This is a genomic window from Verrucomicrobiia bacterium (assembly GCA_035495615.1).
GTDB lineage: Bacteria > Omnitrophota > Omnitrophia > Omnitrophales > Aquincolibacteriaceae > DATJFP01.
The window spans coordinates 1-57,671 of record DATJFP010000092.1 but is presented as its reverse complement, the minus strand read 5'-3'; the positions used below and the strand labels follow the sequence as shown (position 1 = coordinate 57,671).

The following is a 57,671-nucleotide window of genomic DNA, read 5'->3' as shown; positions in this document are numbered from 1 at the left end:
AAGTACGAACGCCAGCAGCAGAAAGCCCTCGAAAGCCTGCGCGCCACGCTGAAGGGCTTCAAGCTCTCCGACATTCACGAACTCAAGCCCGCGTTCCTGCGGGGCGCCACGCCCGGCCAGGTCGATGCGTATCAGCACAACCTGTTCCTGTCGGTGGTCGACCTCCTGGCCCAGGACGAATCGCTGAACTTCCGGGACGACCTGCGCCGCGCCGTCGCGGGCTATGGCATGGACGCGCTCGTCGACCTGTCGCTCGACGCGCTGTACTACCTGGTCCGCCAGGAAAAGGCCGTGCAGACGCTCGTCGAACAGAGCCAGCGCACGGAAAAAGAAGTGCGCGAGTACCTCCTGAACAAGGCCGAGGCGCTGGACCGCAAGACCAGCTTCTTCGGACGCCTGTTCTCGCCGCTCACGCGTAACGAGATCGACCAGGCCTGGTCCGACCTCTACAAGGCCGGCGCCGAAGGCTTCCAGGAACCGAGCCAGGAAACGGCGTTCGACCTCAAAATGATGAAGCTGCGCGCCGAACATGACGCGGCCACGGCCGCCGGCGACCACGCCCGCGTCGAAGCGGTCGAAGAGGCGCTCGTCGACCTTCTCAACGCGGTCCGCGCGAAGCAGGCGCTCGACACGCTGGTGGCGCTGCAGAAGAGCGCCGTGGACTACAAAGATCCCAAGATCCAGCGGGAAATCGAACAGGCGAAGGCGCTCGGCAAGCCGTCGCCGTACGTCTCCGAGAAGGACGTGAACCGCGACAAGAAACGCGCGCTGGATGCGGCCAAGAGCCTGGGTCTGAACAAAGAAAAAGGATTTGACGAGAATAATCTCGAAGTCCTGATGAAGCTGCAGCAGGACGCGTACGCGCGCCTCGGCAAGCTGCTCGACCAGGACGACCTGCAGATCAAGACGGGCCAGGCCCTGGACAACCAGATCCGCACGGCGCGCCGTTACGACCACTTCCGCCTGAATGCCTACGTCGAAAACACGCAGAAGCGCACGGGCAAGAGCCGCCGCGAGATCGAAGCGGCGTATTTCGAAGACAACCTGCGGCCGGGCAATCTCTTTGCGATCGACCAGCCGTTCCTGGCCGCCAAGCACCAGCAGCTGGACGACAAGACCACGGCGCCGGACCTGGGCAGCATTCCGGATCTCCTCGTGCGCTTCGATCCTGATCTCGCCTTCGTGCCGCGCGGCGTCTGGGACATTTTCACCGTCGCTATCCGCGGGCATTGGCCGATCCTCAAGCTGAAGCTGGAAGAGATCGCCAAGATCCTCTACAAGATGAACGCTCTCGCCGAAGGCGTGAGCCGTCCGGACAACCTGCTGGAAGTCACGGGCATCATGGACCGTTACGACCTCACGCTGTTCGAACGCATGCTGTTCCTGTCGCTCGTCGCGCCGAAGATCGGCCTTACCGGAGCTCTCGCCGAGCAAGGGGACAAGCTGGCGCTTATCGTGCCGCTCCTCGCGGCCCGCGGCACCCGCATCGATACCGGCGCGCTGACCACGACCCAGGTGCTGGAAGCGCTTGCGGGCCAGGACGGCGGCGCGCTGCTGAACCGCACGGGCCTGGATTTTGCGGCCCTGAACATCGATCTGACGAAGCCGCTCGCGATGGTCCAGCTCAAGTCGATTTACGAAGCCGCGATCAAGCAGGCCGAAGCGCGCGGCGCCGCGGCGGCGGATGCCACGGCGAAGCAGGAAGCCGCGGATGACGTGAAGGCGCTGAAAAAGGGTCTCAGCCTTGTCCTCCTCGACATGGCCGAGAGCTTCCTGATGGAAGACAAACTGATCGACGACAGCTACAAGTTCGTCGGCCTCAACCTGCTGCGGCTGGCCGTCCAGGCGGATGCGTCGGCGCAGGCCGCGGCCTCGGTGCTGAAAGTGAAGTACCGCGTCAGCGAAAAAGACGACGACCTGAAAGACGATTATGTGAAAGGCATCAATGCGGAAACCCTGCAGGAGCGGTTCGAAAAAGGCCCGCTGGACCAGGCGGACGTCGTGCGTTATTACGAAAAGATCAAGCGCATGCGCGAATCGCAGGCTGACCTGCTCGAGATCAGCAACATGATGAAAGACGGAAGCTCGGCCGAGGAATACGAGAAGGCCCTGGATTACGTGCTCGAAGGCCTCAACAACTATTACGACAAGCCCAAGATCGACAAGGAAGGCCTGAAAAAGGCGGCCGGCACCGACAGGCCCGTCCAGGTCAGCGTCCGCATGGCGAGCAGCGACCCGCTCCTGAAAGTGTGGCAGGACATCTTCGGCCTGCCGGACGTCCCGGTCATTTCAATCTCCGTGCCCAAGGCCGCGCTGCAGTGGCTGCGCGAAAAAGGCTTCCTGTCGGCGACCGGCCAGGCCAACGCGACGCGTCCGGACGAAACCAAGAACATTCCTGTCGTCTCCGGTCCCGATAAGTTCAAGGGCCAGGAACATGTGTTCCGCAAGTCCGGTTACATCTTCTCGATCGCGGGTTACGAAGAAGAAGCGCTCGAACACGAATCCACCCACATGATCGACCTGGGCCTTGGCACGCAGCGCAAAGAGCAGGCTTACGTCGATCCGACCGATCCGACCGGCAAGCGCAAGGACAGCACCGCCGACCGCACGCTGCTCGACGAAAACGAGGCGTACACGGTGCAGATCCTGATCCGCAAGATCCAGCAGAGCGGCCGCTCCTACGACGAAGACAGCATGGAGAACGGCCCGATCTTCTCGTACGCCATGGACCAGTACCGCGATGAAGAAAAGAACGTCAAGCGGTTCCAGTGGCAGCAGCTGTACCGTGAAATGAAGCTCAAGGAATTGAAGACTGACAAGCTGGACGAGCAGCAGGAACAAGAACTGCAGAACCAGCTGAACGCTTACATGGCGCGCCTCAGAGGCGAAGTGACGCAGGGTGTCGACCCGAAGGTGTCGGCGCTCGACGCGAAGGTCGAACGTTCGGACGTTTACCAGAACTTCCTCAAGTCGCAGAACCTGGAAGAGCGCAAGCTGAACAAACTGCGCCAGATGAAGCAGATGCGCGCGGCCATGCGCTACCTGGAACGCTATCTGACGCCGGCGCAGGTCATGTACATCGCGCGCACGGCCAAGACGATCTCCGACATCACGGGCTTCCTGAATCTCACGCCGGACGAAGTCATCCGCGTCGGCCAGCAGATCGAAACGAGCCGCCAGGCCTTCAACAGCAAGATCGGCGCGGACGCGGCCAAGCCTTCGGTGATGGCCGCTTACGAAAACAAGACCAAGTCCTACGCTGAGAAACTCGCCGCGGACGCGGATTACGACGCGGACGGCACCGAGCTCAAGGCGCTGGCCAAAGAGCTGCAGGATTACGCGCCGAATGATTCCGTTGATGAAGTGGCGTTCAAGAACCGCACCATGAGAAAGGTCTTCGACAAGATCATCGACGTCGCCCTGCAGTATGACGGACGCAAGGCCGGCGCGGGAATTCCTCCCACGCCTCCGACGCAGGACGAGCTGGATGCGCGCCTGCAGCGGGCGCTCGGCCTCATCGCCCAGTTCCTGCGCTCCGACGATACGGAGCTCGGCATCCTGGCCATGGCCGCGCTCTGGGAAGCGGGCAGCGTCAATCCTCGCGTCCACGCCTACAACGTGAAGTTCCTCGGCATGGAAGGAACCGTTTCGCTGGCCGAGGTTCTGAACGACAGCCTGAAGCTGGCCAAACAGCTCAAGATCCTGAACCGTCCCGAAGAAATCGATCAGGAAATGCAGCAGCTGTCGGAGATGGCCCGTACGATGGATCCGTCTCAGATGCAGCAGCTGTCGGAACGCTACATGGAACTCCATCAGGAGAAGGCGGAAGCGGAAGCCGCCGCGGCCGCGCTCGACCGCGACGACGTCCTCGCGCAGGCCTCGGCCACGCGCGCGCTGCACCGCGATCTCGGTGCGAACGGCCGTTATGTGGTCGAGCTTTCGGCCAAGCCCACGCGCGACGAGCTGGAAATGATGAAGAAGATGCCGTACGAATTCGCGATCAGCGCCCAGATCGACCCGTCCACGGGCCGCGAGCGCTTTATCCTGACCACCGGCTTGAAGCACAACCAGGTCGAAGTTTACGCCAAGAATCAGCTCGGCGGCTTCTATCATATCCATCCGAGGAGCGCGAGGGGAACTTACGATGTCCTGCCTTCCAGCGTGATGGGCGATACGCTGCGTGATTATGACGGTATCTACCAGCTCGCCGAAGGCGCTTACGGCTATGCGGGCACGGGCCTTGGCGAAACGCGCTACCAGCTCCTGCCGATCGGCGACAAGCGCCTGGACGACGAAGCGACTTACCCGCAAGACCAGATCTATGACGGCGACAATGTCAAGGAGACGCGTGAAAAGTACAACGGCCTCGCGCGCCAGGGCCAGGCCTTCCAGTTCATCACCAAGGTCGGAAGCCGGCATGTCATCATCGAGTTCAAGCCCAAGTCCTGGATGGACGAACGCATGGCCAAGGCCGATCCTGTTTCGCTCCGCGAGCTGTCCGAATTCATGCCGAAAGTGGATTTCTCGAACAGCCGCGCCGATCTCGTGAACGGCCTGCGCTGGACGATCGACGAAATCCAGAGCCGCAAGGACCAGAACCGTTCCGCGAAAGAGCTGCTCGGCGCGCTGGAGTCGCTCGACCAGCTGCTTGCCAGCCTCGACGCGTCCGCTCCGGAGCGCGCCGACGTCAACGCGCTGATCGCCCGCGTCATGGCGCTCCTCGTCCCGATCATGTACAACCGCATCGCGGACAAGAGCCAGCAGATGCCGGCGATCGAAGAAGTGAAATTCATGAAGGGCCTCGTGGACCGGATCCTGAACGACGGCATTGCGATCCAGGCGGGCGCCGACCAGTTCTTCTCCGGCATCGAAGAATTGCCCGGCCAGCTGAAAACATGGCTGGACAATCTTGCCGGCCTCGAAGGGGATACGCTTGTTCAGGCGCTCAAGAAAATCCGCGGCGAGCTGCGTGAAACGGCGCCGGCCGCGCCGAAGTCGGAACTGCGCGAAGCCCCGTTCGAAGGCGTACTCGCGGGCCAGGACCTCGGCCTCACGCCGGAACAGACTGCCGAACTCGAAAACGTCCTCGCGGCGGCCTTCGAATCGCCGGAGGAAGTGCTCTCCATGCTGCGCGGCACGAATCCCGACAACATCCATATGTTCTTCGTGCAGCGCCCGGAAGACACGCTGCTCGCGCAGGACAACCGCCGTCTGGGTTATGCGCGCCACATGGAAGACGGCAGCACCAAGATCGTCGTGACGCCCGAACGCTTCGTGGACACAAGCCTGGACCGCACGATCCGCGCCCAGCACCTGCGGATCTTCCTGAACCACGAAAAGACGCACGCCTTACTGCATGCAAAGATCGAAGCCCTGGCCGCCAACCCGCAGCTGCGCGCTTCGCTGGATACGCTGGGCTACAATTCTCACGCGTTCGACGTCCTGCACGAACTGGCCGCGTACTCGACGACGCTCGGCGACATCGAAGGCATCCTGAACGATCCGAAGACGTCCGCCGCCGCGCGCGACTACTTCCAGGGCCGCGGCGAAAACATCGAGCTTCTCATCCGTATGGCCACGCAGCATACGGGCGCGGAACTCAAAGAAGCGCTGGCCAAGGAAGACGGCCTCCTGACCGTCACGGATTGGGTGATGAATGTCCAGGGCGCGATGGGCGGCGTGCACCCGGCGCAGGCCATGATGATCTCGATGCCGGCCCTCGAAACCGAAATGTTCGCCAGGCGCCACCAAGTGGTCATCGCCGGCGTGCAGTTCGACGCGCGCTGGGCGCAGCTGGCCGCCTACTACGGAACGCAGACCGTGCGGTTTGCCACGAACGTGGATCAGCTCGGCACGATGGTCAACCTCAATGCCGAGATCGCCGCCGAAGGCAACCAGGCCATCATGGTCCAGGGCGCCGAATCCGACATGTATCAGGCCGTCAACGCGGACTACGCCGGCAAACTGGCCGTCGGTCTTGCTGTCGTCAATCCCGCGGCCGAAGCCAAGGACCGCGATCTTGCCATCCGTAAACTGATCGAGACCGCGCTCGTCCTGTCCATCTTGGGTCTGAAGGAAATTCCGCCGTACGTCTTTGACGCGGCCAAGGCTCCGAACGGTAACCGCGGCATGCTGGTCGCCGAAGCCGTCGCCGCTTCGTTGACCGATTCCTTGCTCGAGGAAATGCAGGTCAAATCCTCGGCATAATTCCTTCAGCATCCGCCATTGCGGCGCACAAAAAAGGGGACAGGTCTAAAGACCTGTCCCCAAACGTTTTTTTTGATACGGGGACATACCTTCAGGTGTGTCCCCGTTTCCTTTAGGAGGGTTTTTCCGCGCGGAGGCTCAGCTTGACGATGGTTTTTTCCGCAAGGAGCCGCTGCAGTTCCTTGATCCTGTTTTCGTCGACGAGATCCGGGCCCTTTTTTTCCTGCAAGGCCTTCAGCTCGCCTTCGTAGCCCGTGCGTTCGTCGGCGGTCAGTTTGTTCTTGCGGATGTCCACCAGCGTAATCGGGGTCACACCTTCGGTGATGGCTGAGGCGATCTTTTCCACGGAAGAGAGCTGGATGAATTCGGTGCCGTCGGTCTTATGCTCGTCGCGCAGGACATAGGGATGAGTTTTCGCGTAGTAGGCCCGCACTTCTTCGACCGGCGCATCCACCGCCGCCCACACCCGCGCTACGGTCACTTCGCTTTTCGCCTCCGGGTTCGCTCCATAGAGCTTTTCGGTTTCCTGATTCTTCAGCGACTGATCCAGGATCTCGCTCTTCGGATAGACCTCGAGGCCGGCCTTCTTTAATAGCTTGAGAGTCGCGGCTTCCTGCTTGGCAGGAGGCTGCTCTTGGAGAGGTTTTTTGCGGCAGCCGGTAAGGGGAAGGCCGGCGGCCAGCACGCATAAGGAAATAAGAATGGCTTTCTTCATAAGATATCAGGGCTAATTTACGGCAAGGAACGCGAATTCCATAGCAAATTTTAAACGTCCCCATGTCCAGGAGCGTCCCGGATAATTCTATCATAAAGACGCCGCCGCTCCTCAAACCCGCGGACCTGCTTCGAAAACCTCTCTTAAAATTGTGGGCTTATTATTTGTAACTCCATTTAAGCAATGCGCTTAGGGCTAAATATTCTTCGCCTCAGAATTTGAATTACGGAAACCCGGTGGCTATACTTTACTCAGAATAACAAAACCTACATAGTTATCATGTCTTTATCTTCATAGTCCAAGACCCGAGGGGGATGACATGGAACAGGGAACCAAAAAGCTCTATACGACGCACGAAGTGGCCAGGCTTCTGGGGGTCACGCCGATCACCGTGATCCGGTGGATCGAAGGCGGGAAGTTCAGCTGTTTCACGACCGTCGGCGGGCACCGCCGCATCGCGCATGACGAGCTCGTTCATTTCGCGCAGGCCTACAATCTTCCCTGGCAGGGCGAAGAAGAGCTGGAAAAAAGGAAAGATTACGTCATCCTCGCCGTGGACGATGAAACGGACGTCCTGGAACTCCTGCAGGACATGTTCTCCGGCATCCAGGGCCTCAAGCTGATTACGGTCAACAACGGATTCACGGCCGGCGCGAAGCTGGTCGAAGAGAGGCCCGATATGGTGCTTCTGGATTTCCGCATGCCGGAGCTGGACGGTTTCGAGTTCTGCCGGTTCGTGCGCGAAGACCCCCGCTTCAAAGAAGTCATCATCGTCGCGGTCACGGGACTGAAAGGCGAAGGCGAGCAGGCCAAGATGAAAGAATCCGGGGCCAACGACGTCATCCACAAGCCGTTCACCCTGGACAAGCTTCTGGAAAAAATCGAATATTACCGCGGCGGGAAGAACGGCACCTCGGGCGCGAAAAGCGCTTAAATCAAAGGACCGGAAGGAATGATCCAAACTCGTAAGTCGCAGAAGAGGCCTTAGCCCCATGCCCCCCTCGGCGGTCATCCACGTTTACGGCAATCTCCTCGTCGGCAGCGCCTATCTCCTCATTTTCTTTTTCGTGTTCAAGAACATGCTTCTGCCCGCCGGGCTGCGCAGCATGTTTTCAATTTCAATCGTCCTGCTTTTCGGCGTCATCACGCTGATTTTTTTCGCCCAGGCACTTCTCGCCCCGGAATGGAAGGAGCCGTGGTCGGAGACGCTCTGCCTTGTCATGAGCGCGGTGCCGGCCATGATCTTCCTGCTGGCGGGAACGAAAAAGAATTTCGGGTTCAGCCTGGCCGACATCGAGGCCTCCAAAGACCGCTTCGACAAATTAAAGGAAGAGTTCCTTTCTGTCGCGTCCCACGAGCTGCGCACGCCGCTGTCGGTGATTAACGGCTTCGGCGAAATCCTGGTCCGCGAGAAGCTTGGGCCGCTCAATGACGAGCAGAAACGGCGCGTCCGGAAGATCCTCATGCAGGGACAGAGGCTGAACCGGATCATCGATGAACTGCTTGATCTTTCCCGCATCCGGCGGGGGAAGATCGAATGCCGCAAGGACGTCTTCGACCTGGTTCCGGTATTGAAAGCCTGCATCGACGACCATCAGATCGTGTGCGAGCAGCAGAAGATCGAACTGCGGGACGAGATTCCGGACGTGCTTCCTGATGTCGTGGGCGATTTGGAGCGCGTGACCCAGGTAATCGTCAATCTCGTCAATAATTCCATTAAATATACCGATCCGGGCGGCACGATCGTGCTTTCCGCCGCTTATGACCAGGCCGCGCAGCAGGTCAAGGTCAAGATCGACGACACCGGGATCGGGATTGCTCCCGAAGACCAGGGCCATGTGTTCCAGGAATTCTTCCGCGCCCAGCACAATCACGGCAAGAAATATTCGGGCAGCGGCCTGGGCCTGACGATCGTCAAGCAGCTCGTGGAAGCGCAGGGCGGCACCGTGGGCATTTTCAGCGAAGGGCTCGGCAAAGGGAGCAGTTTCTTTTTCACGCTGCCCATTTCCAAAAGCCCGCTGCATTCCGCGCGTAAAACCGCGGCCTGATTTTCATTCACACCTTTTTTCCTTTTTTTCTAACCTTGTGATGGTATTTCCCCGCCTTTTTTGGTATTTTATGGCATTATTCCGGCAGTTATTCCGCCGGTTTATCCCCGGCCACATCCATCATCGTTAAAGTCCAAGTTGGAGGATTTTCTAGGAATGAAGACTACGAACGCATCGTCCGGCAATGCCTCGACCTTCGAGCTCGCCCGTGCAGGGCAGAGCCCCTGGCTTGATTTCATCAGCCGCCAGCTCCTTTCGTCCGGAAAACTGAAGTCCCTGATCGAAGACGCAGGGCTTCTCGGGGTGACCTCCAATCCCAGCATTTTCGAAAAGGCCATCGGCACGCCGGGCGCCGGTTACGACAAAGACGTCAAGCGCCTGAGCCGCAAAGGCCAGTCCACGCTCGAGATCTACGACGCGCTGACGATCGAAGACATCCAGGAGGCCTGCGACCTTTTCAAGGGCGTGCACACCGAGTCTGAAGGCGAGCACGGCTATGTCAGCCTCGAAGTCCGTCCCGATCTCGCGCATGATGAAAAGCGCACGGTCGAAGACGCCGTCCGGCTTTTCGGCAGGGTGGCCCGGCCGAACGTTATGATCAAGGTCCCGGCGACGACCGCCGGCGTCGCAGCCTTCCGCGAGCTTACGGCCCGCGGCATCAACGTCAACGTGACGCTGATCTTTTCTCTCGAGCATTATCTTTCCGTCCTGAATGCTTACCTGGAAGGCCTCGAAGAGCGCCTGCGCAAGGGAGCCGATCTTTCCAAGGTTCATTCCGTCGCCAGCGTTTTCGTCAGCCGCTATGATTCGCTGCTCGACGTGCGCCTGGCCCAGCTCCAGGAGCGCGAATCCGACGCGGACGAACGCGCGGATCTCGAATCCCTGAAGGGCAAGGCGGCCGTCGCCAATTCCAAGATTATCTACCAGGAATTCCGCAAGGTGCTTGCGGGCGGACGCTTCCAGACCTTGAAGGCCAACGGCGCCAACGTGCAAAAAGTCCTGTGGGGCAGCACGAGCGTGAAAAATCCCAAATATCCGGACCTGCTTTACGTGGAACCGCTTATCGGGGAAGAAACCGTCAACACCATGCCGGAGCCCACGTTCACCGCTTTTCTCGATCACGGCCAGGTGAAGATCGGCGCCGTCGAAGAAAACGTGGAAGAGGCCGCCGCAGTCGTGGACCGTCTCAAGGAATGGGGGCTGGACCTCAACGAGGTCGGGCAGAAACTGCAGCACGACGGCCTCATCGCGTTCGAAAACTCGTTTGATTCGCTCATGAAAACGCTGGAGCTGGCCTGCGAGCATTTTCGCGGGAAAACGACGCTGGCGCGCCTCAAGGCCACGGTTTCGGAAATCGTGACGCGCAAGGTGCCGGTCGAACGCATGGAAAAGGAATCGTTCCGGGAACGTTTCTTCAAAGCCGACCCGTCCCTGTGGAAAACCGAAAAAGAACACCAGCAGGTGATCAACAACCGCATGGGATGGCTGCGCATCGCGGACTGGATGCTGGGACGCCTTTATGAACTCGACGAGCTTTCCGACGACGTGTGGAATGAACATTATCACGACCTCGTGCTTTTGGGCATGGGCGGCTCGAGCCTGGCGCCTGAAGTCATGAGTCTGATCGTGCCGCGTCTGGGCCGGGGTAAGAAAATGCGCTTCCATGTGCTCGACACCACCGATCCCGGCGCCCTCCTGGCCGTGGAGCGGAAAGTGAAATTGCAGAAGACGCTTTTCATCGTGGCCAGTAAATCCGGATCCACGGTGGAAACCATGTCGCAGTACCAGTACTTTCACGAGAAGGTCCTCAAGCAGTACGCGGGGAACCCGGACAAGCTTTCGCTGTCGGGAAATCAGTTCATCGCCATCACGGACGAAGGGTCGCGGCTCGAGCAGGAAGGTTACGACAAGCGCTTCCGCAAGGTGTTCATCAATCCTACGGACGTGGGCGGCCGTTATTCCGCGCTTTCGTTTTTCGGCCTCGTGCCCGCCGCGCTTCTCGGGATTTCCGTGCGGCAGCTGCTGAAACAGGCGAAGACGCTGTTTGCGTCCGCGGAATCCGAAAAAGACCTGAGAAAGAACGCTTCCTTTTATCTGGGGGCGCTTTTGGGAACGCTGGCGCGTGAAGGCCGGGGCAAGCTGACGGTATGGACTTCACCGCGGCTCAAGCCGTTTGGCGCCTGGCTCGAACAGCTGGTGGCCGAAAGCACGGGCAAGGAAGGCCAGGGGATTTTGCCCGTCGACGGCGAACGCCCGGGCAAGACAGACGTCTACGGCAAGGACCGTTCGTTTCTTATCTTGAAACTGGCCGGCGAAAAAAACAAGCGCCTGGCCGCGCAGGTCAAAGAACTCAAAAAAGCCGGCTTCCCTGTCCTTGAAATGGATTGGCCGGACCGCACGTCTCTAGGCGCTGAATTTCTTCGGTGGGAGATCAGCACGGCCGTTGCAAGTGCGGTGATGGGCGTCAACCCTTTTGACGAGCCCAACGTCAAAGAGAGCAAGGACATTACCACGCGTCTTTTAACCGAATCGGAACGGGACGGGGAAATCGTGGACCCGGAAAATCTCGTCAAGGCGCGCAAGCCCATTGATTTCGACGATTTTTTCCGCAGCCTGGAAGAGGGGCGTTACCTCGCGCTGCTTCCTTATGTTATGCGTTCGCCCAAGACCACGGCGTATTTCGAGAGGATCCAGGCCGTGCTGCGCGACGCCTTCAAAGTGCCGGTGACCGTGGGCTTCGGTCCGCGCTACCTTCACTCCATCGGACAGCTTTTCAAGGGCGGCCCGGAAACGGGAAACTTTCTGTTTTTCACGCTCCAGGATCCGCGCGATGCCAAGATCCCGCACGTGAAATTCAGCTTTTCCGACCTGAAGAAGGCGCAGGCCACGGGGGACTCGCAGGCGCTTTCCGACCGCGGGCTTCCGGCCATGACCGTGGATCTGGGCCGGGACCTGGAAGGCGGCCTCAAAGCCTTCGAAAAGCAGCTCGTTCGTTACCTGAAGCAGAAAAACCCGGCTTCTTGAGGACCTTTTGCGTCAAGAAAACACGGGGTATTGCCGAAATTTCACCATCCAACCCATTAGAATGGCTTGATAGTCTTACTATGCGATTAAAATCTAAGGCCTTTGCGGCCCATCTTCTGCTGGCGGCAGCAACCGTGTTTCTTGCAAGCTGCTCGTCCACGCCATCCACGCGCCCCGGGCGTTATGCGGGCCCGATTTCGGTGTCCATGCCGGCTCCGTATGCATCGCCGCGGACCATTCGCCATCAAGTCGGCCCTTCTGAAACGCTTTGGCGCATCTCCAAAATGTATCACGTGGACATGAATACCATCATGCGGGCCAACAACCTGACCAGCAATAGCAAGCTCACGATGGGCCAGGTGCTCGTGATTCCGGACACGCAGGGCCCGGTGCCCGTGATTCCTCTTTATCCTTCGAAAAAGTGGCAGTATATTGTGATCCATCACACGGCGACTGAGGCGGGCAATGCCATGACGATCAACGACCTGCATCACAAGCGCGGCTTCTGGAACGGCCTGGGCTATCACTTTCTGATCGACAACGGGACCGACGGCAAGCAGCAGGGCCTGATCGAAGTGGGGCCGCGCTGGGTGAAGCAGTCCGACGGCGCGCACGCGAACGCGGACGGCATGAACCAGAAGGGCATCGGTATTTCGCTCGTGGGCAATTTTTCGGAGACCCGCGTTCCGGAGCACATGCTGGATTCACTCGTGTTTCTGGTCCAGACGCTTCAGAATTATTACGGCATTCCCGATTCGCACGTCATCCGTCACCGCGACGTGAAAGGAAAGCATACGGAATGCCCGGGGAATAATTTCCCCTGGCAGGAATTCAAGCACCGCCTTTCCATGGCTTAGGCGGAATCTTCCTGGGGACATGCGTTTAGGCTTGTCCCCGGTACCTAAGGAGGGAGTGGCATGCTCCTTCAACTGACCATCCGCAATTTTGCCCTCATCGACGAATTGAGCCTGGAATTCACCGGAGGGCTGAACGTTCTCACCGGCGAAACCGGGGCCGGTAAATCCATCCTTCTCGACGCGCTCCGGCTTGCTTTGGGCGAGCGCATGGACCGCACGGAATTCCTTCTGCCTGGGAAGCCCTGCGTGATCGAAGCCGCTTTTTCCGCGGACAAAGATTTCGCTGCAGATGAAAAATTTGCCGGTTTCTTCGCCGCCGGCGACGAATGCCTCATCCTGAAGCGCGAAATTTCCCCCGAAGGCAAAAGCAAATGCCTGATGAACGGGCAGATCGTGAACCTCTCGCTTTTGCGGGAAGCGGGGCAGCGCCTCATTGAATTCCACGGCCAGAACGACCAGCAGACGATTTTCCTGCCGGACGCGCACCGCGGGCTTTTGGACCGCCTGGCTGGCCTGCAGGGCGAGCATACCGGGCTCACGAAGTCCTATGCCGAGCTTTTTCGGACCTACAAAGACCTTCGCTCGCGCCACGAACGTCTTCTCGAAGCCTGCCAGGGCAAGCAGCGGCGTCTTGATCTCTTACGCTACCAGATCGACGAGATCGAAAAAATCGCGCCGCGGCCTGAAGAAGAGGAAGAGCTCAAGACCGAGCGCATCCGTTTGTCGCATGCCCAGAAGCTCTTTGATATCACGGGCGCGATCCTGGGCGCTCTCGATCAAGAAGACATCTCGGCTTCATCCCGCGTGCTGGAGGCTTTCCGGCAGTTCCAGTCCTGGATCAAGATCGACGAAAGCGCGGAGCCTTTGCGCGCAAATCTCGAGAACGTCCAGACCGGCCTTGAAGAGCTGCTGCGGGACGTGCGCGACTACCAGGAGAAATTGTCGTTCGACGAAGGGCGCCTCGACGAAATCCAGCAGCGTCTGGACCAGCTCGAGACATTGAAGCGCAAATACGGCGGCACACTGACCGAAGTCCTGGCCTTTTTCGAAACTTCAAAACAAGAATACGACGAGCTCGTGGATTCCGAGATCGTGGAAAAAGACCTGCAAGGCGAAATGGCGAAGCTCTTGCCGGAGCTGGACAAAAAAGCTTCCGAAATTTCCAAGCTCCGCAAGCGCGCGGCCCAAAATTTAAAGACGCAGGTCGAGCGTGAGCTCAAAGACCTCGCATTCCTGCAGGCCCAATTCGAATGCCGCTTGTCTGATACGGAGCTCGCGGAGCACGGGAAGGATCACATCGAATTTTATTTGAGTCCGAATCCCGGCCATGAATTGAAGCCGCTGGCCAAAGTCGCTTCCGGCGGCGAGGCGTCGCGGATCCTGCTCGCCTTGAAACGCGCTTTGGCGCGGGTGGATAATATTCCCTGTCTGATTTTCGACGAAATCGATGCCAACATCGGCGGACGCCTGGGCGAGACCGTGGGCCGCAAGCTGCGCGAGATTGCCTCCGAGCGCCAGGTGCTTCTCATCACGCACCTGCCTCAGATCGCGTCTTTTTCCGAGCGCCATTTCAAAGTCATCAAGACGGTCTTCAAGGGCGCGACGCGCGTGCGCTATGAGCTGCTGGAAGGGGACGACAGAGTCAAGGAATTGGCCCAGATGATGAGCGGCAGCCGCGAAACGGAAATTTCCCGGTCCCATGCCAAGGAAATGATCAAAACCGCCTCCCGCTAGCGGATTTCCCCTCAAAAGCCGGGAGCAGATGTTCTAAACATCTCATTTATAAGCACTTGCATAATTCCTCCCCGTAAGGTACAATACCCGGTTCCTATGGCAACCACCAAAACCAAAACTTCATCGCTTCCTGTTTCGAAAGACCGCCCGGTCCGGGTCGGTATGCTGTCCCTCGGGTGCCCCAAGACCCTGGTCGACAGCGAGGTCATCCTCGGAAAGCTCGGCGGGCCTTCCTATGAGCTCGTGCCTTCGGTCACAGACTGCGACGTGGCCCTTCTGAATACCTGCGCTTTTATCCAAGACGCCCAGGAAGAATCCGTGAACCGGATCCTGGAGCTTCTGGAGCTCAAGAAGGAAAAGAAAATTCAGGCCGTCGTGGTCATGGGATGCCTGGTCCAGCGTTTTCCCAAGGAGCTGCAGAAGGAATTGAAAGAGGTGGACGCTTTCATTGGCTCCGGGGAGTACGCCAAAATCCAGGACATCGTCGGGAAGGTGATGGGAGGCGACCATGTGGTGTCGCTGGGTAAGCCCGGCTATCTTTCCACGGCCCGTGAGCGCCGCGTGGCCCTGACGCCGACGCATTACCGGTATCTTAAAATTTCCGAAGGCTGCGATCATGTCTGCACCTTCTGCACGATCCCGTCTTTTCGCGGCAAGCACCGCTCGCGCACGCTGGACGATGTGGTGCGCGAAGCCGAGGATCTCGCCGCGCAGGGCGCCAAAGAAATCATTTTAACCGGACAGGACACGACCTTTTTCGGGCGCGACACCACGGGAAAATTTCTCCTTCCCGAACTCTTGCGCCAGCTTGACAAGGTGGACGGCATCGAATGGCTCCGCGTCCTTTACGCTTATCCGTCCTGCGTCACCGAGGAGTTGATGGAAGCCATGGCGCAGTCCAAAAAAGTCTGCCACTACCTCGACATGCCTCTTCAGCATGCGAGTGATCCGATGCTGCTGGCCATGAAGCGCGGCATCACCAAGCGCCGTACGATCGACCTGATCCGCCGCTTCCGTGAAATCGTGCCGGACGTCGCGATCCGCACGACGTTCATCGTGGGTTTTCCCGGAGAGACCGAGCGTGATTTTCAGGAGCTTCTCGAATTCATCGAAGAGACGCGCTTCGACCGGCTGGGGATTTTTACGTATTCGCAGGAAGAGGGATCTCCCGCAGCTCAACTGGAAGGGCAGATCCCTGAAAAGGTGAAAGAAAAACGCCTCGAGCAGGCCATGCTTGTCCAGCAGAAGGTGTCGCTTGCGCAGAACAAGGCGCATCTGGGAAAGACGTTCCAGGTCATGATCGAAGGGCAGGACGAAAAAGACCCCGAGATCTGGGTGGCCCGTTCCTACATGGACGCTCCCGAAGTCGATGGCAACGTTTTGTTGAAATCTTCCAGAACCCTCCGGCCGGGAGAATTTCATCCCGTCCGCATCACGGCGGTGAGGGAATATGACCTTTTGGGTGAAATCTAAGCCGGGTTTTTCGCATCTCCCTAATGCCCTGAGCGCCTTGAGAGCCGTTCTGGGCTGTATCCTTCCGTATTTTATTTTCCGCCACGAACCTCAAGCCCATCAGCTTGCGTCCTGGATTTACGGCTTTGCCGCCTTTACCGACCAATGGGACGGACTGCTTGCGCGCAAGATGGGTGTCGTCAGTGATACTGGAAAGTACGTGGATCCTCTGGCCGACAAGGTCCTCATCCTCGGGCCTTTGTCCGCCTTTGCCGCGCTCGGCTATTATTCCTTTTGGTGGGTGGTTCCGGTTTTTGCCCGCGAAATCATCATCACGTTTTGCCGGACAGGCTGGCTGCTCGAAGGCAAAGCCATCGGCGCGGAAAAGCTCGGCAAATTCAAGATGGGCCTCCAGATCGCGGCGGTGTCGTTCTCTCTTATTTACCAGATGGTGAGCGATTATCATGAGAATGCCATCCTCCGGCACGTGATGTTTTTCTTTGTGGTTGCTGCCGTGATCATGACGATCGTCTCGGGAATCACGTTCATGATTTCCAACCACAAGCTTTGCCTTACTCCTTTTTTTGCCAAATACACAAGCGCCATGGGCGTGGGGCTTTTTCCCGGACCCGCCGGCACGTGGGGTTCGCTGCTTGCCATCCCGCTCATCATCCTTTGCAGCGTCCATCCCGCGGTCTACGCCGGTTCCTTTGTGATTATTTTTTGCGCGGGGTGGTGGGGCGTACGGCGCCTTGGATTGAAGGAACACGAAGACCCGTCGTACGTGGTCGTGGACGAGACCTGCGGCATGATGCTCGCGCTTGCCGGCCTGCCCCTGGGCTGGATGTCGCTGGGGCTCGGCTTCCTGCTTTTCCGTTTTTTCGACATCTTGAAGCCGTTCCCGCTTCGCCGCCTGGAAAAGATCCACGGCTTCTGGGGCATCATGCTCGACGATCTCGGGGCGGGCATTTACAGCTGGCTGATCCTCAAGCTCATTTTGGGATAACTTCATGGAAACCCGGCCCACGGCTGCGATCCTCACCATCGGCGACGAGCTCCTGAAAGGGCGCGCGCTCAATACCAACGCGCAGTTTCTGGGGCGTGAATTGACACGCCTGGGATTCAAAGTCCGCGCGCAAAAATCCTGTCCGGACGAAACCGGGCCCATCATCGCGTCGCTGCGCGAGGCGCTCGCTGAAGCTCCGGTCGTGGTGCTGACCGGGGGATTGGGCCCCACGCCCGACGACGTGACGCGGGAAGCCGTGGCCGAACATTACGGCGTTTCCCTGGAATTTTCCCAGGACCAGTACCGCCACATTGTCCGCTATTACAAGGGCCGCAAAAAAAACGTTCCCGCCATCGTGCGTAAAGAAGCGCTTTTTCCTTCGAACGCGGTGCCGCTCGTCAACCGCCACGGCATCGCGCTGGGCTTTTCCATCGAAGATGGGAAACACCTCGTGGCCGTGCTTCCGGGCGTGCCGCGCGAGCAGGAAAAAATGTTCGCGGAGCTCGTCACGCCGCTCCTCAAAAAGAAATTTCCGGGCCTCAAAGCCAAGTATTCGCTCGTGGTGAAGACCGCAGGCATTTCCGAGCCGGACGTCATGTCGAAACTAGGATCGTCTTTTTTCTCCGACCCGTTTGATTTCGGTATTTATCCTTACGCCGGAGAAGTCTCTTTTTTCAACCAGGCGGAAACTCCGGCCGTGATCACGCGGCTGCGCCGCCACATCGAGAAGCGTCTCAAGGAACACGTCTACGCTTACGAGGACCTTTCGCTGGCGGAAGTCGTGGGACGTCTGCTTTTGAAAAAAAGAGCCACGCTCGCGGCCGCGGAAAGCTGTACCGGCGGCGCGCTTTCGGCGGTCCTGACGTCGGTGCCCGGTTCCAGCCGTTATTTCAAAGGAGGCGTGGTCGCCTACGCCAATGAAATCAAAGAAAAGCAGCTGGGGGTTCCGGCAGCCGTACTGAATTCTAAAGGCGCGGTCTCGCCCGAAACCGCGCGCGCCATGGCCCGCGGGGTGAGGGAAAAATGCCGCGCGGTTTACGGCGTGGGGATTACCGGAATTGCGGGACCGGACGGCGGCACTAAGACAAAACCCGTGGGCACGGTCTGCATCGCTCTCGCGGGCCCGCGCCAGACGCGGGTCTGGAAATTTGTGTTTTCCGGCGACCGTCAGGCGATTCAAACCAAAAGCACAGTCAAGGCCCTGGAGCTTTTGTGGCGCGAGCTGCGCGGCCCCCGGGGCTTGCGGTGAGGCGTCTTTTTTTCGCGCTGCCGCTGGCGGAATATTTCGAGGGGCCGACGGAGGCCTACATGGCCCGCCTGCAGGCGAAGAGCCGCGGCATGAAATGGTGCGTGCCTTCTCAGATCCATGCGACGCTGCATTTTTTCGGCCCCGTTCCTGACGAAGATTATCCCAAGATCAAAACCCTCGGCGCGGCTGAAGCGCAAAAGATGCGGCCCTTGAAAATCGCCATGGAAGGCCTGGGATTTTTTCCCGACGAGCGCCGGCCGCGGGTGGTATGGCTGGGATTGAAAGGGGAGTTGGAGCCGCTCGCCGCTTTTCAGGCGCGGATCGAGGCGTCCCTGAAGGCTGCGGGGTTTCCGGTCGAAGAGCGGGCCTTCCGCCCGCATGCCACGATCGCGCGCGTCAAAAATATCGCGGAATTCCGGCTGGAGCCGCGCGTTGATTTTCCGGCCACAGCCGAAGCCGTGATCGGCCACATGGTCCTTTATGAAAGCCACTCCTCCGGAACGGGCCCGGTCTATGAAGCCGTCGAAAAATTTCCTTTCGCGGCGTAAGCTTACGCCGGGCGAACTTCCCGAAATCTACCGCCGCCTTCTCAAAGCCTTTGGCCATCGCGCGTGGTGGCCCGGCGACACGCCTTTCGAAATCATCGTCGGCGCCATCCTTACGCAGAACACGGCCTGGACCAACGTGGAAAAAGCGCTCCTGAATCTCAAACGCGCGGGCAAACTCACGGTCAAGGCCATGCACGGCACCAAGGCTTCGACGCTTGCGCGGCTGATCCGGCCGGCGGGGTATTTCAACGTGAAGGCCAAGCGTTTGAAGCATTTCACAGATTTTCTCACGCGTCGCTACGGTGGCAGCCTGGCCGCCATGTTCCGCCAGGACGCGGCGTCGCTCCGGCAGGAACTCCTGGGCGTAAACGGCATCGGGCCCGAGACCGCGGACTCCATCCTGCTCTATGCGGGAGGCAAGCTGACTTTTGTCATGGACGCCTACACCAAGAGGATTTTTTCCCGCCACGGCCTGCATGATTTCGAGGCGGATTATCACGAATGGCAGCGTCTATTCCATAACGCGCTGCCGCCCAAGGTCTCGCTTTACAACGATTTCCATGCCCAGATCGTCGAACTGGGCAAACGCCATTGCAAAGCCACGCGGTTTGATTGCGAAGGCTGTCCGCTGGCATCCTACCTCTGATTTCTTCAGAATTATCTTTAGATATCATTAGATAGCATTAACTAGCATCATTTTGTCCTTTTTATATTAAATCTATCTTAGAGCAAATTGAAAACAAAACTATCATTCATTATACTTTTTATAGCATGGATACTGTCCCCAGGGAGAAACCCAAACGCCGTTTGGGAGAACTGCTTATTGAAGACGGGCTCCTCACGCAGGAGAACCTGGAAGAAGCGCTTTGCTACCAGAAAAAAGAGGGCGGCCTTATCGGCCAGATCCTCATCCAGCTCGGCTATCTGAGCGAAGAGGATCTCGTCAGCGCGCTGTGCCGTCAGCTCGGAATGCCGTACCTGCCTCTGGTGAATTACGCGGTCAACATGGAAGCCGTTCATCTGCTGACCGAAGAATTTTGCCGCCATGCGGTGCTTGTGGTCATTGACTACGACGAAACCCGGGTCTTTGTGGCGGTCAGCGATCCCTTGAATGCCACCGTCATCGAAGACCTCCGCCAGCGTTTGAAGCTCAAACCCCAGGTCTTTGTTTCCACCGCGAGCGAGATTTTGAACATGCTGGACCTTGCCTACTCCAAACAAACCCCGAAAGTCGAAAAGAGAAAAGCGGGTTAGGAATGCCGGGAAAAGAAAATATTTACGCCGAGCTTCAAAATAGCCTGATCAAGGGTAACGTCGCGGCGCCCGGCGACATCCATCAGGCCCTTCGCGAGCACGAAGAAACCAAAGAGCCGCTCCTCGACGTTCTCCTGCGGCTGGGCAAATGCGACGAGCGCGCGCTCGTCAAAGTACTCAGCCAGGAGTACGCCATGACATCGGTCAATCCCGCGATCTTCGTCATCGAGCCGGAGCTCATCAAGCTGATTCCCGCCAAAATCGCGGAGAAGTACAACGCTCTGCCGATCACGCGCCTGGAGAACACGTTGACCGTGGCGCTCGCCAATCCGCTGAACCTGAAGGCCATCGATGAGCTCCACAGCATCACGGGCCTGCGCATCAAGGCCGCGGTCGCGCAATACAGCGTGTTGAAAAAATACGTGCAGAAGTACTACTTCGAAGCCAAGCCGGGCGAGGCGCCGGCGGCCGGGGGCTCGGAGAAAAATTACAGCGAGGAGCTCGACGACATCGTGAAGGCCATCGAGATCGAGCAGGATGGCCCCGCCGTCCAGACTTCCGACCTGATGAAGGAAGCGTTCGAAACGCCGGTCATCAAGCTCGTGAACCGGCTCTTGATCGAGGGCATCAAGCGGCACGCCAGCGACATTTTCATCGAGCCCTGGGAAAACCACGTGCGCGTCCGCGCGCGCGTCGACGGGCTTCTGGAAGAAGTCATCCGGCCGCCCAAGTCGCTGGCCTCGGCCATCGTTTCCAGGATCAAGGTCATGAGCAACCTCGACATTGCCGAACACCGGGTCCCGCAGGACGGCCGCATCAAGGTCAAAGCCGAAAAACGCCAGGTGGACATGCGCATTTCGATTTTGCCGACGAGCTTCGGCGAGAAGGTGTGCTTGCGTATTCTGGACACGTCGTCACAGAGCCACGACATCAGCAAGCTGGGGTTCAACGACCGCGAGCAGCAGATCATCAAAGATTCCGCGCAGCGGCCGCACGGCATGATCCTGGTGACGGGCCCTACGGGCAGCGGCAAAACCACGACGCTTTACTCTGTGCTCAAATACCTGGACGATCCCGAAGTGAACATCACAACGGTCGAAGACCCCGTGGAATACCAGATGATCGGCATCAACCAGGTGAACGTCCGCGACACCGTAGGGCTGACTTTTCCGGCGGCGCTGCGTTCGATCCTGCGCCAGGATCCGGACATCATCCTCATTGGTGAAATCCGCGACAACGACACGCTGGACATCGCGGTCAAGGCCGCGCTCACCGGCCACCTCGTGCTCAGCACGCTGCACACCAACGATGCCGCGAGCTCCGTCACGCGCATGATGAACATGGGGCTGGAACCATTTCTCATCGCATCGACTGTGATCATGATTTCCGCCCAGCGCCTGGTGCGCCGCCTGTGCTTCAAATGCCGCCAGCCTTATGAAGTCGATGCCGAAACATTGAAAAACCTGGGCCTGGATCCTTCGAAGCCCCACACCTTTTTTCAGCCGAAAGGCTGCCAGCGCTGCCGCAATTCGGGTTACGCCGGCCGCACCGTGATCACGGAAATCCTGGAAATGACGCCGCAGGTGATTTCGATGATTGCAAAGGCCGCTTCTTCGGACGACATCAAGGCGCAGGGGCGTGAGCAGGGCATGACCACGCTCCGCGAATGCGCCGTGCGCAAGGCCTCGGAAGGGGAGACGTCGCTGGAAGAGGTTTACCGCGTGACCGCCGCGGACCAGGCGAAAACGGGAGGGAAGGCCGCATGACGCCTCATTTTTCCGCGGACAAACTGGCCGAGCTCCTCGTCGAGGAAAAAAAGGTGGACGCGGAAAAGTTGAAAGAGCTGATGCCTCTTGCACGGAAAGAAAAAAAGACGGTTTTGCAGCTGATCACCGAAAAAGAGATGATGAAGGACGACGAGATGATCGATTTCATGAGCAACCATCTCGGGATCCCCCTCCTGAATCTTCCGGCTTACCGTATCCCCAAAGAAATCATCAAATCGTTTCCGGCCAAGATCGCGGAACGTTATCGCGTCATCCCGCTGTCGCGCATTAAAAAACTTGTTACGCTGGCGACCAGCAATCCTTTCGATCTCATGCTGAAAGACGACATCAAAGGGCTTCTCAGCTGCGACGTGGCTCTGGTTCTCGCGCCTCCCAAAATGATTTCGGGCCTGATCGAGCAGTACTATTCCGAAAGCGCCAACCTGGATGAAATCATCGAAGGCATCGACGAAGACAGCCTCGAAGTCATCAAGGAAGACAACAAAGATGAGGACAAGGGCTCCGGGGGCAAGATCGACAATGCCCCGGTCGTGCGCATGGTGAACGTGATCCTGGACGGCGCGCTGAAGTCTCGCGCTTCGGACATCCATTTCGAGCCGTACGAAAAAGAATTCCGCGTGCGCTACCGCATCGACGGCGCGCTTCACGAATCGTTCGCGCATGCCAAGGACGTTTATCCCGCCGTGGTCGCCCGAGTCAAAATCATTTCCCAGCTGGACATCACGGAAAAGCGCGTGCCGCAGGACGGGCGCTTCCGCATCAAGGTTCACAACACGGAGGTGGATTTCCGCGTTTCCATCCTGCCGACGTATTTCGGAGAGAAAATGGTGCTCCGCGTGCTGGACAAATCGGGTTTGAAATCCGGCCTCGACAAACTGGGCTTCACGGAAAGGCCCACGTCCAGGATCGCCGAGATCATCAAGCATCCTTACGGCATGATGCTCGTGACCGGCCCCACGGGCAGCGGAAAATCCACGACGCTCTACACGATCCTGGGGACGTTGAACACGGCCGACCGGAACATCATGACCATCGAAGATCCCGTCGAATACCAGGTGGAAGGCATAAGCCAGACCGGCGTGATCCCCGAAGTCGGGCTCACGTTTGCCGCGGGGCTGCGCTCGCTTTTGCGCCAAAGCCCGGACATCGTGCTGGTCGGCGAAATCCGCGACGGCGAAACCGCGGACATCGCGGTCAAAGCCGCGTTGACCGGCCATCTTGTCTTCAGCACGCTGCACACCAATAGCGCGGCCGGCGCCGTCACGCGCCTCATCGACATGGGTGTGGAGCCTTTCCTCATCGCGTCCTCGCTGGTCGGGGTGGCCGCGCAGCGGCTCATGAAAAAAATCTGCCAGTTCTGCAAAGCGCCGTGCGAAGTTCCGGAAGACGTGATGCGGCGCTGCCACATGAAACCCGAAGACATGAAGGACATTAAGAGCTTTAAAGGCAAGGGCTGCGCGAAATGCAACAACACCGGTTACTACGGGCGCCTCGGCACAACCGAGGTTCTCACGATCGACAATGAAATCAGGGAATTGATCATTCAAAGAAAATCCAGCAATGTTATTCACGAGGCTGCCGTTAAAAAGGGAATGGAGACGCTGTTTGAAAATGCCTTCTCTCTTTTCAAACTCGGCCAAACCACCATGGAGGAAGTCCTGCGGGTGACCGCTTCGGACCACTAAGCTTATGCCAACCTTCGAGTATCAGGTCAAAGACAGAACAGGCAAAGATCAGAGCGGGATTCAGGAAGCTCCGGACGTGGGCACGCTTGTCGGCACGCTGCGTTCCCAGGGCCTCATCATCGTCCGGGTGAACGAGATCCAGGCGAAGAAAGTTTTCAACGTCTCCAAAGGCCCGGCCAAGAGAAAGGGAAAGAGCGGCAGCGTCAAGCTGGACGACCTCGTCGTCTTTTCCCGCCAGATGGCCACGCTGGTGTCCGCGGGCATCCCGTTGATCCAGGCGCTGGACATTCTCGGCGAGCAGGTGGAGAAAGACCGGTTCCGCGTCATCCTGAAAACCATGCACCAGGACGTGCAGAGCGGCAAAAGTTTTTCCGAGGCCATGCAGAAACATTCGAAGGTGTTCTCGACTCTCTTCATCAACATGGTGCGCGCCGGTGAAACCAGCGGAAGCCTGGAAGAGATTCTCGACCGCGTCGCCAACTACCTCGAAAAAACGAGCGCCCTGCAGAAGAAGGTGAAGTCCGCGATGATGTATCCGCTGTCGGTCACCATCATCGCCTTTTTGATCACCTTCGGCATGATGACCTTCGTTATCCCGAAATTCGCGGAGATCTTCGAAGGTCTGGACGCGAAATTGCCGGTCATCACGCAGACGCTGATCGACATCAGCCGTTTCATGGCCGCCAACTGGCTGCTGATCCTGGGGGGTATCGGCGGCGCGATCTTCCTTTTCACGCAGCTCATCAAGCTGCCGGCAGGACGATTGGCCTTTGACTCTTTCATCATCAAAATGCCGATTTTCGGGCCCATCCTCCTGAAAGTGGCCGTCAGTAAATTTTCGAGGACCCTCGCCACCCTTGTCCGAAGCGGCGTTTCCATCCTGCAGTCCCTGGAAATCGTCGCGAAGACGTCGGGCAACAGGCGCATTGAGCTGGTGATCACCTCGCTGATGGATTCGGTCAAGAAAGGGGAAAGTATCTCAGGACAGCTCCTCAAAAGCGACGTTTTCCCCCAGATGGTCGTGCGCATGATCGCCGTCGGCGAAGAGACGGGCGAATTGGAAGAGATGCTCATGAAGATTGCCGATTTTTACGACACGCAGGTCGATGCGGCGGTGGACGGCCTGACTTCCCTGATCGAACCCTTGATCATCCTGTTTCTCGGGGTGGTCATCGGCGGCATCGTGATCGCGCTCTTCCTGCCGATCCTGACGCTGACGCAGCATATTAAATAGGAAGCGGAAAGAGTTTTTAACGAGATGAAAAAAACTGAGATTTTAACGAAATTTAGTCTTGTGAGGATTTGAAGTTTTGGTAGGAATAACTTACAGTTGAATTAGCAGTAAATCTGATTGTATGGAGGCATGTATGAATTTTATTACAAAGAAGAATCAAAAAGGTTTTACGCTTGTCGAAATCATGATCGTGGTTGCCATTATCGGCCTTTTGGCCGCGATTGCGATTCCGAACCTGCTTCGTGCAAGGATGAATGCCAATGAAGGTGCCATGAAGACGGACCTTCGGGCTTTCAGCTCTGCCAACACCAGCTTCCAGGCGGCACAGAATCCGCCGGCTTTTGCGGCAAACGTGGCCGCTCTTACCGGTGCGGTGCCTGCTTATCTGGATGCTTCGTGGGGAGCGGCTACCGGAAAGCATGGCTTTAACCTGGCCTATGCCGGCGGAGGAGCGGGTACTCCGGATTCGTATTCGCTGCTTTCGACGCCTGTCGTTGCCAACCAGACAGCGACGAACACGTATTGTGTGGACCAGACGGGCGTGATCGTAGGATCGGTAAACGGCGCGGGCGCTCCTGCCGGAGCGGCGGCCGGTTGTGCGGGCGGTACGGCCATTTCCGGCTAAGCCGCAGCGCATTTTAGGACGTTTGGGAAACCGCCCCGCATTAATTTGCGGGGCGGTTTTTCTTTGCCTATCCTGTGGAAAACGTTTCTATCGCAAGGCTTAACGGGTGATTGGGACTTATTTAAGGAAGCAAAAGAACTATAGGAATCTGAGGAGTTTTAGTTTTGATAGAATTTGCCGAAACAGCACCCATGTGGTAATAGTTGTAATAGTCGCGATGACATAATGGAGGTGTTAAATGATACGCATGATAAGGAAGAACCAAAAAGGTTTTACGCTTGTAGAAATTATGATCGTGGTGGCCATCATCGGCCTGCTCGCCGCGATCGCGATTCCGAACTTGCTACGTGCTAGGATGAACGCTAACGAAGGCGCCATGAAGACGGACCTTCGTGCTTTTAGCTCTTCAAATGAAAGCTTTCGCGCTGCACAAAATCCTCCGGCCTATGCGGCGAACGTTGCCGCGTTGACGGGCGCTGTTCCGGCTTATCTGGACGCGTCTTGGGGCGCTGCCGGTGGTAAACACGGCTTCAACCTCGCTTATGCGGGCGGTGGTGCGGGTACCCCGAACACGTTCTCGCTGCTTTCCACGCCGGTTGTGGCCAACCAGACTGCGACCAACACCTATTGCGTTGACCAGACGGGTGTGATCGTCGGTTCGGTGAACGGTGCAGGTGCTCCTGCTGGCGCCGCTGCGGGTTGCGCTGGTGGTACCGCGATCGCTGGCTAGTAAGTGGTTTGAAACACGGAAAACCCGCCCCGCAGCGTTGCGGGGCGGGTTTTTTTTTAACCTGCATGAAGAGGCTTTGTCGGACGATATCTAGGTATCATTAAAAGAGCTCTTGCAACCGCCCAAACGGGCTCTCAACCTCAAGTGTGAACATGAAGTTCGACCTTCCGAAACTCGACAAAATTCAACCGGTCCTGCAGAAGCTCCAGGAAAAGGCCGGCCCTTTGCTCGGTAAATTAGGCGGCATGAAATCGGGTGCCGCGGCAAAAGAAGGGCCCGTCAGGGCCGTCGCCTGCGATTACGGGGCCTCGAAGATCCTGGTGCTGGACCTCGAAAAGAGTGCCGCGGGCATCTCCGTGCAGAACTTCAAAATCGTGCGTCGTCCGAAAGAGTCGGGAAAGAGCGCTGATGCGCTGAAAGAAGCGTTCGCGGGAATCTCGCCCGAAAAAGTCCATATCTCCGTGAAAGGGCAGAGCGTCATCATCCGTTTTATCCAGTTTCCTAAAATGAGCCCGGCCGAACTCCGCAGCGCCATCGCTTACGAGGCGGAGAACTACATCCCGTTCAAACTCGACGAAGTTATCCTGGACTTCCATATATTAGGGGAGCGGAAGTCTGACAATGCGGCAGTCCTGCTCGACCTGCTTTTGATTGCGGTCAAAAAAGAGGAGATCTACCCGCTCATCAAGGATTTCCAGGACGCCGACATCTCGATCGGGCTGATCGACGTGGATATCCTTGCCTCGCTGAACGCGCTCGAATACCTGCACCCCGAAGAATTCAAGACCGGGGCCATAGCGTTCCTGGACATCGGGGACGAAATTTCCAGCCTGAGCATCGTGCTGGATGGTAAGCCGCGTTTCATCCGGGACATTTCGTTCGGGGGCAAAGACATTGCCAAACGCCTGCGGAGGAAGCTCGGGATGACGCAGGAAGACGCGGAGAAGACTCTGGAAGGCGGAAGTGCGGCCACGCCGGAAAGCAAGCAAGTCCTGGTGGAAGCCGTGGAGACGTTGTGCTCCGACCTGAAAGTGACGCTCGATTATTATCTCGGACAAGTGACGGACGCGCGCCCGGTGCAGAAGATTTACCTGGGCGGAGGCGGAGGGGACCTCCAGGTCGTCGGAAGCATCCTCCAGCAGCAGCTCGGCATCCCGTCCGAATTGATGAAGGCCGACAAGCTGATCCTGGCGCCGGGCATGGACCGGGCTCTTTTTGAAAAAAATCAGCGCCTGATTCCCGTGGCGCTGGGACTTTGTTTGAGGAACTAGAAGGCCCCGTGATGCTGGAAATCAACCTTTTACCCGAAGAATTCCGCGTCAAAGAAAAAGCGCAGACAACCCAGCTGCCGCTCGTCAAGATCGGCATCGCCGCAGGCGCCTGCCTGGCGCTCCTGACCGTCTTCTTTTATTTCGATTATCTGGGCAGCAACGCGCGTCTCAAAAAGCTGGACGCGGAGTGGAAGGAAGTCCAGCCGCAGGCCCAGGTCCTCAACAACCTGAAAAACGAAGTGGAAAACGTCCTCAAGACCGAAAAGGATTTTTTGGAGCGGTTCGTCACGACGCAGCGGCCCCTCACGCAGGTCCTCGAGTGGCTGAGCGGCAATCTGCCGGAGAGCGGGTGGCTGACGGGCGTGAGCCTGAAACATCAGGCCCAGAAGCGGGATCTCGTGATCCAGGGGCTTTGCCTGGCGACTAAGGAAAAATCCAGCATCGAATCCATCGAACTTTACCTGCACCAGCTCAAAGAGCTGATGCCCGAGACCAAGCTTTCGCTCACGACGTCGCGTCAAATCGTGGAAAACGTCGAGCTCACGCAGTTCACGGCGATTTTTCAATGGGACACAGGGGAGGCGAAAAAAGCATGAAGCCGCTGAACCAGATGACGCCTCAGGACTTTCTCGTGCTGGCCAAATCCATCGATAAGAAGACCTGGACGATGATCGGGGCCGGAGCGGCCGGGGCGCTCTTGCTGACGTATTTTCTTGTCTGGCCCGCCTGGATCAAGCGGCCCATGGTCAAGACTCAGATCGCGGCCGTGCAGGGGCAGATCATCCAGCTGCAGACGCTGCGACGGAAAAAAACGGTGTGGACTCAGGAAAAAGAAGCATCGGAAAAATTCATCAAAGACGTCAAAGGCCGCCTTTATTTTCCGGGGGAGACATCGCTGCTTTTGGGAAAGATCGCAAGACTTGCGGACGAAAGCCAGATCAAGATCGTTTCGTCCTCGCCGCAGGAGGTCAAAACGGATTTTCCGAAGCCTTTTGACGCGAAGTACAAAGCTGATTATTTTGATTTCACCGTGGAAGGCGGCTACCATCAGATCGCCGACTTCATCAGCCGCGTGGAATCCTACGACAAGATCCTGCGGGTGGAAGACTTCACGATCACGCCGGAAGAGGACACGCCGGAAAAGCACATGGTCCACCTGACGCTTTCGGCCGTATCGCTGCAGGAGCCTCAGGCCGCCGCCGCAGCCGGCACCTAAAATTTCTTAGAAAGGGAAAAAATAAACTTTATGTTTTTCAAGAGAAGCCGATGCTTTAAGCGGGAATACAAAGCGGCGTTTCGAGCCGCCTGGCTCTTTGTCCTCATGACCGCGTCAGTTTTTCCGGTTGCATTGGCTGAAAATGTTCAATATCATAGCGAAGGCCGGAGAGATCCCTTCATCCCTTTAGTCGGGCCTCACGGGATCATCACCCGCCAGCCAAAAGCAGCCGCGTTCCAGATCGAAGGCATTATCATCGATCCGCAAGGCGGTTCGATGGTGCTCATCAACGGCGATGTTTATCACGCCGGAGATAAAATAGGCGAGGCGACGCTCCTCCAGATTTTCAAGGACCGCATCATCCTCGCCCAGGAAGACGAAGAAAAAACGATATGGTTAAGAGAAGAAATAACCGGACAACCCGGCGAAGCCAAGAATGATATTAAAAGCCCCCAAAAGAAATAAGCCGTTCGTCGCCCTCCTCGCCTCCTTTTTGACCCTGGTTTCTCAGACGGTCTATGCCCAGCAGCCTGCGGCGCAGCCCGTCAGCCAGCCCGCGGTTGAGGCCAATAATAATGAAGAAGCGATGACCACGGTGACGCTTGATTTCAAAGACGCGGACATTAATACGGTGCTCCGCGTCATGAGCCTCAAAAGCGGCGTCAATATCGTGGCGGGCCCGGAAGTGCAGGGGACCGTGACTATTCGCCTGGAAAACGTGCCCTGGAAGAAGGCGCTTGAGGTGGTGCTTCGGACCTACGGCTACGTGTTCGAGAAGGACGGCAATATCATCCGCGTGACCACGCGGGAAAATCTCGCGGCCGAACCGCTTGTCACCAAGACGTTCATCCTGAATTACTCGAAGGCCGCGGAAGTCATGGAAGCGGTCAAAGACATGCTGACCGAACGCGGACGCATCAAGGTGGCGGAGCGCACGAATATGCTCGTCATCACGGACATTCCCACCAACCTTTACAGCATCGAAGAAGTCGTGACAAAACTGGATAAGGTGACGCCGCAGGCGTACATCGATTCCAAGGTCGTCAAAACCGACGTCGGGACCGCGGAAAACCTCGGCGTCGAATGGCGTACCGGCGGCGATTCCGCGACGCAGCTTCTCAAGCTCTCGGGCTCGAGCCGACCCACGACTTTTCCGTTTGCCAGCAAAACCGATAATTTGTTCGGCGGTAACATCGGTAATGCGCTGCAGCAGTATTTCCCGGTTCTCAATACGGACCCGGGCACTGCCGCTGCAAATCCGAACGATCCTCGCGGCTTTCCGGAACCGGAAGCCTCCGCCAGCACCACCTATAATTACGGCACGCTGGATTTTTCAGGTTTCAGCGCCATCCTCCAGATGCTGAAGACCCGCAGCAACACCAAAGTTGTTTCCAATCCCAGGATCGTGGTCTTGAACAACCAGTCCGCGAACATCCAGGTCGGAAGCGATATTCCTCTTCCCACTTTCGAGCGCAACGAAACGACGGGCAGCGTCGAGATCAGCGGTTTTTATTACCGCCAGGTCGGCGTTGTCCTGAAAGTGACGCCTCACATCAATTCCGAAGAAGAAATTCTTGTGGACCTCAACCCCGAGGTCAGCTCGACCGGGGCCAACATTGATTTCGGTGAGTTCCAAATTCCAAGCTTTAACGTGACAAAGGCTATCACGCAGGTGCTGATCCGCAGCGGTGAAACCATCGCCATCGGCGGTCTGCTCACGGACAATGTCGCGATGAATGAATCGAAGGTACCTTATTTGGCAGATCTACCCCTGGTAGGTAAAGCTTTCAGATCAAAACGTCAAACGGCAGGAGATGCTAATAAAAAAGTCGAAACACTATTTTTTGTCACGGTGACCATGGTGGATACGGAAGGTCAACCGGCCGGCCAAAGGGTCGCGGGGAAACAAAACGTGGGCAGCGCTGCGGCGCATGCGCCCGCGTCGAGCTCCGCCGCCCAGGCCTCAGGCGCAGCAGACGAAACAGCAAGCATGCAAAGCGGGCAAACTACGGTTCCGCCCGCACAAAACGCTCAACCCGAAGCGGGGACAGCGGCTCAGCCTCCGGCGGCCGCGGCTCAGTGAACGGGGCTTTGGAATAGAACTCCAAAGGCCGGTCCTTGACCGGTTGATCTGATTTTGCATTTCACGCGATTTCCTCTGTCTTTCCTTCCCAGCCAGCATGCCCCAAAGTTTGTCCCCGTGTCTTATCTTTAATCGCATTGAAAGGAACTTGTTTTATGAAACGGGAAATTCTCATCAGTCAGGAAGCCAATGAAAAAAGGGTCGCCATTCTCGAAGACGGCCGTCTGGAAGAGCTCTACATGGAGCGCTCCGACCACGGAAGAATGTTCGGGAATATTTATAAAGGAAAGGTGAAGACCGTCATCAAGGGCATCGGCGCCGCCTTCGTGGACCTGGGAACCAAGAAAGACGGGTTCCTCTATGTCGCCGACGCCTTGCAAAACCCTCTGGATCCGGAACTCGACGGCGACTCCGGCGATATTGATGATGAAGAAGACGACGAGGACGAAGCGGAAGGCAATGGCCGTCCGCAGAAGAAGCGCCGCCGCCACCATCAGGGGCGCGAGCGGATGAAGTCCATCGACGAAGTCCTGAAAATCGGCCAGGAAGTCATCGTGCAGGTTGTCAAGGAGGCCATCCGAAACAAGGGGCCCCGCCTGACCACTCACTTTTCCATTCCCGCGCGTTATTTGGTGATGATGCCCGGCGAATCCAAGGTCGGTATTTCACGCCGGATCGAAGACCGGAAAGAGCGGGATCGCATCCGACAGATTTTCGAATCCATGGAGCTGCCCAAGGGCGTCGGCTTCATCGTGCGCACGGCCGGTGAAGGTAAGAGCGAAAAAGAATTCGCGCGCGACATCCGGTATTTGACCCGTCAATGGGCGCGCATTGAAAAGGGAATGAACGAGGGGCGCGCTCCGAACCTCATCCATCAGGAGCTGGATCTCGTCGAACGCGTGATCCGCGACCACCTGACCGATGAAACCGACAAGATCGTCGTGGACAACAAAGACCTGTTTCACCGGGTTAAACGCTTCGTCGGGATTTACCTCCAGGGCGGGCACACGCTCAAGGTCGAGATGTACAAGGGCAACGAATCGCTTTTCGAAAAGTTCAACGTCGAAAAAGAGATCGAGGCCACGTTCCAGCGCAACGTGTACCTGAAATCCGGCGGCCACATCGTGATCGAGCAGACGGAAAGCCTTGTTGCGATCGACGTGAACACCGGCAAATTCACGGGCACCCGAAATCTCGAGGAAACCGTCTACAAAAACAATATGGAAGCGGCCTGGGAAGTTGCCCGGCAGCTCCGGCTGCGGGACGTCGGCGGCATCGTGATCATCGACTTCATCGACATGGAGCGGCACGAAAACCGGCGGAACCTGATGCGCGCCTTCAAGGAAGCCGTGAGGCCGGACCGCGCTAAAATCAACATCCTGCCCATGTCCGAGCTCGGCCTCGTGGAAATGACGCGGCAGAGGATCAAGGCTTCGCACGAAAGCACGGTTCACAGGACCTGTCCGTATTGCAATGGCCGCGGCATCGTCAAATCGCCGACGAGCATGGCCATCCAGACCATCCGGGAACTGCGCAAGGCCCTGGCGCATTCCAGCAACAGGCTGGTCAATGCGTACGTGCACCCGACGGTTTCCGAGCGCCTGCTGAATCAGGAGAAACGTGCCCTGCAGCAGCTGGAGAGCACTAAAAACAGCCGGATTTACGTGTTTTCCGAGCCGAGCATGCACCTCGAGGACATCAACATTACGTTTGTCCAGTAGACCCGGCCTCGGTAAGGCCGGGACGGCGAGAACTTTTCCAGTCTGAAGCTGGAAACGCCGGCCGCGCCTTGATATAATGCGGGCATGACTTTCCTCGCAGCCGCCCTTTTCCTGCTTGTGCTTGCCTGTCTCGGCGCCGTTGTGTTTGTCCTGGCCCGTTTTACCGCAGCCGGCAAACAGGACAACGCCGCGGTCGTATCCCAGCTGCAAAAGGAAATGGCGGATCTCCGGACCGCGCTCAAAGACCAGAGCCTCGGCCTCGAGCGCCAGGTCCACGAGCATTTCAAGGAAAACCAGAAGTTCCTCCAGACGTCCCAGCAGGGTTACGCCCAGACGGTCGGCAATCTCCAGCACAAGCTGGGCGAACTGCATAAAGCCACCCAGGAAATGTCCGACATCGGCAAAGACATCGCGTCGCTGCAGGACATCCTGCGCTCGCCCAAACTGCGCGGCGGGCTCGGCGAACTGATGCTGGGCGAGCTTCTCGCGCAAATCCTTCCGCCCGATCATTTCTGTCTTCAATACGGTTTTCAGAACGGAAGCAAAGTGGACGCGGTCATCACGCTCGGACAGGGGATGGTGCCGGTGGACGCGAAGTTTCCTCTGGAAAATTTCCGCCGCGTGATCGCCGCGGAGGGCGACGAAGAAAAGTCGCTTCGCAAACTGTTCGCGTCGGACGTGAAGAAGCACATCGATTCCATCGCCGAAAAATACATCCTTCCGGAAGAAGGAACTTTCGAATTCGCGCTCATGTACATTCCCGCGGAAAACATCTACTACGAAACCATCATCAAACATGAAGGCCAGAACGAAAGCCTCTCCGAATACGCGATGCGGAAAAAGGTCATCCCGGTTTCGCCCAACAGTTTTTATGCTTACCTCCAGGCCATTGTGCGCGGCCTCAAGGGCCTGCGCATCGAGCGCTCCGCCCAGCTGATTCTCGAAAATCTGGGCCAGCTCGAAACGGACTTCGCCAAATGCCTGGCGGATTTCGAAAAGGTTGGGGCGCACCTGTCCAATGCGAAATCGGCTTTCGACAAGACCGAGAAACGCTTCGACCAGATCCACCACAAACTCTCCGCGATCGAAAAGCGCGACGCCCAGGGCCTGCTGAACGACGAGTCCTGAGGCCGTCCGGGGGGAGGCCTCCCGAGGTACTTGTGACACGAGATCCCGATCCTTCGCTTCAAGAACACCTCCGCCTCATGGTGGCCCGCCAGCTCGAAACCCGTGACATTCATTCCCCGCAAATCCTGCAGGCCATGCGTAAAGTCCCGCGGCCTTTGTTTATTCCGGAACCGGTGCGCGGCCAGGCTTTCGAGGACGGTCCCGTTTGCATCGGTGCGGGGCAGACGATTTCCCAGCCATACATCGTGGCATTTATGACGCAGGCGCTCGAGGTGTGCCCCGGCGAGCGCGTTCTCGAAATCGGGACCGGCTCGGGCTATCAAACTGCGGTGCTCGCCGAACTGGGTGCGGAAGTCTTCAGCGTGGAGATCGTAGAGACGCTGCATCAGGAGGCTGCCGCGCGTCTGAAACGCCTGCGCTGCAAGCATGTGCACCTTCGTCTCGGCAACGGGTGGGAGGGATGGCCGGAAAAAGCGCCGTTCGATAAAATCCTCGTGTCGGCGGCTCCCGATAAAATTCCGCCGACTTTGGCCGATCAATTAAGAGACGGAGGGAAAATGATCATCCCTGTCGGCAGCGATCAGCAGCACCTTATCCTGGGAGTCAAGCAAGGTGGGCATTTTAAAAAAATTGAAACGATTCCTGTCCGGTTTGTCCCTATGGTCGGGGAAACCGCCGCGCAAAAAAAAGAGGCGCAGGATCAGAGCTCCTCGTAAAAAGGCCAGGCCCAAAGCCAGGCGGGCCGCTGCCCGTCCCGTAAAACAGAAAAAAGCTTCCAAGCCCAAGAAGAAGGCGCCCGCGCCCAAGCCCAGCCCAAGGCCGGCAAAGCTGCCTGTCGTAAAAGCCAAGGCCAAGTTGAAGACTGAGACCAAACCGGTGCGCCCCGCAAAGGTTTCCGCCAAAGCTCTCCCGAAAGACGAGGCGCCGGGAACTTATGTGGGCAACTTGACGCATTATTTTCCCAAAGTCCACGCGGCGGTCCTCAAGCTGGAGGAGCCGCTCGACCTTGGGGATTCTATTGTGATCCTCGGAAAATCGGGTAAGATAAGGCAAAAAGTGAAGTCCATGCAGATCAACAGGATTCCGATCGACCAGGGGCGTCCGGGCGAGGAGATCGGCCTGGAGGTCAAGAGCGACGTGTCCGTGGGCGACAAAGTGTACCGGATCTAAAGCAGGCGGGAGGCGTATGGCCAGACATTATCTTCGCGTGTATCAGGAGTTCGACCTGGAGGATGTGGAAAAGCATTTGCTCATCATGGGCGATTTGTCGGCGGATTGTTCGGCCTGCCGCGCGCTCGGGATCGACGGTTACACGGCCACGTCCTGCCCGGAATGCGGGGTTCCGTTCAAATACATCACGAGCCGCCGGATCGAGACCCATCAGGGCGAGCGTTTCACCACCGTGCGCCGCATCCGGGAGAAAAGGCCGGAGATGGTCTTCATCGACTACGGCGATTTTCAAAAAGCCGTCGGCCAGAAAAAAGCCCGCGATTTTTTCGGCTCGTAACCTTCCGGAAATTCCAAACATGGATCTGACCTCCGAACTCGCAAAAAAAGCCGTCCGCATCGCGGACACTCTGCGTAAAGCGGGCCATACGGCTTATTTCGCCGGCGGCTGCGTCCGCGATCATCTGATGAAGAAGCCGCCTCAGGATTTCGACGTGGCGACGTCCGCGGTTCCGGACGTAATCGAAAAGCTTTTTCCCCGCACGATCCCGGTCGGCAAGCAATTCGGCGTCATGCTCGTCGTGGAAGAAGGCGAGCATGTTTTCGAAGTGGCCACGTTTCGTACCGAAGGCGGCTATCAGGACGGCCGGCACCCAACCCACGTCAGCTTTACGGGCCCGAAGGAAGATGCGGCGCGCCGCGATTTTACGGTGAACGGTCTTTTCTATGACCCCTTCGAAGAAAAAGTCATTGATTTCGTGGGCGGCGGCGAGGATTTGAAAAAGAAGGTCATCCGCGCGATTGGTGAACCGGAAAAGCGCTTTGAAGAAGACAAGCTGAGACTTTTAAGGGCCGTCCGGTTTGCTTCGGTGCTCGGCTTCGAGATTGAGCCGGAAACCTGGAACGCCGTGAAAAAAATGGCGGCCGAGATCCGGTGCGTCAGTCCGGAGCGCATCCGCGACGAAGTCGTAAAAATTCTGACTCGAACAGGCGCGGCCCGTGGTTTTTCGCTTTTGTCCGAGTCCGGTCTTCTAAAAGTCATCCTGCCGGAACTCGAAGCCATGAAGGGCGTGGAGCAGCCGCCGCAATACCATCCGGAAGGCGACGTGTTCATTCACACGCGCATGCTGCTGGAAAAACTGAACGAGCCCTCGGCAACGCTCGCGCTTTCCGCGCTTTTCCACGACGTGGCCAAACCGGTCACGTATGCGATTCGCAACGGCAAGATCTGTTTTTACGAGCATGCGCCCATCGGCGCCAAGATGACGCGTGAGATCATGAAGCGTCTGCGGTTCTCAAATGAAGAAATCGACAAAGTCTCGGAAGCCGTGGAAAACCACATGAAATTCGCGGACGTGCAGAAAATGCGCGAGGGGAAGCTCATGCGTTTTATCGCCCGCGACAATTTCGGGGAAGAGCTGGAATTGCACCGCATCGACTGTCTTTCCAGCCACGGCAAGCTCGACAATTATGACTTCCTCAAACAGAAGCGGGCGGCTTTCGCGGAGGAGCAGCTCAAGCCCAAGCCGCTCCTCAACGGCCATGACCTGCTGGCCATGGGAGCCGCGCCTGGGCCGCTGATCCGGGAGATTCTGGACGAGGCTTATACCCTGCAGCTGGAAGGGGCTTTTCCCGGCAAGGCCGAGGCCCTGGCTTGGGCGGAGAAGCAGCTCCGCAAGGCTAAGTAACAGCCCCTCAAGGTTTTACCATCAAAAACCGATATCCTAAGGTCCCCACAGGAGGCCTTATGCAAAAAAAAATCGTTCCCGTCATGATTCTCATCTTTGCTTTTTCCGGCTGCGCGCGCACGGAAAAGGTGCGTGCCGTGGAAGCTCCGGCTTCCGCGCCGTACGATACGCTCGGAACTCTTGAAGTCCAGGAACGCGCCTGCCGTATCGCGCCGGTTCTTACCGGCATGACGAAAGAGGCCGTAACCCTGGGAAGGGCCGACACCTCGCGCGCGGAGATGTACAAAAACAAATTGAAGGATACGCTTGCCCGCACCGCCAAAAACCGTTACGGCGCCAATGCCGTGGTGAACGTCACGTATTGGCCGGATCCTGCTTCCAGCGTTTTTCCGGAAGGCTATATCCATGCGCGGGGAGAAATGATCCGCTACAAAAAGTTTCCGGCTCCCGAAACTGAGGCTCCGGCGCCGTCTGCCGCCGTGCTGGAATAAACCCCTTTGATTTCACAGCCGGGTGGGGCAGAATGGCCTCTGTGAAGACGTTACTCCTAGTGTTGGTGGTTTTTTTGAGCGTTGTGCCGCGTCTTTGGGCCGAGAAAGTTTCCTCGATTCATCCGGACGGCAGTCTGGCGTTGGATAACGGCCAAACCGTACAGCTCGCAGGCCTGGAGCTTCCCGAGGAAACCCTCCGCCTTTTGCCCATTCTTTTAGGCGGGAAAGACATCGAAGTCCGCCCGGATACGGCTCCGGCGGAAGGCCCCGTGCCCGCGTACCTTTTTGTGAATACGTCGGAAATCGACATGCCCTTTGCGGACAAATTCAAGACGCGGGAAAAGAAAGTCATGGTGAACGAGCTTCTGCTGTTTCTCGGCGCGGCCAAGGTCGACCGCTCGAAACCCTGCCAGGAGCTCGACGGTTTTCTCCGGCTCGAAGACGAAGCCAAGAAAAAAGCCCAAGGAATCTGGTCCTATGAAGAAAACTTTTCACAAGCCCCGGTATCACCTCCACCGGTCTCTTGATCCGGGTGAGGCGAAAAACCCGCTGCTCCTGATTCCGCCGCTGCTGCTCGCGCTGTGCCTGGCCGCGTCTTTTTTCTCCATGCTGGCCACCACCACGCTTTATTCCACGGAATCTTTCCGCAAGAGCATCGAAGAATCGCTGGCCCGCACGTTTTCCTGCGATGTGGATTTGGGCACGATTTCCATCCGCCCCGGCCGCCAGCCCAAAATTATTGCCGAAGGTCTCCGCGTTTCCGCGCCCGTGACGCATGAAACGGTATTGTCCGCGCCTCAGGCTGTAGTCACCTTGAGCTGGCGCGGCCTTTTTTCAGGCCGCTTCATCGCGGAAAATCTCGAGTTCACTAAACCCTACATCGATCTCAGCGTCGCCGTGCCGCCTCAGCCCGCGGGCGGAAGACTCGCGCAAAAACTGCCGATGCCGAAAATTCCTGATTTCCGTGATCCTTCGAGCTGGGAGTTCGTCCTGCAGTCCATGACGGCTAGCGAAGCTACGGTGATTTTCCGCCCCGACCGGAAATCCGGCGGTCCGGCCGCGGCCTATTCTGTTCATTTTCTGGCCGAAGCGCAGAAAGGCGGAGCCTGGCAGGTGGATGCCGTCGGCAGCCCGCAAGACGCGCCGGCGCAGACCTACAGCCTGCAGGGCGTTTACCAGCCGGCCGAGGATTCTTTTTCCGCAGCCATGAGCGATGCGGACGAGACACTGATGTTCGAAGGCGAGATCAAGCCTTTCCTGCGCGGCAAGCCGCAATTCGAGGGGGAAATCGAATCTTCGGGCATCAGCTTCCAGCGCGTCATGGAGCTTCTCGGTATTGAAAACGATTACCTGGAAGGGGAGATGACCGCGCATCTGGAAGGCCGCAGCCCTTTGACGAAGCTGAGCGAGGTGCTGCCGGAATCCGCGTTGAAAGGCGCCGTCGATATTCGTAAAGGGCGTTTCATCGAAAAAAACATCGTGCGGGAGTCGCTGGCGCTGGCCTTAGACGCCGCGGGCGGGAAACGGAAATCGCCGGAATTCAACCTCCTCGTTTTCGCCACGGTGCTGGAAGAAAAAAAACTGCCGTTTGATATTGCGCAAGCCAACATCGAAGTGGTGCAGGGGCAGGCCTTTGTCCGTGACGCGATGGTGAAGCATGAAAGTTATGCGATCGAAGCCGAAGGTAAAGTTTCGCTGGCAGACCATCAGCTCGACATGCAGGGCAAGATCGTGCTGATGGAAAAACTCACGCAAATGGTCTTGGACGAGTTCCCGTCGCTGGGCGGCCTTGTGAACGAGCACGGCCGCATGGTGCTGCCGTTCATGTACCGCGGGCTTTTGCCGAACGCGAATTTAAAAATCGATTCGGATTACGTCGAGGCCAAGATCAGCGCTTATGCCGCGGCCCATCCGGAGGAGCAGCCTCCGGAACCCGCCGCCGAGAAAGAAGAAGCTCCTTCCGATGCGTGGTGGCGGGCCCCCGTGGACGCATCGCCGCACCGGCCCGAATAACCCCAACCTGACCCATCTTGCCATCACGGAGGAAGCCATGCCGCATGCCGTCATCAGCGTGACCGGAAACGATAAACCCGGCATCATCGCCGAAGTCACGGGCGTTCTTTTCAAGCAAAAAGGAAACCTGGAAGACGTCAGCATGACCATCCTCGAACGTGAGTTCGCGATGATCCTGATCGTCTCGCTCGCCGCGGGCGGGGCCGAACCGAGAGTCCGCAAGGCCCTGGAAGCGCTGGGGCGCCGCGCCGGGCTTTCCATCAACTGGAAGCGTCTCGCTCGCGCCAAATCAAAAAAGCAAAAGGCGACAGACCGGTACATCCTGACGGCGGCGGGCAAAGACCGCACGGGCATCGTCTACCACGTCAGCCGTTTTTTCGCGGGCCGCAGGTTGAACATCACGGACCTGAATTCCAAGATCGTGGCCCAGGGCAGGCAGGGGATTTACGTTCTGGTCCTTGAAGTCGACGTCCCACGGGGATTTTCGAAACGGACGATCGAAGCGGGCCTGGAAAAGCTGCGCCGCAGCCTGCGCATCGACATTCACTGGAAGCCTGTAGAATCCTTGCGGTTTTGACGTGTCTGAAATCCGCTTTTTCCCCGATCCCGTGCTGCGGCAAAAGGCGCGCCCCGTGACAGCGTTCGATGCCTCGCTCGCGCAGCTCGTGCGTAAACTGGAAAAGATCATGCGTGCTCAGAAACACGGCATCGGCATTGCCGCGCCGCAGATCGGCGACGGCCGCGCCGTGGCTCTGGTCGATGTTTCGCCGCGCGTTCCCGGCGCGTCGCTCATCGTCCTGGTCAATCCCCGGATCCTTGAACAGGGCCGAGAAATCCTGAGCCGGGAAGGGTGCATGAGCCTCCCGGATTACACGGCGGATCTCAAACGTTATGACAGCGTCACGGCCCGGTGGCAATCCGCCGACGGCCGGGAGCACGAAAGTAAGTTTCAGGGTATCGAAGCCATCTGCGTCCAGCACGAGATCGACCACTTGAACGGCGTTCTTTTCCTGGATCGCGTGGCCTGCCTGAAGACCGACATGCATTCCCGGACCATGAACAAGCATTCCCGCCGATAGTCCAGGACTGTCCCCCCTTATTTTCCCCTTAATGGGACACTTTTTTTACTCCCTGATTTGCAATTTCTAAAGTCAGGTGGTAAGCTTCCGCCTAATATCGTTTTCCGCTTGATGAAATAAATCGACATTCGTTGGGTCTTTGACATTGATGAAATAACTCATTTGGTATCAATAAGATACGTTAAGTTATTTCCACGATGTTTAATTTTTTAGACATCCCGCCCGTCTGCGGATGATGAAATGGCCCAACGGTAAACGAGCGATCGCTAGCAACAATAAACATCCGTAGACACCCGTGATTATATTTTCAGGGTTTTGCTGATTGGCATAATTCATGTACATAGTTGGACACTCCAGGACATAGTTGGAAATGTCAGGAATTGCACTGAGTTAATAGTCTTGAGTCATTCAGGGAGGAATTGTGTTGAAAGATAATGGCCGCTACACCATAACAGAAGTCGCGGAAAAGATCGGCGTTACCACGAAGACCATCATGCGGTGGGAAAAGGCCGGCAAGGTCAAAAAGCCCAAGCGTGATTGGAAAGGCTGGCGTGTTTACATGCAAGAAGACCTGGACGCGCTGGAAAGGCTTGTGAACTCCGTTTATGAGATTTAAATTCCCGGACAAAGTGAGGATGGATTCCATGAAATTAAAGACTGCACTAATAAAAGGGGCCGCCAGCGTGCTGGTGATGATTCTGGCCGTGCCCTATGTTTCGGCCGAGCCGCTCGCGTACCGCGGCAATGACAGCGGCACCGATATGAATGGCACCAGCGCTGTAGTGGGGGATTATCCCGTGGCTTCCGTGGGATACAGCACCAACTACCAGACGCAATTCAGCCCGTATGCGAGCTTCATGAGCTCTCCTTACGGCCCCATGGGGTCTCCCATGTCCGCTCCGCCCACGGCTTATCAGCAGGGCCAGATGATGCCGGCCTACGCGCAGCAGCCGCAGCAGGGTGCGAACGATCCCTACGCGGCCAATGAAGTCTCCCCGTATTCTAAGTACTCGCCCTACGTCGAAATCATCGGCGAAGGCTCCGATTACACCCTGGGCGTGGACGACGTGGTCACGATCATCGTCCGCAACCAGCCTGATTTCTCGGGCCGCTACATCGTGGACCCGAACGGCAACATCCAGTACAACTTCGTCGGCGACGTCAAGGCCGAAGGCAAGACGAAAGAAGAGCTGAAGGCTGACATCACCGAGCGCCTGAAAGAATATGTGCGTTATCCCGACGTGGCCGTCATGATCTCGGAATACCGCAGCAAGAACATCTACGTGTTCGGCTTCGTTAACCGGCCCGGCAAGTTCGCCATGAAGGGCAATAAGATTACGGTGAAAGAAGCCATCGTGGCCGCGGGCCTTCCCCGCATGGACGGCTCGCTCAAGCGCGTTTATGTCATCCGTCCTTCGGAATTCCGCGACAATGACAAGGCCGCGAAGAAAAAAGTTGATTTGAAGAAACTGATCGAAAAAGGCGACTCGGCGGAAGACTTCCTGCTCCAGCCGGGCGACACGCTCGTCGTGCATCAGCGCTACTTCGACCGGTTCGTCAACGGTTTCTCGAGGCTCGTGGGCCCGCTCTTCCAGGCCGCGGCCGTTTATGAACTCGGCTTCGGCAGCAAAGACGGCGGGTTCATCTCCGGGGGGAAGAATAATTAATGAAACCCTGGCGCAAACATTTTTATCCCGGCCCGGCGCTTTACCGCACCTTTTTGTTCTGGCCGTTGATCGTAGCGGGAGGCCGGCTGGTATTTCGTATGGTTTTTAATGTTTGGGACATGATCGAAGGTTAACCGCCCGGACCGGCGGTACGTCATCCTAAAGGAGAATGGGAAACAATGAACATTACGAGTATGGGACAGTCGTTCCGATTGAGAGAATACTATTATATGGTGCTGCGGCACAAGCTGCTGCTGGCCATCACGGTGCTGGCTTGCGTGGTCGGTTCGGTCTCCTTCTCCTTTTCGCTGCCGAAGGTTTACCGGTCCGAAACGGTCCTGATGATCCAGAACGAGCAGATCCTGAACCCGCTGATTTCGGGTCTGGCCATCACGCCTTCCGAGCATGCGCGTCTCCGCGCCCTGCGCGAACAGCTGCTGTCTTGGCCGCGCCTGACGCTCCTGGCGGAAAAGCTGCAGCTCGACAAGAAGGTCAAGTCGCCGCTTGAATATGAAACCCTGATCCGCAACCTCCGCAACAATATTGACATCAAGATGCGCGGCGACGGCATCATCGTTGTGGCGGCCGATGCGACCGACGCCAAGCAGGCGCAGAACATCGTCGAAGCGCTGGCCACGATCATCGTCGAAGGCACGTTGACCTCCACGAACCTCCAGGCCAACAGCGCCATTCAGTTTATTACCGACCAGCTCGACCAGTACCGCACGAAGCTCGAGTCTTCCGAGACCAAGCTGCGCCAGTTCAGCGAGCTCTACAGCGCGACACTTCCTGTCGCCACCCGGCTCAACGAGCAGCTCGTGCAGCTCAAGATGGACCTCAACAACCTCATGGTCGACAACACGCCGAAGCATCCGCGCGTCATCCAGACGCAGGAACTCATCCGCCAGCTCGAGGAGCAGCGCGACAAGCAGTTCCGCGCGGCAAAAGATGCCGGCTTTGACGTCGGTGACGAAAATTACGCGCGCCTGGTTTCCAGCGTTCCGCTCCAGGAACAGGAGCTGGCCCGCCTGCGCCGCGACTACAACGTCAACAACAACATTTACCAGCAATTCCTCCAGAAGCTGGAGACCGCCAAGCTTTCGCAGACGCTCGAAGAGTCCGAAAAGGGCCTTAAGTTCAGCATGCTTGAGCCCGCGCGCCTTCCGCTGAAGCCGTTCAAGCCCAACCGCGTCATCATTTCCATCGCGGGCATTTTCATCGGCCTGGGCGCCGGCATCGCTCTTATTTTCCTGATCGAGATGAGCAACAACTCGATCCGCACCGTGGACGAAGCGCGGGAGCTTCTCGAGCTCCCGATTTTCGGCACGATCGCGACAATTAATCCCGAAGAGCTCCTGCTGGGAGAAAGGCTCAAAGCCGATGCCGCTGTATAAGCACTTTTTCGGGCTCAAAGAGAACCCGTTTTCCATTACGCCCGACTCGTCGTTTTTCTACCCGTCGGAGCAGCACCGCGCCGCGCTGGACGCGCTGATTTACGCGATCAAGCAGCGCAAGGGCTTTGTCGTGATCACCGGCCCCATCGGTTCGGGGAAGACGACGGTCGCCCGCACGCTTCTCAAGCGCCTGGACAGCAAGTTCAAGAGCGCGGTCGTGACGAACACGGCGCTTAGCCCGAAGGGTGTCCTCACCATGATTCTGGAAGACCTGGGCGTTCCTTATAAAGACGGTTCCAAGGACAAGCTGCTCATCCAGCTCAACCAGTACCTCATCCAGCAGATCATGGAAGGGTACAACGTCGTTCTCATTATTGACGAGGCCCAGAACCTGAGCCCCGCGTGCCTCGAAGAAGTGCGCATGCTCTCGAACCTGGAAACGGAAAAGGAAAAACTGATTCAAATTGTGCTGCTCGGCCAGCCGGAGCTCCGTAAAAAGCTCGAAATGGCCTCCCTCGAGCAGCTTCGCCAGCGCGTGGCCGTGCATTACCACATCACGCCGCTCAGCTACGACGAAACCAAGAATTACATTGTGCACCGCCTTGCCGCCGTTACCGCCAACGGCCGCACTGCGGAATCTTATTACGAGGAGGACGCTTATCGGGCGATTTTCGAATACACGAAGGGAATTCCGCGCATGGTCAACGTGCTTTGCGACCATTCTCTTCTGACGGGATTTGTCAAAGACTCGAAGGTGATTACCGGAGAGATCATTGAGGAATCGATCACCGATCTGCGCTTCCAAGGAGAAAAAATTTATGAGCAAGTTTAGCGATGCCCTGAACAAGATCCAGCATGACAGCGACAGCCCGGCCCCGAAGGCTCCGAAGGCTTCCAAGCCGGCGTCGTTCCGCGTGGCCGCGGAAGGAACCGAAGAAAAGAAGGTTGCCTGGGATGCGGGCATTAAACACGAGAAGAACTGCAAGCCCGACATCCGTATCGTCACGTACAATTTCCCCAACTCGCTCGTGACGGAACAGTACCGCATGATGCGCACCAGCCTGAAGAGCCAGCTCCAGAAGAGCGGCGCCCAGGTCATCCTTGTGTCCAGCTCGCTGCAGGGCGAAGGCAAGAGCATCACGTCGACTAACCTGGCCCTTTCTTTGGCGGAAGACCAGGACGTTCGCGTTGCGCTTATCGACGCGGACCTCAGAAAAGGCAAGATCCATGAATACATGGGTTTCGGCGGGACGAGAAAAGGACTCTCGGACCTTCTGACGGAGGAGTTGAATCCCAAAGAAGTATTCGTGAAGAATTCGATCCCGAACCTCTGCATCATGCCGCGGGGCCATCTGCATAAGAACCCCTCGACGCTCGTGAACTCGCAGAAGTTCCGTCTTCTCATCGCGGAGCTCCGGCTGTATTTCGACTACATCATCATCGATTCGCCTCCGATCATGTCGGTTGCGGATCCGGGCATCATGGCCCGCGACGTGGACGGCGTCCTCTTCATCATTCAGATCGGACGCACGCCCAAGAGCATGATCGCGCAGTCCAACCTGCTGTTCAAGCAGGCGGGTGCCCGGATGCTCGGTTACGTGCTGACCAACGTCCAGTATCAGTCGGCGGACTACCGCTACTATAATAACTATTATCTCGGTTACGGGCATGAGCTGGACAACACCAGCTTCAAGAAAAAAGCCCGCCATCACATGAAAGTGGCTGGGATCAATTTTGAAAACACCGAGAACAAATTCAATGCCTGGTGGCAGAAGCATGTCCTGAAAAGCGGGAAAAAAGCGATTTTGCCCGTCGGAACAGGGGAAGACCTTACAGAAACAGCGGAAATAAAGGGGTAAAATCCGAGCAAGGAAACCTGGAGGAAAAGTGCCGAAAGGTTCCTTGCTTCTTTTTATCCACTTAAAATAAAAGCATAAGGAAGGGATTTTTAGATGTCTAAATATCTTGTGACCGGCGGCGCCGGCTTTATTGGATCCAATCTCGTGGACGAACTTGTGAAACAGGGGAACAGCGTACGCATCCTCGACAATCTGTCCACCGGCTATAAGCATAACATCAATCCGGAAGCCGAGCTTGTGAAGGGCGACCTCCGCAACATGGCGGCGGTGAAAAAGGCCGTGAAAGGCATTGATGGTGTTTTCCACTTCGCCGCGGCGCGCGCCGTGCTGCGTTCCGTGGATAATCCGATCGAAACCGATCACATCAACGTCGGCGGCACGCTGAACCTTCTTGTTGCGGCCCGCGATGCCGGCGTAAAGCGCCTTGTCTTCTCGTCTTCTTCGTCCGTTTACGGCGAAACCAAGCAGCCCGTATTAAAGGAAACCGACCTTCCCGGACCCTGCTCGCCGTATGCCGCTTCCAAGATCATGGGCGAATACTACTGCAAGATTTTCACCAAGCTTTACGGCCTCGAAACCGTCGCACTGCGCTATTTCAACGTGTTCGGCCCGCGCCAGAATCCCGAATCCAAGTATTCGGCGGTCATTCCGATTTTCATCCAGGCGCTTCTCAATGATAAGGCCCCGGAAATGCACTGGGACGGCAAGCAGTCGCGCGACTTTTCGTACGTCGACAACGTCGTTGTGGGCAACATCCTGGCCATGAAGACGCCCAAGGCCAGCGGGGAAGTCATCAACATCGCCTGCCACGAAGAATATTCGATCCTCGACATGTACACGGAACTGCAGCGTATTCTTGGCAAGGAACACATCAAGCCCGTGATGAAGCCCAAGCGCGCCGGCGACGTCAGGCGCACCTTCGCGGATATCTCGAAGGCGAAAAAGATCCTGAATTTTAAGGTCCAGACGCGTTTCAAGGAAGGCCTCGAAAAGACGGTCGCTTGGTTCCTCGACTCCGGCCTCCTGGACCAGAAGAAGTCGAAGAAGAAAAGTTCCGGCAAGTCCCGGCGGCGTACCGTTTTAGTTTAACGGACTGCGGCCGAAAATACGATCTCAAGAGGGGCTTTCATCCATGTGCGGCATCGTTGGTTATATTGGTGACGGAAAAGTCGGCAACGTTTTATTGAAAGGGCTGTCGCGCCTTGAATACCGGGGCTACGACTCGGCGGGCATCGCGACGCTCGAAGAAGATAAAATCTCCATCCACAAGCAGGCGGGCAAGCTCCGCAACCTGAGCGAAGTGGTCCTGGCCAATCCCGTTGAGGGACGCATGGGCATCGGCCACACGCGCTGGGCCACGCACGGCGAGCCTTCGCAGGCCAACGCGCATCCGCATTCGGATTGCACGGGTTCCATCGCGGTCGTCCACAACGGCATCGTCGAAAACCATGCCGCGCTCAAAGACCTTCTCATCGCCCAAGGCCACGTCTTCCAGTCCGACACGGACACGGAAGTGCTTTGCCACCTCGTGGAAAACTACCATCTCAAGGAAAAAATGCCGCTCGAGGAATCGGTGCGGCGCGCGCTGAAGCAGATCGAAGGCTGCTACGCCTTCTGCGTCATGAGCACGCGCGAACCGGACAAGTTCATCGCGGCCCGCAACGGAAGCCCGCTCGTCGTGGGCGTGGGCGAAGGCCGTAATCTCGTGGCCTCGGATGCTCCCGCGCTCCTGGATTACACGCGCAACGTCATTTTCCTCGAGGATTACCAGATGGCCGTTATTTCGCGCGACAACGTCCGGGTGACGAACGTGAACGGCGAGGACGTCCCCAACCTGGTGACGAAGATCGAATGGGATGCGAAAGACGTCAGCAAGGAAGGCTTCGAACATTTCATGCTGAAGGAAATCGAGGAACAGCCCAAGGTCCTCGATGCGCTCGTCCGCAAGCGCGTCGGCAAAATCGCCGAGAAACGCGTTTTCGACGTGCTCCGCTTCGACGAAGAAACCCTGCGCAAGACCGAACGCGTCATCATCCAGGCCTGCGGCACGTCCTGGCACGCGGCGCTCACCGCCAAATTCCTTTTTGAAAAACTGGCCGGCATCCCGACCGAAGTGGATGTTTCGTCGGAGCTGCGCTACCGCACGCTCGTTCCTTTGAAGAACACGCTCGTCCTTTCCATCACGCAGTCCGGAGAAACCGTGGACACGCTCATGGGCTTGCGCAAGGGCAGGGATATGGGCTACAAGACGATTTCGATCTGCAACGTGCTCGGCAGCACCATCGCCCGCGAATCCGACGGCGTGATTTACACGCAGGCCGGGCCGGAAATCGGCGTGGCGTCGACCAAGGCTTACACGGCGCAGCTCGGCGTGCTCGTCGCGCTCAGCCTTTATTGGGGCCAGATCCGCGAAACGCTTTCCAGCCACGTGTATGAAGAGCTGGTCCATGACTTCCAGGGCATCCCGGCCAAGATGAGCGCGATCATCGCAGGCAAGGAAAAAATCCGTAAGATTGCCGAGAAATATTTCCGCGCCCGTGATTTTCTGTTCCTGGGCCGGGGCATCAATTATCCGAACGCGCACGAAGGCGCGTTGAAGATCAAGGAAATCGCTTACATCCATGCTACCGGCCATCCGGCGGGCGAAATGAAGCATGGGCCCATCGCCCTCATCGACCAGGACATGCCGGTCGTGTGCATCGCGCCGCATTCGCCGGTGTACGAAAAAATGTTTTCCAACATCCAGGAAGTCAAGGCCCGGAAGGGCCGCGTCATCGCCATCGCGAATCCCGGCGATACCAAGCTTGCTCAGATTTCAGACGACGTCATCGAGATTCCCGCGTGCAGCGAAATCTTGTCGCCTTTGCTGGTGGCGCTGCCGCTCCAGTACCTGGCTTATTATGTGGCCGTGCTGCGCGGAACCGATGTCGATCAGCCGCGTAACTTGGCCAAAAGTGTAACGGTCGAATAATGGCGCAGGTAGGGGAAACCGTTGACGGTCGTACGATGAATCCTTTCGCGTGTCAATTTTTGCCTGACCATTTTGTGGGCAAATCCCCGCTAACATTTGTCGGGCAAAGGGGTATAGTGCTGACAAGCGCAATCGGATTATCAAAATTTATTTCAAGCGAAGGAAGATACCCATGGAGAAAACAGCCTTGAACCAGACGTTAGAGCAGAAAATCCAGACGAAAACCATTCGCGCGGGCATCATCGGCCTCGGCTATGTCGGCCTTCCGCTCGCGGTGGAATTTGCCCACGCCGGCATTCGCGTCACGGGCATCGATGTCGACACCCGCAAAGTGGCGTCGGTCAACGAAGGCAAGTCCTACATCCAGGACGTGCCGCAGAACACCTTGAAAGACCTGACGTCGGCCAAGAAGCTCAGCGCGACAACGGATTTCAGCGTGATTTCCGAGCTGGACACGGTCAACATCTGCGTGCCGACTCCGCTTCGCAAGTCCAAGGATCCGGACATGTCCTATATCGTCGCGGCGGCCGAACAGATCGCCAAATACGTCCATCCCGGCATGCTTGTCATCCTGGAAAGCACCACGTATCCGGGCACGACCGAAGAAGTCATTCTTCCCATGCTCGAAGACACCGGCCTGAAAGTCGGGAAGGATTTCTTCCTGGCCTTTTCGCCCGAACGCGTCGATCCGGGAAACGCGACGTATCATACGCGTAACATCCCGAAGGTCGTCGGAGGCGTCACGCCCCAGTGCACCGAACTCGCGCGGCAGTTTTACGCGCTGGCCATCGAAAAAGTGCACGTCGTCAGCTCGACGCAGTCCGCCGAAATGGTGAAGCTGCTCGAAAACACGTTCCGCAGCGTCAATATCGGTCTCGTCAACGAAATGTGCCAGATGTCCGAAAAGCTCGGCGTCAATATCTGGGAGATCATCGAAGCCGCGGCCACGAAGCCGTTCGGTTTCATGCCGTTCTTCCCGGGCCCCGGCCTCGGCGGACACTGCATTCCGATCGACCCGCATTACCTGGCCTGGAAGGCGCGCAGCACCGGTTTCAGCCCGCGCTTCATCGACCTCGCCGATGCCGTGAATTCCAACATGCCGGAGTTTGTGGTCCGCAAGGCCCAGACGATCCTGAACCGCTCAAGCAAGCCCTTGCGCGGCACGAGCGTCCATGTGCTCGGCGTGACGTACAAGAAAAACGTTTCCGACTTCCGCGAATCTCCGGCGTTCCACATCATTGAGATGCTGGAACACGAAGGCGCGAAAGTCAGCTACACGGATCCGTATGTGCCCGAACTGATCACGGCGGGAACGGCGTACAAATCCGTCAACCTGGATTCCCAGCCCGTCAAAGCGGACCTGGCCATCCTGGTCACCGACCACGATCTGTTCGACCGCAAGCAGCTCGTCGAAAAATTTCCGGTGATTCTCGATACCCGCAATTTCTTCAAGGGCGCGAATTCCGAGAAAGTGGTCCGGCTCTAGGTCTCGAGGCCTGGGCCCACAGGAGGAGTGATGCAAGTCAAAAAAGAAAAAATTTCAATGCCGAAGCCGTTCGCCGATTATTTCGAGATCCAAGGGGTGGCCACGCTTCTTTTCACCCTCGCGGGACTCATCGCGTCCGGATATTTTCTGACGTATGCCGCTTCCGGAGGCCAGTCCTCGCAAGGGCTGCTGCAGGGCATCATCCTGAAGAACTCTGTTTTCGGCTGGTTTTGTGCCGTGGTTTTGGCGTTCGCCGCGCTGGTCTGCGGCAGCCTCGCCAATTTTTCCGCGAAAGCGTCTCACAAAACCACCTGGCGGATTTTCTGCGCGTTTTTCGCGCTGCTTTCCTGCCAGGAGGCCGCGTCCATGAAAGATTTTACGGGCTGGATGTATTTCAGCCGCTTCGAACTCGAGACCGCTCCCTGGGTGACGGCCATCGCGCTGATCCTTCCGTTCGTGGTCCTCGGTTACCGCCTTCGTGACGCGCTGCGCGAATCCGCGAAGAGCGCCGGATGCCTGGCTTTGGGCGCGGTGCTTTATGCCGCGGCTTCGGTGGCCCAGGCTCTGACGATAGGCGATGCCTACGCGGCGCGCGAGCATCAGCTTTGGCCCCTCGTTCTCATGGGATCGGCCGTCGTGAAAATGCTCGGCGCCTCGCTCCTATTCCTCGGTTTTCTTTTCCACGAACGTTTTTTGAGCGGCCAGTGGCAGCGTTTTGAGAAAGACCTTACCCCGGTCACGATCCCGACTCCCGAAAGTGAAGTCGCGGACTGGGCGCTCCGCATGATCGGCACGCCCACGCGTGACGAGATCCTCATGGACGACGAAGTGCGCCGCCGCGCCGGCGATCGTGCCGACGACCATCCCGAACGCAAGCGCCGCGTCCGGACCGAATGGGGGAAAGTCTAGCAATGTCGCTTCCGGTCCTCCATTCCGCCGCCGGGTACGGATTTTACCGGGCCTCGAAGAAACAGCAGGCCGTGGATTTTCTGTTCGCCGCCGCCTGCGTTCTCCTGGCCAACATGCCGGATTTCGATTTCCTTCCCGGCATCCTGGCCGGCAAAGCCGCTGCGTTCCACCGCGGCGCGACCCACAGCTTTTTTGCGGCGCTCGTCTGCGGCACCGCCTGCGCCTGGTTCTTTTCGAAGTTCCGCTCCGAGCGCTTCCGGGATTATTTTCCCGCGAGCTTCGGCGCTTACGTTTCGCATCTTGTGCTGGACCTCTTCGGCCGCGCGCCCAAGGGCCTGATGCTGTTCTGGCCTTTCTCGAAGACCCTGCATTACGGGCCTTTGACGGATTTTTCGATCAACATCCATGACCATCCGCTGGAGCGTGCCAACGGGTTTGCGAGTTTCTTCGCGGCCCTGGCCGAGCCCGGCATGATCCACACGCTTTGTTTTGAACTCACGCTTGTTTTCTTTTTCTGGTCGCTCGCGGCCCTTTTTTCGCCGCCGGCGCAAAGGCGGGAAAGGGAAACGCTTGCTTTTTGCCGCTTGGCCATCGCTGCCGTGTTTTTTGCGACGAGCGTCCTTGCCGGCTGATCTATGCCCAAATCCTTAGACAAATTATCTGTGATGGAATGGCCGGGTTCGCGTGAACGCCGCAAATCCCGTGCGCTCGACCGTTTTTACGCGGTGTGCCTTGTTCTTGCGGGCGCGCTCGCGGTTGTTTACTGGGCTTACCTTCTTTAAGGAAGCCTCAGGCCGGTGGAATCACCCCAGGATTTCTCATAGGACCGGCCTAATCCATGACCGTCCCGAGCGGACGTCATTCAAAGGAACACATTCATCATGACATCGTTGAAAAAACAAGCGGTTTCAGGGGTGAAGTGGCTGGCGATTAACCAGATCTTCCAGCGCGTCATCCGGGTCATCTCTTTTGCCATCCTGGCCCGCATGCTCGAGCCGTCGGTGTTCGGCCTTTTTGCCATGGCCTTCATCGCGATCGACGGCTTCAGCTTCATGAAGTCCTTCGGCGTGGACGGCGCGCTCATCCAGCGCCCGGTGGACGAAACGTTCGAAGATGCCAAACACACGGCCTTTTTCATGCTGCAGGGGACCGCGTTCGTCATCTTCCTGATTTTCGAATTGGCCGCGCCGCTCCTGGCCGGCCTGCTTAAAAACCAGGAAGTCCTCACGATCCTGCGCGCGCTGGGCGCCATTTTCCTCATCAACAATCTCGGGCGCCTTCCCAACGCGCTGCTCACGAAGAAGATGCGCTTCAATGTTTTGTCCATCATCGAGCTGGCGGCCTGCATCCTCAACGCGGTGTGCGCCGTCATTTTTGCCGCGATGTGGAAAAACGTATGGAGCCTTGTCGCGGCATACCTGATCAAGATGGTCTTTACCGCTTCGGCCACCTGGTTTTTCGAGCCCTACCGTATCCGCTTTGTCTTCAAGTGGAAGATCGCGAAAGAGCTTTTCCATTTCGGTAAATTCATGACGGGCATGGGCATCCTCGGTTTCATCACTTACAACATGGACCAGATCCTGATCAGCCGCATGCTCGGCGCCACGATGCTCGGCTTTTTCGTCCTGGCGCAGAACATTACGGCGTTCACGCAGCAGAACCTCCTGGCCCACGTCGGCCGCGTGCTGTTTCCGGCCTTTGCGGCGGCGCAGCGCGATCCGGAACAGGTCAAGCGCGGCTTCCTGAATACGGCGCGTTACATCTCCATCCTGGACATCCCTTTCACGCTCGGCATCATGGCGGTCGCGAAAGAATTCACCCTCGCGATGTACGGGCCCAAGTACGAAATCGTAGGGTCCCTCATCCAGATCATCGCCTTCGGCCAGCTCATCGGTCCCATTGTCAGCGGCACCGAAGCCGTCTACATGGCCTCCGGCAAGATCAATTGGAGCTACCGCCTTCAGCTTCTGCGTTTTTTCATTCGCATTACGTTTTTGATCATCCTGTCCCATTTCTGGGGCATTTACGGCGTCGCGGCTGTCCCGTTCTGCAACGCGTGCATCATGGTGCCGGTCCAGTATTTTCTCGTGCGCCGGCTGGTCAAGTTCACCTTCAAAGAATTTATCCGCAGGATGTATCCGGCCTTTCCGGCCACGCTGATCATGGTGGCTTCGGTGTACGCGGTCAAATGGGCTCTTTTCCGTTATCCGCAGCTGATTTTCTTCGACTTCCACCACGTGATGCCGCTGCTTTATTTTGCCGTCGTCGGCGGGCCCGTTTATTTCGCCAGTCTGTGGCTCATGGACAGGGCGCTCGTGAAAGACATGCTCGGCATGCTTCTGCCGCGGTTTTTCGAAAAGTCAGCCGCGCCGCAGAAAAAAACGCCCGTCATGCCTGCCGTTCTGCCGGAGCCTTAATCGCAGGATTTTCCGCCCGTGGGGCAATCCAGTCGTACAGGGAATGAGAATGCACAGAAATAATGCCGGACGCGAGGTGAGGCCGCTCAAGATCGCGGTTTTCCATAATCTCATCGCAGGCGGCGCCAAGCGCTATCTCGGCGACACGCTCCGGATTTTGAAAGCGCGGGGCCATCGCATTGATCTTTATTCGCTGAGGGAGCCGGGCGCGGACCCCATGGACCTGGGTGTCCTTTGCGACGCGGATTATCCGTATGACGCGGAGGCTCTGAAGTCGGTTTCGTGGCCGGTTTACAGCGCCGAAGTGATTGTGAATTTTATTTGCTTCCTGCGTTACGTCCGGGGGCTCGAGCGGATCGCCAAAAAAATCGCGGCGGACATCGATGGGCGAGGCTACGACGTGGTCTACGTCCATCCCTGCAAAACAACTCAGGCTCCGGCGCTGCTTCGCTTTTTGAAGACGCCGTCGGTTTATTGCTGCCATGAAGGCCTGCGTTCCGTGTACGAGAAAGATCTCACAAGAGCGCCGGCCAAGAAGGAAAGCGGGGTCGCTGCCAGGCTGGCCGCGGCCTGCCGCGCTCTCGGCGGGCGCATGCTGGAACGCGGAGACCGCGCAAGCGCGGCCGCCGCGGGACTCGTGCTCGCGAATTCGTACTTTTCCCGCGAGTCGCTTTACCGGACCTACGGCTTGTTTGCCGAAGTGGTTTATCTCGGCGTCGACGAGGAAAAATTCACGCCATCGCCGGTCCCGAAGGAAGATTTCGTTTTTTGTCCCGGAAGAATCGAATTCAAAAAAGGCTACGAATGGATTATTCGCGGCCTCGCCCGGATCCCGCAGGCCCAGAGGCCGGCGCTTGTGCTCGGCGGTTTTTACAGCCGGTACTGCAAGCCCGAAACCGATTTTTTGTCCGGTCTGGCGGAGAAAGAAAACGTCAGGCTCGAATTCGCGGATCTCCGGAGCGACGACAGTCTGATCGATCATTATCGCAGGGCCCAGGCCACAGTCTACCTGCCTTACATGGAACCGTTCGGCCTCGTGCCGCTGGAATCCATGGCCTGCGGCACCGCCGTCATCGGCATCCGCGAAGGCGGAGTCCGTGAAACAGTCGCGGATGGAAATGTAGGATTGCTGGTGGACCGCGATCCGGATGAGATTGCGGAAGCTATTTTGAGGATGAAGCGCGATACGGCTGAGCGCCGTACCATGGAAGCCAATGCCCGCGCGTATGCGGTTGCGAACTGGGCCATGGAAAAGGCTGTTGACGGCGTCGAGAAGGCCCTAAGCCAGGCGGCCGGCAAGGCAGGCGCGCATCCGCAGAGCGTATGAAAAGAGTCCGTGTTTTACTTTTGGCGCATGATTTTTCCCTGAGCGGGGCACCGCGTTCGGCCGCTGAGATTTTCGAAGACCTGGCCGGGGACGTGGACCTGCGCGTGCTTTCGCTGGCCGGCGGACCTTTGCGGCGGCGTTATGAAAATCTCGGCCCGGTGAAACTCTTGCTCGCGCTTCCCAAAGGCGATTCGCTGAAGAGGCGCCTGACAAGGAAACTGATTCGGGCCTGGGAACAGGCGCAGCTGAACGCATGGCTGTTTTCCTGGAAGCCGGAAATTATTTACGTCAATACAACCGCGGCGCTCAGGATTGTGGAGCGTCTGGATTTGCCGAAAGCGCGGGTGATCCTTCATGTGCGGGAGCTCAGCGCGGTCCTGCGGAACACGAAATGCGATCAGGACGTTTTGGCCCGCTATCCAACGCATTATATTGCGGCCTCGACGGCGGTGCGCGACATGCTCGTGCGCGAGCACAGCATCAGCGCGGACAAAATCGACGTCGTGCTCTCTTATATGCCTCGCGGAGAGGAATTCGAAAAATATACCGTCAAAAAAGATTTGTCCAAACGGCCGTGGGTTATCGGGGGCGCCGGACATCCGCGCTGGTGGAAGGGCGGCGTGCTGTGGCTTCAAATGGCCCGGGAGCTGTTGGATATTCTAGGTAAGGGAAATGTGCGATTTTCGTGGGTAGGCGCGGCGCGCGACGAACATGGGACGGGATTCCGGGAAATCGCGGGGAAGCTCGGTCTTTATGAGTCCGTGGACATTCTTCCGCCGGTAGAAAACCCGCTGGAACATTACGCGCGTTTTCACGTTTTTGCGCTGACCTCTTGGGAGGATGCCTGCTCGCGTGTGGTTTCGGAAAACATGAGTCTCGGCAATCCTGTTTTTTGTTTTAAAGATGGCGGGGGGGCGCCGGACCTTGCCGGAGATACAAACGCGGCAGTGGATAGTTTTTCTCCTCAGGCGATGGCAAAGTCCATCGCGGCGCTTTTGAAAGACGAGGCCCGATACCACCGTGTCTCAGCTGCGGCACGCAGCCGCGCGAAAACGGAATTTACGTCGTTCAATCAAGCCGGAAAGATCCTGCGGATCATGCAGCGGCTGCTGAGCGGAAGCGGGCAGGGAATGTCCGCGGTTCCGGACAGTTTGGGAACCGCCGTTGAGGCTTATCCGTTCCCCCCGGCTGCCAAAACTGGCAGTTTCTGATGGAAAAGAAAGCCCTGGATTTTATCGTCATCGGCGCGCAGAAGGCGGGGACCACCGCGTTGTACAAATATTTGGCGGCGCATCCCGGAATTTATCTGCCGCTTGTCAAAGAGACGAATTTCTTCAGCGACGACGAAAATTACCGCAAAGGCGGCGAGTTTTTATTTTCCGAGCATTACCGGAATGCGGCGCCTTCAAAAAAGTGGGGAGATGTTTCGCCCAGTTACATGGCCGGCGGATTTGCGGCGCCGGTGGAAGAGATCGCCCGCCGGATTTTCGTCCACGCGCCCGGCGTCAAGCTGATCGCCGCGCTGCGGCATCCGGTTGAGCGCGCCTATTCGCATTACAAAATGTCGGTAAGGAGGGGCTGGGAAAAGCGTTCGTTCGCAGAAGCGGTGCGGGAGCAAATGAGCCGCCGCGGCGAGGCCCTTGAACGTCCGACGGAAACAAACAGTTATCTTGCGTGGGGAGAATACGGGCGTATCCTGGAAATCTACGGGGAAAAGTTTGACCGTGACACTCTCTTTGTAACGACGGCTGAGGCCCTGGCCTCGGATCCCGGACGCATCGTGAAACAGATCTTTGCTTTTATCGGAGTCGATCCGGAGTTTACGCCGCCTAATCTGGGGAAGCGTTACCATGTCGGAGGCAAAGAGCGCAGGCTTTCCTGGCTGCCGAACGATGTGGACAAGATATCCTTTTTGCCGTGGAAGATAAGGCTGGCCTACCGCAAGCTGCCGTTGTCCTGGCGCATGTCGGCCAGGTTCTGGCTGGAAATCTGGAATACGAAACCGAGCCGGCAGGATTCCGGCGGTTTGCCCGCGCTGGATCCCGCGCTGCGGGAAGACCTGGTGCGCTATTTCTCGGCTGACGTGGGCCGGCTTGGCGAACTCGGGATCGAGACCGGATGGGAGGAGTGGCAGGCTTCACGCGCGCCGCTGACATGATGCTTTCGGTGACATGCGAAAACAAAGTTTACGAGGGCCGGACGCGTGATTTCGAGCGTCTCTACGGCCATTTGCGCGGCAAGACCGTGCTCGACGTTGGCTGCGGTTCGGGCTACGTTTCTTCGTATCTGCAGGAGCGCGGAAACGCCTGTTATGGGATCACGCTTTCCAGCCGGGAAGCGTCGCTTGCCGCGGGCAAGATGACTGACGCGCGCGTCGTGGATCTCGAGTCAGCTCGGACGCTTCCTTATAAGGAAGGTTTTTTTGACGCCGTCCTTTTTCTGGACGTGCTTGAGCATCTGAGGGATCCGAAGCGTACAATCGAGCTTGTGCTGCCTTATTTGAAACCGGGCGCGGAAATCATCGCGTCCATCCCGAATGTCGCCAATTTCGGCGTGAGGTTCGGACTGCTCTTCGGCAAATTTGAATATCAGGACTACGGCATCCTGGACCGGACGCACCTGCATTTCTTTACGCGCAAGACCGCGCGGGAATTGATGGAGTCCGCGGGACTGGCCGTGAAAGAGATGCGTTACACGCATCAGTGGAATCTGCCCAAGCTGATCCGCAAGCCCCTAGACTTCTGCGAATGGGAAATGCGGGAAAAGGTGACGCGGCAGTGGCCGGGATTGTTTGCGACGCAATTCGTCATTTATTCTCATTGTAGGGAGACTTGACCCATGACCGCCATATCGACAGCTTACCGGTTCGTGCGCAGAAACATTTTGGGAGTTCGTCCGAAGCTCATCAACGTTTACCGCATGCACCAGGAAAACCTGGGAGACAGGCAATGTTCGCCCAAGCTGTACTTTGATTTTTTGCAGGACGCGGAGGAGATGGACATCCTTCCGTACCACACGGCGAGGCGGGACAATATTTATAAGGATATCCGCGATCACGTCGTGATTCTGGGCGGCGGCGGCATTTTGATGTATGACCGGATCATGAAGCAGATCGCCTCCTCCGGCGCGCGCGCCGTCGTGCTGTGGGGCGCAGGGCACAATAACCACGGCGAGTCCGCTCTCCAAGGGATGCCGGATTATTTGAAGAAATTCACGCTGGCGGGCATCCGGGACGTCGTGCCGGGCTATGACTGGGTCCCTTGCCCGAGCTGCATGCATCCTGCCTTTTCTCGAGAGTACGCGATCAAGCACGATTACGTGATTTACGAGCATGCGGAATTTCCGATTCATCCGTCGATTCCCGGCCCGCGGATTACCAATTACGCCCGCGACTTCAACGAAGTCATCGCTTTTCTGGCTTCGGGCGAAACGGTCCTGACCAACAGCTATCACGGCGCTTATTGGGCGACCCTGCTGAACCGGAAGGTGATGGTCGTCGATCCTTTTTCGTCGAAGTTTTACGGGTTCAAACACAAGCTGCCGGTCGTTGCCGGGGAAGAATGGAAAACAAAATTGAAGGAATGCCGCAGTTATCCCGAAGCGCTGCGGGAGTGCCGCGAGCTCAATAA

At 57.6% G+C, this 57,671-nt stretch carries 51 protein-coding genes (1 of these 51 running past the window's edge); 50 read left to right on the top strand and 1 reads right to left on the bottom strand.

Annotated elements, in window-relative coordinates; translation table 11 throughout:
- On the top strand, positions 1–6,207 hold the 3' portion of the coding sequence (locus tag VL688_11955; GenBank protein ID HTL48763.1) for a hypothetical protein. Its footprint begins 41,457 nt before the window's first position; 6,207 of the gene's 47,664 nt are visible here — the last part of the coding sequence; its start codon lies beyond the left edge, outside the window; it ends in the stop codon at positions 6,205–6,207.
- A 112-nt stretch (positions 6,208–6,319) separates the two neighbouring features.
- On the opposite strand, the gene VL688_11950 is transcribed toward VL688_11955, so the two are convergent.
- Positions 6,320–6,922, bottom strand: coding sequence for a hypothetical protein (locus VL688_11950; GenBank protein HTL48762.1), 603 nt, complete (start codon positions 6,920–6,922; stop codon positions 6,320–6,322).
- Positions 6,923–7,241: 319 nt separating this feature from the next.
- Between VL688_11950 and VL688_11945 the strand changes: the two genes are divergently transcribed.
- From VL688_11945 to VL688_11705, 49 genes are all read left to right on the top strand, one after another.
- On the top strand, positions 7,242–7,856 hold the full coding sequence (locus tag VL688_11945; GenBank protein HTL48761.1) for a response regulator: 615 nt from the start codon (positions 7,242–7,244) through the stop codon (positions 7,854–7,856).
- A 58-nt stretch (positions 7,857–7,914) separates the two neighbouring features.
- Positions 7,915–8,970: a HAMP domain-containing sensor histidine kinase gene (locus VL688_11940; protein HTL48760.1), complete on the top strand. Its 1,056-nt coding sequence runs from the start codon at positions 7,915–7,917 to the stop codon at positions 8,968–8,970.
- A 156-nt stretch (positions 8,971–9,126) separates the two neighbouring features.
- The gene (locus VL688_11935; protein ID HTL48759.1) at positions 9,127–11,994 is read left to right on the top strand and encodes a bifunctional transaldolase/phosoglucose isomerase; all 2,868 of its coding nucleotides are present in this window, start codon (positions 9,127–9,129) and stop codon (positions 11,992–11,994) included.
- A gap of 80 nt (positions 11,995–12,074) precedes the next feature.
- Positions 12,075–12,851 (top strand): N-acetylmuramoyl-L-alanine amidase, encoded by a 777-nt coding sequence (locus VL688_11930; protein ID HTL48758.1) that lies wholly within the window; start codon positions 12,075–12,077, stop codon positions 12,849–12,851.
- A gap of 60 nt (positions 12,852–12,911) precedes the next feature.
- The gene (gene recN / locus VL688_11925) at positions 12,912–14,585 is read left to right on the top strand and encodes a DNA repair protein RecN (GenBank protein HTL48757.1); all 1,674 of its coding nucleotides are present in this window, start codon (positions 12,912–12,914) and stop codon (positions 14,583–14,585) included.
- Positions 14,586–14,681: 96 nt separating this feature from the next.
- Complete coding sequence (gene rimO, locus VL688_11920; protein HTL48756.1) at positions 14,682–16,058, top strand: 30S ribosomal protein S12 methylthiotransferase RimO; 1,377 nt, start codon at positions 14,682–14,684, stop codon at positions 16,056–16,058.
- A complete protein-coding gene (locus tag VL688_11915; protein HTL48755.1) occupies positions 16,048–17,043 on the top strand; it encodes a phosphatidylglycerophosphatase A in 996 nt (331 codons plus the stop codon). The genes rimO and VL688_11915 overlap by 11 nt, the downstream gene beginning before the upstream one ends.
- A gap of 4 nt (positions 17,044–17,047) precedes the next feature.
- Positions 17,048–18,292 carry a competence/damage-inducible protein A gene (locus VL688_11910; protein HTL48754.1) on the top strand — a complete coding sequence of 415 codons (1,245 nt, stop codon included), beginning with the start codon at positions 17,048–17,050 and terminating at the stop codon, positions 18,290–18,292.
- Positions 18,289–18,840, top strand: a complete 552-nt coding sequence (gene thpR, locus VL688_11905; protein ID HTL48753.1) for an RNA 2',3'-cyclic phosphodiesterase — start codon at positions 18,289–18,291, stop codon at positions 18,838–18,840. The genes VL688_11910 and thpR overlap by 4 nt, the downstream gene beginning before the upstream one ends.
- On the top strand, positions 18,806–19,486 hold the full coding sequence (locus VL688_11900; GenBank protein HTL48752.1) for an endonuclease III domain-containing protein: 681 nt from the start codon (positions 18,806–18,808) through the stop codon (positions 19,484–19,486). The genes thpR and VL688_11900 overlap by 35 nt, the downstream gene beginning before the upstream one ends.
- Positions 19,487–19,647: 161 nt before the next feature.
- A complete protein-coding gene (locus VL688_11895) occupies positions 19,648–20,094 on the top strand; it encodes a hypothetical protein (GenBank protein HTL48751.1) in 447 nt (148 codons plus the stop codon).
- Positions 20,095–20,096: 2 nt separating this feature from the next.
- On the top strand, positions 20,097–21,860 hold the full coding sequence (locus VL688_11890; protein ID HTL48750.1) for an ATPase, T2SS/T4P/T4SS family: 1,764 nt from the start codon (positions 20,097–20,099) through the stop codon (positions 21,858–21,860).
- Positions 21,857–23,566, top strand: coding sequence for an ATPase, T2SS/T4P/T4SS family (locus VL688_11885; protein ID HTL48749.1), 1,710 nt, complete (start codon positions 21,857–21,859; stop codon positions 23,564–23,566). Before VL688_11890 ends, VL688_11885 begins: the two co-directional genes overlap by 4 nt.
- Before the next feature lie 4 nt (positions 23,567–23,570).
- A complete protein-coding gene (locus VL688_11880; protein ID HTL48748.1) occupies positions 23,571–24,800 on the top strand; it encodes a type II secretion system F family protein in 1,230 nt (409 codons plus the stop codon).
- A gap of 133 nt (positions 24,801–24,933) precedes the next feature.
- Positions 24,934–25,425, top strand: coding sequence for a prepilin-type N-terminal cleavage/methylation domain-containing protein (locus tag VL688_11875; GenBank protein HTL48747.1), 492 nt, complete (start codon positions 24,934–24,936; stop codon positions 25,423–25,425).
- A 247-nt stretch (positions 25,426–25,672) separates the two neighbouring features.
- Positions 25,673–26,155, top strand: coding sequence for a prepilin-type N-terminal cleavage/methylation domain-containing protein (locus tag VL688_11870; protein ID HTL48746.1), 483 nt, complete (start codon positions 25,673–25,675; stop codon positions 26,153–26,155).
- A gap of 152 nt (positions 26,156–26,307) precedes the next feature.
- Positions 26,308–27,426 (top strand): type IV pilus assembly protein PilM, encoded by a 1,119-nt coding sequence (gene pilM, locus VL688_11865; protein HTL48745.1) that lies wholly within the window; start codon positions 26,308–26,310, stop codon positions 27,424–27,426.
- A gap of 11 nt (positions 27,427–27,437) precedes the next feature.
- The gene (locus VL688_11860; GenBank protein HTL48744.1) at positions 27,438–28,022 is read left to right on the top strand and encodes a hypothetical protein; all 585 of its coding nucleotides are present in this window, start codon (positions 27,438–27,440) and stop codon (positions 28,020–28,022) included.
- Positions 28,019–28,642 (top strand): type 4a pilus biogenesis protein PilO, encoded by a 624-nt coding sequence (gene pilO / locus VL688_11855; GenBank protein ID HTL48743.1) that lies wholly within the window; start codon positions 28,019–28,021, stop codon positions 28,640–28,642. Before VL688_11860 ends, pilO begins: the two co-directional genes overlap by 4 nt.
- A 30-nt stretch (positions 28,643–28,672) precedes the next feature.
- A complete protein-coding gene (locus tag VL688_11850; protein ID HTL48742.1) occupies positions 28,673–29,107 on the top strand; it encodes a hypothetical protein in 435 nt (144 codons plus the stop codon).
- Positions 29,079–30,725, top strand: a complete 1,647-nt coding sequence (locus tag VL688_11845; GenBank protein ID HTL48741.1) for a secretin N-terminal domain-containing protein — start codon at positions 29,079–29,081, stop codon at positions 30,723–30,725. The genes VL688_11850 and VL688_11845 overlap by 29 nt, the downstream gene beginning before the upstream one ends.
- Positions 30,726–30,880: 155 nt before the next feature.
- On the top strand, positions 30,881–32,446 hold the full coding sequence (locus VL688_11840) for an Rne/Rng family ribonuclease (protein ID HTL48740.1): 1,566 nt from the start codon (positions 30,881–30,883) through the stop codon (positions 32,444–32,446).
- Positions 32,447–32,530: 84 nt separating this feature from the next.
- Entirely contained in the window at positions 32,531–33,574 is a 1,044-nt protein-coding gene (locus VL688_11835; protein ID HTL48739.1) for a DNA recombination protein RmuC, read from the top strand.
- Positions 33,575–33,606: 32 nt separating this feature from the next.
- Positions 33,607–34,290, top strand: a complete 684-nt coding sequence (locus tag VL688_11830) for a protein-L-isoaspartate(D-aspartate) O-methyltransferase (protein ID HTL48738.1) — start codon at positions 33,607–33,609, stop codon at positions 34,288–34,290.
- Between the two features lie 139 nt (positions 34,291–34,429).
- Complete coding sequence (locus tag VL688_11825) at positions 34,430–34,744, top strand: hypothetical protein (GenBank protein ID HTL48737.1); 315 nt, start codon at positions 34,430–34,432, stop codon at positions 34,742–34,744.
- Positions 34,745–34,760: 16 nt separating this feature from the next.
- Positions 34,761–35,081 carry a hypothetical protein gene (locus VL688_11820; GenBank protein ID HTL48736.1) on the top strand — a complete coding sequence of 107 codons (321 nt, stop codon included), beginning with the start codon at positions 34,761–34,763 and terminating at the stop codon, positions 35,079–35,081.
- Between the two features lie 19 nt (positions 35,082–35,100).
- The gene (locus VL688_11815; GenBank protein ID HTL48735.1) at positions 35,101–36,429 is read left to right on the top strand and encodes a CCA tRNA nucleotidyltransferase; all 1,329 of its coding nucleotides are present in this window, start codon (positions 35,101–35,103) and stop codon (positions 36,427–36,429) included.
- 59 nt (positions 36,430–36,488) lie between these two features.
- A complete protein-coding gene (locus VL688_11810) occupies positions 36,489–36,920 on the top strand; it encodes a hypothetical protein (protein HTL48734.1) in 432 nt (143 codons plus the stop codon).
- 41 nt (positions 36,921–36,961) lie between these two features.
- A complete protein-coding gene (locus tag VL688_11805; GenBank protein HTL48733.1) occupies positions 36,962–37,447 on the top strand; it encodes a hypothetical protein in 486 nt (161 codons plus the stop codon).
- Positions 37,398–38,933 (top strand): AsmA-like C-terminal region-containing protein, encoded by a 1,536-nt coding sequence (locus VL688_11800; protein HTL48732.1) that lies wholly within the window; start codon positions 37,398–37,400, stop codon positions 38,931–38,933. The genes VL688_11805 and VL688_11800 overlap by 50 nt, the downstream gene beginning before the upstream one ends.
- Positions 38,884–39,510: an ACT domain-containing protein gene (locus VL688_11795; protein ID HTL48731.1), complete on the top strand. Its 627-nt coding sequence runs from the start codon at positions 38,884–38,886 to the stop codon at positions 39,508–39,510. The genes VL688_11800 and VL688_11795 overlap by 50 nt, the downstream gene beginning before the upstream one ends.
- A gap of 1 nt (position 39,511) precedes the next feature.
- On the top strand, positions 39,512–40,012 hold the full coding sequence (gene def, locus VL688_11790) for a peptide deformylase (protein ID HTL48730.1): 501 nt from the start codon (positions 39,512–39,514) through the stop codon (positions 40,010–40,012).
- A 421-nt stretch (positions 40,013–40,433) separates the two neighbouring features.
- Entirely contained in the window at positions 40,434–40,628 is a 195-nt protein-coding gene (locus VL688_11785) for a MerR family transcriptional regulator (protein HTL48729.1), read from the top strand.
- A 28-nt stretch (positions 40,629–40,656) separates the two neighbouring features.
- Positions 40,657–41,679 carry a polysaccharide biosynthesis/export family protein gene (locus VL688_11780; GenBank protein HTL48728.1) on the top strand — a complete coding sequence of 341 codons (1,023 nt, stop codon included), beginning with the start codon at positions 40,657–40,659 and terminating at the stop codon, positions 41,677–41,679.
- A gap of 179 nt (positions 41,680–41,858) precedes the next feature.
- Entirely contained in the window at positions 41,859–43,073 is a 1,215-nt protein-coding gene (locus tag VL688_11775) for a GNVR domain-containing protein (protein HTL48727.1), read from the top strand.
- Positions 43,060–43,905, top strand: coding sequence for an AAA family ATPase (locus VL688_11770; protein ID HTL48726.1), 846 nt, complete (start codon positions 43,060–43,062; stop codon positions 43,903–43,905). Before VL688_11775 ends, VL688_11770 begins: the two co-directional genes overlap by 14 nt.
- Positions 43,892–44,932, top strand: a complete 1,041-nt coding sequence (locus VL688_11765) for a CpsD/CapB family tyrosine-protein kinase (protein HTL48725.1) — start codon at positions 43,892–43,894, stop codon at positions 44,930–44,932. The genes VL688_11770 and VL688_11765 overlap by 14 nt, the downstream gene beginning before the upstream one ends.
- A 93-nt stretch (positions 44,933–45,025) precedes the next feature.
- Positions 45,026–46,021, top strand: coding sequence for an SDR family oxidoreductase (locus VL688_11760; GenBank protein ID HTL48724.1), 996 nt, complete (start codon positions 45,026–45,028; stop codon positions 46,019–46,021).
- Positions 46,022–46,064: 43 nt separating this feature from the next.
- Complete coding sequence (gene glmS, locus VL688_11755) at positions 46,065–47,903, top strand: glutamine--fructose-6-phosphate transaminase (isomerizing) (GenBank protein ID HTL48723.1); 1,839 nt, start codon at positions 46,065–46,067, stop codon at positions 47,901–47,903.
- Between the two features lie 172 nt (positions 47,904–48,075).
- Entirely contained in the window at positions 48,076–49,389 is a 1,314-nt protein-coding gene (locus VL688_11750; protein HTL48722.1) for a nucleotide sugar dehydrogenase, read from the top strand.
- Between the two features lie 30 nt (positions 49,390–49,419).
- The gene (locus tag VL688_11745; GenBank protein HTL48721.1) at positions 49,420–50,298 is read left to right on the top strand and encodes a hypothetical protein; all 879 of its coding nucleotides are present in this window, start codon (positions 49,420–49,422) and stop codon (positions 50,296–50,298) included.
- A 2-nt stretch (positions 50,299–50,300) separates the two neighbouring features.
- Positions 50,301–50,930, top strand: coding sequence for a metal-dependent hydrolase (locus VL688_11740; GenBank protein HTL48720.1), 630 nt, complete (start codon positions 50,301–50,303; stop codon positions 50,928–50,930).
- A gap of 3 nt (positions 50,931–50,933) precedes the next feature.
- On the top strand, positions 50,934–51,080 hold the full coding sequence (locus tag VL688_11735; protein ID HTL48719.1) for a hypothetical protein: 147 nt from the start codon (positions 50,934–50,936) through the stop codon (positions 51,078–51,080).
- A gap of 99 nt (positions 51,081–51,179) precedes the next feature.
- Complete coding sequence (locus VL688_11730; protein ID HTL48718.1) at positions 51,180–52,715, top strand: lipopolysaccharide biosynthesis protein; 1,536 nt, start codon at positions 51,180–51,182, stop codon at positions 52,713–52,715.
- A 49-nt stretch (positions 52,716–52,764) separates the two neighbouring features.
- A complete protein-coding gene (locus tag VL688_11725; protein ID HTL48717.1) occupies positions 52,765–54,042 on the top strand; it encodes a glycosyltransferase family 4 protein in 1,278 nt (425 codons plus the stop codon).
- A complete protein-coding gene (locus tag VL688_11720; protein ID HTL48716.1) occupies positions 54,039–55,253 on the top strand; it encodes a glycosyltransferase family 4 protein in 1,215 nt (404 codons plus the stop codon). Before VL688_11725 ends, VL688_11720 begins: the two co-directional genes overlap by 4 nt.
- Positions 55,253–56,200, top strand: a complete 948-nt coding sequence (locus VL688_11715) for a sulfotransferase (GenBank protein ID HTL48715.1) — start codon at positions 55,253–55,255, stop codon at positions 56,198–56,200. The genes VL688_11720 and VL688_11715 overlap by 1 nt, the downstream gene beginning before the upstream one ends.
- Positions 56,170–56,877: a class I SAM-dependent methyltransferase gene (locus VL688_11710; protein HTL48714.1), complete on the top strand. Its 708-nt coding sequence runs from the start codon at positions 56,170–56,172 to the stop codon at positions 56,875–56,877. Before VL688_11715 ends, VL688_11710 begins: the two co-directional genes overlap by 31 nt.
- Positions 56,878–56,880: 3 nt before the next feature.
- A partial coding sequence (locus VL688_11705) for a hypothetical protein (GenBank protein HTL48713.1) occupies positions 56,881–57,671 on the top strand: 791 nt, incomplete at its 3' end.

What these genes read in the sequence shown, in the direction of transcription:
- VL688_11810 (HTL48734.1), top strand. Translation starts at nt 36,489, where the DNA reads ATGCAAAAAAAAATCGTTCCCGTCATGATTCTCATCTTTGCTTTTTCC.
- pilO (HTL48743.1), top strand. Translation starts at nt 28,019, where the DNA reads ATGAAGCCGCTGAACCAGATGACGCCTCAGGACTTTCTCGTGCTGGCC.
- VL688_11730 (HTL48718.1), top strand. Translation starts at nt 51,180, where the DNA reads ATGACATCGTTGAAAAAACAAGCGGTTTCAGGGGTGAAGTGGCTGGCG.
- recN (HTL48757.1), top strand. Translation starts at nt 12,912, where the DNA reads ATGCTCCTTCAACTGACCATCCGCAATTTTGCCCTCATCGACGAATTG.
- VL688_11850 (HTL48742.1), top strand. Translation starts at nt 28,673, where the DNA reads ATGTTTTTCAAGAGAAGCCGATGCTTTAAGCGGGAATACAAAGCGGCG.
- pilM (HTL48745.1), top strand. Translation starts at nt 26,308, where the DNA reads ATGAAGTTCGACCTTCCGAAACTCGACAAAATTCAACCGGTCCTGCAG.
- VL688_11845 (HTL48741.1), top strand. Translation starts at nt 29,079, where the DNA reads ATGATATTAAAAGCCCCCAAAAGAAATAAGCCGTTCGTCGCCCTCCTC.
- VL688_11910 (HTL48754.1), top strand. Translation starts at nt 17,048, where the DNA reads ATGGAAACCCGGCCCACGGCTGCGATCCTCACCATCGGCGACGAGCTC.
- VL688_11870 (HTL48746.1), top strand. Translation starts at nt 25,673, where the DNA reads ATGATAAGGAAGAACCAAAAAGGTTTTACGCTTGTAGAAATTATGATC.
- VL688_11765 (HTL48725.1), top strand. Translation starts at nt 43,892, where the DNA reads ATGAGCAAGTTTAGCGATGCCCTGAACAAGATCCAGCATGACAGCGAC.
- VL688_11820 (HTL48736.1), top strand. Translation starts at nt 34,761, where the DNA reads ATGGCCAGACATTATCTTCGCGTGTATCAGGAGTTCGACCTGGAGGAT.
- VL688_11880 (HTL48748.1), top strand. Translation starts at nt 23,571, where the DNA reads ATGCCAACCTTCGAGTATCAGGTCAAAGACAGAACAGGCAAAGATCAG.
- VL688_11770 (HTL48726.1), top strand. Translation starts at nt 43,060, where the DNA reads ATGCCGCTGTATAAGCACTTTTTCGGGCTCAAAGAGAACCCGTTTTCC.
- rimO (HTL48756.1), top strand. Translation starts at nt 14,682, where the DNA reads ATGGCAACCACCAAAACCAAAACTTCATCGCTTCCTGTTTCGAAAGAC.
- VL688_11735 (HTL48719.1), top strand. Translation starts at nt 50,934, where the DNA reads ATGCCCAAATCCTTAGACAAATTATCTGTGATGGAATGGCCGGGTTCG.
- VL688_11935 (HTL48759.1), top strand. Translation starts at nt 9,127, where the DNA reads ATGAAGACTACGAACGCATCGTCCGGCAATGCCTCGACCTTCGAGCTC.
- VL688_11840 (HTL48740.1), top strand. Translation starts at nt 30,881, where the DNA reads ATGAAACGGGAAATTCTCATCAGTCAGGAAGCCAATGAAAAAAGGGTC.
- VL688_11775 (HTL48727.1), top strand. Translation starts at nt 41,859, where the DNA reads ATGAACATTACGAGTATGGGACAGTCGTTCCGATTGAGAGAATACTAT.
- VL688_11950 (HTL48762.1), bottom strand. Translation starts at nt 6,922, where the DNA reads ATGAAGAAAGCCATTCTTATTTCCTTATGCGTGCTGGCCGCCGGCCTT.
- VL688_11745 (HTL48721.1), top strand. Translation starts at nt 49,420, where the DNA reads ATGCAAGTCAAAAAAGAAAAAATTTCAATGCCGAAGCCGTTCGCCGAT.
- VL688_11875 (HTL48747.1), top strand. Translation starts at nt 24,934, where the DNA reads ATGAATTTTATTACAAAGAAGAATCAAAAAGGTTTTACGCTTGTCGAA.
- VL688_11815 (HTL48735.1), top strand. Translation starts at nt 35,101, where the DNA reads ATGGATCTGACCTCCGAACTCGCAAAAAAAGCCGTCCGCATCGCGGAC.
- VL688_11795 (HTL48731.1), top strand. Translation starts at nt 38,884, where the DNA reads ATGCGTGGTGGCGGGCCCCCGTGGACGCATCGCCGCACCGGCCCGAAT.
- VL688_11780 (HTL48728.1), top strand. Translation starts at nt 40,657, where the DNA reads ATGAAATTAAAGACTGCACTAATAAAAGGGGCCGCCAGCGTGCTGGTG.
- VL688_11885 (HTL48749.1), top strand. Translation starts at nt 21,857, where the DNA reads ATGACGCCTCATTTTTCCGCGGACAAACTGGCCGAGCTCCTCGTCGAG.
- VL688_11760 (HTL48724.1), top strand. Translation starts at nt 45,026, where the DNA reads ATGTCTAAATATCTTGTGACCGGCGGCGCCGGCTTTATTGGATCCAAT.
- VL688_11725 (HTL48717.1), top strand. Translation starts at nt 52,765, where the DNA reads ATGCACAGAAATAATGCCGGACGCGAGGTGAGGCCGCTCAAGATCGCG.
- VL688_11835 (HTL48739.1), top strand. Translation starts at nt 32,531, where the DNA reads ATGACTTTCCTCGCAGCCGCCCTTTTCCTGCTTGTGCTTGCCTGTCTC.
- VL688_11930 (HTL48758.1), top strand. Translation starts at nt 12,075, where the DNA reads ATGCGATTAAAATCTAAGGCCTTTGCGGCCCATCTTCTGCTGGCGGCA.
- glmS (HTL48723.1), top strand. Translation starts at nt 46,065, where the DNA reads ATGTGCGGCATCGTTGGTTATATTGGTGACGGAAAAGTCGGCAACGTT.
- VL688_11940 (HTL48760.1), top strand. Translation starts at nt 7,915, where the DNA reads ATGCCCCCCTCGGCGGTCATCCACGTTTACGGCAATCTCCTCGTCGGC.
- VL688_11945 (HTL48761.1), top strand. Translation starts at nt 7,242, where the DNA reads ATGGAACAGGGAACCAAAAAGCTCTATACGACGCACGAAGTGGCCAGG.
- VL688_11720 (HTL48716.1), top strand. Translation starts at nt 54,039, where the DNA reads ATGAAAAGAGTCCGTGTTTTACTTTTGGCGCATGATTTTTCCCTGAGC.
- VL688_11750 (HTL48722.1), top strand. Translation starts at nt 48,076, where the DNA reads ATGGAGAAAACAGCCTTGAACCAGACGTTAGAGCAGAAAATCCAGACG.
- VL688_11860 (HTL48744.1), top strand. Translation starts at nt 27,438, where the DNA reads ATGCTGGAAATCAACCTTTTACCCGAAGAATTCCGCGTCAAAGAAAAA.
- VL688_11900 (HTL48752.1), top strand. Translation starts at nt 18,806, where the DNA reads ATGAAGCCGTCGAAAAATTTCCTTTCGCGGCGTAAGCTTACGCCGGGC.
- VL688_11800 (HTL48732.1), top strand. Translation starts at nt 37,398, where the DNA reads ATGAAGAAAACTTTTCACAAGCCCCGGTATCACCTCCACCGGTCTCTT.
- VL688_11890 (HTL48750.1), top strand. Translation starts at nt 20,097, where the DNA reads ATGCCGGGAAAAGAAAATATTTACGCCGAGCTTCAAAATAGCCTGATC.
- VL688_11715 (HTL48715.1), top strand. Translation starts at nt 55,253, where the DNA reads ATGGAAAAGAAAGCCCTGGATTTTATCGTCATCGGCGCGCAGAAGGCG.
- VL688_11740 (HTL48720.1), top strand. Translation starts at nt 50,301, where the DNA reads ATGTCGCTTCCGGTCCTCCATTCCGCCGCCGGGTACGGATTTTACCGG.